At 65.4% G+C, this 47,346-nt stretch carries 41 protein-coding genes (1 of these 41 cut by a window edge); 26 read left to right on the plus strand and 15 right to left on the minus strand.

Annotated elements, in window-relative coordinates; genetic code table 11:
- A protein-coding gene (locus tag OIN59_RS05730; RefSeq protein WP_274107978.1) for a hypothetical protein crosses the window boundary here: on the plus strand, window positions 1–1,274 show its 3' portion. 394 nt of this gene lie to the left of the window's left edge; the window shows 1,274 of its 1,668 coding nt (coding positions 395–1,668); the start codon falls outside the window, past its left edge; the stop codon is at window positions 1,272–1,274.
- A 45-nt stretch (window positions 1,275–1,319) separates the two neighbouring features.
- On the opposite strand, the gene OIN59_RS05735 is transcribed toward OIN59_RS05730, so the two are convergent.
- The gene (locus OIN59_RS05735) at window positions 1,320–2,165 is read right to left on the minus strand and encodes a MurR/RpiR family transcriptional regulator (RefSeq protein WP_274107980.1); all 846 of its coding nucleotides are present in this window, start codon (window positions 2,163–2,165) and stop codon (window positions 1,320–1,322) included.
- Window positions 2,166–2,418: 253 nt separating this feature from the next.
- Here OIN59_RS05735 and OIN59_RS05740 point away from each other — a divergent pair, with 253 nt between their 5' ends.
- Genes OIN59_RS05740 through tal form a run of 4 tightly spaced genes read left to right on the plus strand, consistent with a single transcriptional unit; the run spans window position 2,419 to window position 7,765 of the window.
- Entirely contained in the window at window positions 2,419–3,447 is a 1,029-nt protein-coding gene (locus OIN59_RS05740) for an ABC transporter substrate-binding protein (protein ID WP_274107982.1), read from the plus strand.
- Between the two features lie 51 nt (window positions 3,448–3,498).
- Window positions 3,499–5,697, plus strand: a complete 2,199-nt coding sequence (locus OIN59_RS05745; protein ID WP_274107984.1) for an ABC transporter permease — start codon at window positions 3,499–3,501, stop codon at window positions 5,695–5,697.
- A 27-nt stretch (window positions 5,698–5,724) separates the two neighbouring features.
- Window positions 5,725–6,807, plus strand: coding sequence for an ABC transporter ATP-binding protein (locus OIN59_RS05750; protein ID WP_274107986.1), 1,083 nt, complete (start codon window positions 5,725–5,727; stop codon window positions 6,805–6,807).
- Window positions 6,808–6,814: 7 nt separating this feature from the next.
- Window positions 6,815–7,765, plus strand: coding sequence for a transaldolase (gene tal, locus OIN59_RS05755; RefSeq protein ID WP_274107987.1), 951 nt, complete (start codon window positions 6,815–6,817; stop codon window positions 7,763–7,765).
- A gap of 323 nt (window positions 7,766–8,088) precedes the next feature.
- On the opposite strand, the gene OIN59_RS05760 is transcribed toward tal, so the two are convergent.
- Together OIN59_RS05760 and OIN59_RS05765 are read right to left on the minus strand one after the other, a co-directional pair.
- Window positions 8,089–9,486 carry a sensor histidine kinase gene (locus tag OIN59_RS05760; protein ID WP_274107989.1) on the minus strand — a complete coding sequence of 466 codons (1,398 nt, stop codon included), beginning with the start codon at window positions 9,484–9,486 and terminating at the stop codon, window positions 8,089–8,091.
- A 137-nt stretch (window positions 9,487–9,623) separates the two neighbouring features.
- The gene (locus OIN59_RS05765; protein ID WP_274107991.1) at window positions 9,624–10,340 is read right to left on the minus strand and encodes a response regulator transcription factor; all 717 of its coding nucleotides are present in this window, start codon (window positions 10,338–10,340) and stop codon (window positions 9,624–9,626) included.
- Window positions 10,341–10,514: 174 nt separating this feature from the next.
- Here OIN59_RS05765 and OIN59_RS05770 point away from each other — a divergent pair, with 174 nt between their 5' ends.
- The 7 genes from OIN59_RS05770 (at window position 10,515) to gloA2 (ending at window position 17,530) form a co-directional block, all read left to right on the plus strand.
- Complete coding sequence (locus OIN59_RS05770; protein ID WP_274107993.1) at window positions 10,515–11,765, plus strand: ABC transporter substrate-binding protein; 1,251 nt, start codon at window positions 10,515–10,517, stop codon at window positions 11,763–11,765.
- Between the two features lie 123 nt (window positions 11,766–11,888).
- Window positions 11,889–13,007, plus strand: a complete 1,119-nt coding sequence (locus OIN59_RS05775) for a carbohydrate porin (protein WP_274108086.1) — start codon at window positions 11,889–11,891, stop codon at window positions 13,005–13,007.
- A 192-nt stretch (window positions 13,008–13,199) separates the two neighbouring features.
- Window positions 13,200–14,078: a carbohydrate ABC transporter permease gene (locus tag OIN59_RS05780; protein ID WP_274107995.1), complete on the plus strand. Its 879-nt coding sequence runs from the start codon at window positions 13,200–13,202 to the stop codon at window positions 14,076–14,078.
- Window positions 14,068–14,949: a carbohydrate ABC transporter permease gene (locus OIN59_RS05785; protein WP_274107997.1), complete on the plus strand. Its 882-nt coding sequence runs from the start codon at window positions 14,068–14,070 to the stop codon at window positions 14,947–14,949. Before OIN59_RS05780 ends, OIN59_RS05785 begins: the two co-directional genes overlap by 11 nt.
- A 3-nt stretch (window positions 14,950–14,952) precedes the next feature.
- On the plus strand, window positions 14,953–16,026 hold the full coding sequence (locus OIN59_RS05790; protein WP_274107999.1) for an ABC transporter ATP-binding protein: 1,074 nt from the start codon (window positions 14,953–14,955) through the stop codon (window positions 16,024–16,026).
- A gap of 110 nt (window positions 16,027–16,136) precedes the next feature.
- Window positions 16,137–17,114: a glucokinase gene (gene glk / locus OIN59_RS05795; protein ID WP_274108001.1), complete on the plus strand. Its 978-nt coding sequence runs from the start codon at window positions 16,137–16,139 to the stop codon at window positions 17,112–17,114.
- Entirely contained in the window at window positions 17,111–17,530 is a 420-nt protein-coding gene (gene gloA2, locus OIN59_RS05800) for an SMU1112c/YaeR family gloxylase I-like metalloprotein (protein WP_274108004.1), read from the plus strand. The genes glk and gloA2 overlap by 4 nt, the downstream gene beginning before the upstream one ends.
- A 31-nt stretch (window positions 17,531–17,561) precedes the next feature.
- On the opposite strand, the gene OIN59_RS05805 is transcribed toward gloA2, so the two are convergent.
- The 4 genes from OIN59_RS05805 to OIN59_RS05820 form a co-directional block, all read right to left on the minus strand.
- Entirely contained in the window at window positions 17,562–18,566 is a 1,005-nt protein-coding gene (locus OIN59_RS05805; RefSeq protein ID WP_274108006.1) for a tripartite tricarboxylate transporter substrate binding protein, read from the minus strand.
- A 65-nt stretch (window positions 18,567–18,631) separates the two neighbouring features.
- A complete protein-coding gene (locus OIN59_RS05810; protein ID WP_274108008.1) occupies window positions 18,632–18,982 on the minus strand; it encodes an NIPSNAP family protein in 351 nt (116 codons plus the stop codon).
- Complete coding sequence (locus OIN59_RS05815; protein ID WP_274108010.1) at window positions 18,972–20,735, minus strand: FAD-dependent oxidoreductase; 1,764 nt, start codon at window positions 20,733–20,735, stop codon at window positions 18,972–18,974. Before OIN59_RS05815 ends, OIN59_RS05810 begins: the two co-directional genes overlap by 11 nt.
- 129 nt (window positions 20,736–20,864) lie before the next feature.
- Complete coding sequence (locus OIN59_RS05820; RefSeq protein ID WP_274108012.1) at window positions 20,865–21,731, minus strand: SDR family NAD(P)-dependent oxidoreductase; 867 nt, start codon at window positions 21,729–21,731, stop codon at window positions 20,865–20,867.
- Window positions 21,732–21,856: 125 nt separating this feature from the next.
- On the opposite strand from OIN59_RS05820, the gene OIN59_RS05825 reads away from it, so the two are divergent.
- Complete coding sequence (locus tag OIN59_RS05825; protein ID WP_274108014.1) at window positions 21,857–22,768, plus strand: helix-turn-helix domain-containing protein; 912 nt, start codon at window positions 21,857–21,859, stop codon at window positions 22,766–22,768.
- Window positions 22,769–22,887: 119 nt separating this feature from the next.
- Here the strand turns inward: OIN59_RS05825 and zwf are convergent, their stop codons facing one another.
- The gene (gene zwf / locus OIN59_RS05830; RefSeq protein ID WP_274108016.1) at window positions 22,888–24,342 is read right to left on the minus strand and encodes a glucose-6-phosphate dehydrogenase; all 1,455 of its coding nucleotides are present in this window, start codon (window positions 24,340–24,342) and stop codon (window positions 22,888–22,890) included.
- 174 nt (window positions 24,343–24,516) lie between these two features.
- Here zwf and pgi point away from each other — a divergent pair, with 174 nt between their 5' ends.
- The 3 genes from pgi to OIN59_RS05845 all read left to right on the plus strand — a co-directional run bounded on the left by pgi (window position 24,517) and on the right by OIN59_RS05845 (window position 27,962).
- Complete coding sequence (gene pgi, locus OIN59_RS05835) at window positions 24,517–26,085, plus strand: glucose-6-phosphate isomerase (RefSeq protein ID WP_274108018.1); 1,569 nt, start codon at window positions 24,517–24,519, stop codon at window positions 26,083–26,085.
- A 174-nt stretch (window positions 26,086–26,259) separates the two neighbouring features.
- Window positions 26,260–27,489, plus strand: a complete 1,230-nt coding sequence (locus OIN59_RS05840; protein WP_274108020.1) for an AGE family epimerase/isomerase — start codon at window positions 26,260–26,262, stop codon at window positions 27,487–27,489.
- 41 nt (window positions 27,490–27,530) lie between these two features.
- The gene (locus tag OIN59_RS05845; RefSeq protein WP_274108022.1) at window positions 27,531–27,962 is read left to right on the plus strand and encodes a GNAT family N-acetyltransferase; all 432 of its coding nucleotides are present in this window, start codon (window positions 27,531–27,533) and stop codon (window positions 27,960–27,962) included.
- Window positions 27,963–28,052: 90 nt separating this feature from the next.
- On the opposite strand, the gene OIN59_RS05850 is transcribed toward OIN59_RS05845, so the two are convergent.
- The gene (locus OIN59_RS05850) at window positions 28,053–28,982 is read right to left on the minus strand and encodes an SMP-30/gluconolactonase/LRE family protein (RefSeq protein WP_274108024.1); all 930 of its coding nucleotides are present in this window, start codon (window positions 28,980–28,982) and stop codon (window positions 28,053–28,055) included.
- A 101-nt stretch (window positions 28,983–29,083) separates the two neighbouring features.
- Here OIN59_RS05850 and edd point away from each other — a divergent pair, with 101 nt between their 5' ends.
- From edd to OIN59_RS05865, 3 genes are all read left to right on the plus strand, one after another.
- Window positions 29,084–30,853, plus strand: a complete 1,770-nt coding sequence (gene edd / locus OIN59_RS05855) for a phosphogluconate dehydratase (protein ID WP_274108026.1) — start codon at window positions 29,084–29,086, stop codon at window positions 30,851–30,853.
- Between the two features lie 140 nt (window positions 30,854–30,993).
- Window positions 30,994–31,623 carry a bifunctional 4-hydroxy-2-oxoglutarate aldolase/2-dehydro-3-deoxy-phosphogluconate aldolase gene (eda, locus tag OIN59_RS05860; protein WP_274108028.1) on the plus strand — a complete coding sequence of 210 codons (630 nt, stop codon included), beginning with the start codon at window positions 30,994–30,996 and terminating at the stop codon, window positions 31,621–31,623.
- A gap of 229 nt (window positions 31,624–31,852) precedes the next feature.
- Window positions 31,853–32,152: a DUF805 domain-containing protein gene (locus tag OIN59_RS05865; RefSeq protein ID WP_274108030.1), complete on the plus strand. Its 300-nt coding sequence runs from the start codon at window positions 31,853–31,855 to the stop codon at window positions 32,150–32,152.
- A 113-nt stretch (window positions 32,153–32,265) separates the two neighbouring features.
- Here the strand turns inward: OIN59_RS05865 and OIN59_RS05870 are convergent, their stop codons facing one another.
- The 4 genes from OIN59_RS05870 to argC all read right to left on the minus strand — a co-directional run bounded on the left by OIN59_RS05870 (window position 32,266) and on the right by argC (window position 36,595).
- Window positions 32,266–32,628 (minus strand): hypothetical protein, encoded by a 363-nt coding sequence (locus OIN59_RS05870; RefSeq protein ID WP_407655065.1) that lies wholly within the window; start codon window positions 32,626–32,628, stop codon window positions 32,266–32,268.
- 798 nt (window positions 32,629–33,426) lie between these two features.
- A complete protein-coding gene (gene groL / locus OIN59_RS05875) occupies window positions 33,427–35,079 on the minus strand; it encodes a chaperonin GroEL (RefSeq protein ID WP_274108032.1) in 1,653 nt (550 codons plus the stop codon).
- A 98-nt stretch (window positions 35,080–35,177) separates the two neighbouring features.
- Window positions 35,178–35,468, minus strand: a complete 291-nt coding sequence (locus tag OIN59_RS05880) for a co-chaperone GroES (RefSeq protein ID WP_056173280.1) — start codon at window positions 35,466–35,468, stop codon at window positions 35,178–35,180.
- Between the two features lie 191 nt (window positions 35,469–35,659).
- Complete coding sequence (gene argC, locus OIN59_RS05885) at window positions 35,660–36,595, minus strand: N-acetyl-gamma-glutamyl-phosphate reductase (protein ID WP_274108039.1); 936 nt, start codon at window positions 36,593–36,595, stop codon at window positions 35,660–35,662.
- 131 nt (window positions 36,596–36,726) lie between these two features.
- Here argC and OIN59_RS05890 point away from each other — a divergent pair, with 131 nt between their 5' ends.
- Window positions 36,727–37,614 (plus strand): LysR family transcriptional regulator, encoded by an 888-nt coding sequence (locus OIN59_RS05890; RefSeq protein ID WP_274108041.1) that lies wholly within the window; start codon window positions 36,727–36,729, stop codon window positions 37,612–37,614.
- Window positions 37,615–37,679: 65 nt separating this feature from the next.
- Here OIN59_RS05890 and petA read toward each other — a convergent pair whose 3' ends face one another.
- Entirely contained in the window at window positions 37,680–38,306 is a 627-nt protein-coding gene (gene petA / locus OIN59_RS05895) for a ubiquinol-cytochrome c reductase iron-sulfur subunit (RefSeq protein WP_274108043.1), read from the minus strand.
- A 363-nt stretch (window positions 38,307–38,669) separates the two neighbouring features.
- Between petA and OIN59_RS05900 the strand changes: the two genes are divergently transcribed.
- Complete coding sequence (locus OIN59_RS05900; RefSeq protein ID WP_274108045.1) at window positions 38,670–40,022, plus strand: sigma-54 interaction domain-containing protein; 1,353 nt, start codon at window positions 38,670–38,672, stop codon at window positions 40,020–40,022.
- A gap of 125 nt (window positions 40,023–40,147) precedes the next feature.
- Here the strand turns inward: OIN59_RS05900 and OIN59_RS05905 are convergent, their stop codons facing one another.
- Window positions 40,148–40,855: a TetR/AcrR family transcriptional regulator gene (locus tag OIN59_RS05905; RefSeq protein WP_274108047.1), complete on the minus strand. Its 708-nt coding sequence runs from the start codon at window positions 40,853–40,855 to the stop codon at window positions 40,148–40,150.
- Between the two features lie 182 nt (window positions 40,856–41,037).
- Between OIN59_RS05905 and OIN59_RS05910 the strand changes: the two genes are divergently transcribed.
- The 5 genes from OIN59_RS05910 to hydA all read left to right on the plus strand — a co-directional run bounded on the left by OIN59_RS05910 (window position 41,038) and on the right by hydA (window position 47,094).
- Entirely contained in the window at window positions 41,038–41,187 is a 150-nt protein-coding gene (locus OIN59_RS05910) for a hypothetical protein (protein WP_274108049.1), read from the plus strand.
- Window positions 41,187–42,536 carry an NAD(P)-dependent oxidoreductase gene (locus OIN59_RS05915; protein WP_274108051.1) on the plus strand — a complete coding sequence of 450 codons (1,350 nt, stop codon included), beginning with the start codon at window positions 41,187–41,189 and terminating at the stop codon, window positions 42,534–42,536. Before OIN59_RS05910 ends, OIN59_RS05915 begins: the two co-directional genes overlap by 1 nt.
- Before the next feature lie 33 nt (window positions 42,537–42,569).
- Complete coding sequence (gene preA, locus OIN59_RS05920) at window positions 42,570–43,883, plus strand: NAD-dependent dihydropyrimidine dehydrogenase subunit PreA (protein ID WP_055399341.1); 1,314 nt, start codon at window positions 42,570–42,572, stop codon at window positions 43,881–43,883.
- Window positions 43,884–44,104: 221 nt separating this feature from the next.
- Window positions 44,105–45,562, plus strand: coding sequence for an NCS1 family nucleobase:cation symporter-1 (locus OIN59_RS05925; RefSeq protein WP_274108054.1), 1,458 nt, complete (start codon window positions 44,105–44,107; stop codon window positions 45,560–45,562).
- A gap of 80 nt (window positions 45,563–45,642) precedes the next feature.
- Entirely contained in the window at window positions 45,643–47,094 is a 1,452-nt protein-coding gene (hydA, locus tag OIN59_RS05930; protein WP_274108056.1) for a dihydropyrimidinase, read from the plus strand.
- Window positions 47,095–47,346: the final 252 nt, after the last annotated feature.

Below are 47,346 nucleotides of genomic sequence, written 5' to 3' on the forward strand. Positions count from 1 at the left end.
GCCTGCTGTCGCCGCCCGTCGGTGCGCGGCTGGGATTCACGGCCAGCACCACGGACGGGAGCCTGGCCCCCAGTGCCTTGTTGTCGGTGGACGGCTCCGCAGGGGGCGCCGCTGTGGTGCTGACCGCTGCACCATCGCCCGCGTTGTCGGTGCCCGTGCTGGGGTCCGGCGGCTTGCTGCTGTTGGCCTGCATGCTGTTGTTCACCACCTACCGCCACGCCCCGGTCCGCCGTTTTGCCGCGACGGGCTCGGTGTTGTGCCTGGTGTTTGCCGTGGGCCTGGCCTGGGCCGCCATCGTGCGCGATGGCGAGCCCTCGGACTGGGCCGGCGTGGCGCCGGTGGCCACGGCCTCGACCACCGGCCCGCTCCAGATCGCTGCGGTATATGCCCAGCTGCAGGGCAGCACTCTGCACCTGCGCTATGACCTGGACCTGGGTGTGCGCGACGGCACACCGCACGACGACGGCCCCTATGCGGCCACCGTGGGCACAGCCCTGCCGGTGCCTGCGCCCGGTGTGCTGGCCAACGACACGCTGGGTTCACCGGCCATGGAGGTGCGCGAGTTCCGCGTGCAGGGCGCGACCAGCACCACGCCGGTGGGCGGCTCCGTGGGGTTTGCGGGCAGCACGCTCACGGTGAATGCCGACGGCGCGTTTACCGTGGGGGCGCCCACCGTGCCCGGCCTGTTCCGCTTCGAGTACCGCGCGCGCAACCGCTTCAAGAACGGAGGCTGGGGTATGGCCACCGTGGCGGTGGCCGCCACCCCGGTCGTGTGTGGCGACGCGGTGCGCGCTGGCTCCGAGGTCTGCGACGACGGGAACACCGTCTCGGAAACCAGCTGCACCTATGGGACACCGACCTGCACGACTTGCAATGCCACCTGCAGTGGGGTGCTGAGTCTCGCGGGCGGCTTCTGCGGCGATGGCGCGGTCAACGGGCCCGAGGTCTGCGACGATGGCAACAACACCACCGAAACCAGCTGCCCTTACGACTCGCCGGCCTGCACGGTCTGCAATGCCACCTGCAGCGCCACCTTGAGCCTTTCGGGAGGCTTTTGTGGCGATGGCATTGTCAATGGGCCCGAGGTCTGCGACGACGGCAACAGCGTCACCGAAACCAGCTGCCCCTACGGAATAGGCAACTGCTCGGCTTGCAATGCCTCGTGCTCCGCAACGCTGAACCTGGTGGGCGCTTTCTGCGGCGATGGCATCGTCAATGGCGTCGAGGCCTGCGACGGCACGCCGGGCTGCACCAACATCTGTACGTTGCAGTGATGCGGTGCTGACGGCGCAGAAGGCGCCGGGCAGCCCCGCTGTCGGCTATGCGTAGCGCTTGGCCCGCAGGTTTTCTTTCATCTGCTGCAGGATGGGCTGCAGCGAGCTGCCGATGCGCAGCGCCACGCAGGTGGCCAGCACGTCGATGATGAGCAAGTGCATCAGGCGCGACACCATGGGGCTGTAGCGGTCGTAGCCCTCGGGGTGGTCGGCCGCCAGGTGGATCTGGCAGGTACTGGCCAGCGGGGAGCCACTGGCGGTGATGACGATGGTGGTGGCGCCGTTGCGGCGGGCGATATCGGCGGCATCCATCAGGTCACGCGTGCGGCCGGAGTTGGAGACGATCACCGCGCAGTCGCCCAGGCCGAGCAGGGTGGCGCTCATCACCTGCATGTGGCCGTCGCTGCTGGCGATGGAGGTGACGCCCAGGCGAAAGAACTTGTGCTGTGCGTCCTGCGCCACGATGCCCGAGTTGCCCACGCCGTAGAACTCGATGCGCTTGCCCTTCTTCCAGGTGTCGGCAATGGCGTCTGCCGCGCGTTCGATGGCCACGGTGCTGGCGGCGTTGCGGTATTGCAGGAAGGCCGCCACCGCGTTGTCCACCACCTTCACCAGCACGTCGCCGGTCTTGTCGTCGGCATCCACGCTGCGGTGGATGAAGGGCACCCCCTCGCTCACGCTGCCTGCCAGCTTGAGCTTGAAGTCCGCCAGCCCGTCGTAGCCCATGCTGCGGCAAAAACGCACTACGGTGGGCTTGCTCACATGTGCACGCTCGGCCAGCTCGCGCACGGGCAGGCGGGCGAAGGTGCGCGGGTCGGTCAGCACCAGCTTGCCCACGCGCTGTTCGGCGGGGGCCAGCGAGGGCAGGGAGGCGGTGATGCGGTCGAGCATGTCAGTCTGTGAAGGCAGGGCAGGCTGCGCAGGGGCCTTGGAAAGGGCTTGGGTGGACGCTTCATCCACCGGCTGTGCGCGCGGCGGTAGGTCATCTGCGTTTAATGTAACTCGGTTCCCAAAGGTATGGGGTCCGCGCAATCCCTGCCTTTCAACCTGCTTGCACCGGGCCTGGGCGTTTCCCCCCTGGCCCCTGTGGGCCCTGCACGCATAGCATCCTCCATCACGTTATCCAGATACTGAGGAGCCATCCATGCGCAAACCCTTGCTGACAAAACTTCTGGCCGGTGCGGCCCTGGCGGCCGCTGCATCGGGCAGCTGGGCCCAGGGGCAGGTCAACATCATCTGCTCGGTGCAGGCCGAGTGGTGCAACCTGATGTCCACCGTGTATGCCAAGACCACGGGCACCAAGGTCAACATGACGGCCAAGGGCTCGGGCGAGGCGCTGGCCCAGCTCAACGCCGAGCGCGCCAACCCCAAGACCGACATCTGGTTTGGCGGCACGGGCGACCCCCACCTTCAGGCGGCCGAGCAGGGCCTCACGCTCGAATACAAGTCGCCCCAGCTCGCGCAGCTCTACCCCTGGGCGCAAAAACAGGCCGCCGATTCCAAGTACCGCACCGTGGGCGTGTATCTGGGCCCGCTGGGCTTTGGCTATAACAAGGAGCTGCTGGCCAAGCGCAAGCTCAACCCGCCGCAGTCGTGGGCCGACCTGCTCAAGCCCGAGTTCAAGGGCGAGGTACAGATGGCCAACCCCGCATCAAGCGGCACGGCCTACACCATGATCGCCACGCTGGTGCAGATCATGGGCGAGGAAAAAGCGTTCGAATACCTCAAGGCCCTGCACCCCAACATCAGCACCTACACCCGCTCGGGCACCGCGCCGGTCAAGGCCGCAGCGCGTGGCGAAACCACGGTGTCGGTGAGCTTTGTGCACGACGTGACCACCGAGGCGGTCAACGGCTTCCCCGTGGGCTCGGTCACGCCTTCTGAAGGTACCGGCGCTGAGGTGGGCTCGATGAGCATCGTCAAGAACGGCCCCAACACCGAGGCTGCCAAGAAGTTCTACGAATGGGCGCTCACGCCCGGCGGCCAGCAGTTTGGCCTCGCGGCCAAACAGTTCCAGCTGCCCAGCAACACGCAGGTGCCCAAAGACCCGCGCATGACCGACCCGGCCAAGATGAAGCTCATCAACTACGACTACGCCAAGTACGGCGCCAGCGCCGAGCGCCGCCGCCTGATTGCGCGCTGGGAAAAAGACGTGCAGAACGCAGCGCGCTGAGGGGCGGTGGTGTCGGCAGCAGCCGCGGCGGCGCACGCAACCCTTCGAACCATGGCTCGCAGCGCTTCGGTCAACCGGCCCCTGTGGGTCTGGCTGGCCATCGGCGTGCTGGGGTACCTGGTGTTCCCCTGGTATGCGCAGCAGGACGCCAACGGCCTGCTGGCGGTGGGCCAGGTTTTCAGCAGCGAACAGGCCGCCAACGGTCTGATGCAGGCAGCCCTGTTCGGCCGTCCCTGGCTCTGGCTGGGGCTGGCCGGGCTGGTGGTGGCGGGCCTGGGGGCCTGCCTGCCGGCCGGGCGCAAGCAGGGCGCCGTGCTGGTGGCCGGGGGCACGCTGGGGCTGCTGGCGCTGTTGCTCAGTGGCTTTGCGATCGGCGCGCGTGGCTGGGCGTTTGAGTGGATGAACACCAGCCTGGGTGAGCTGGGCGCACGCCAGCCGGGCATGGGCTGGGGCGGGTTTGTGGTGCTGTCGGCACTGCTGGTGCTGCTGTCGTTCGGCGTGGCGCGGCGGGGCTTCTTCAAGGGCGATCTGTTCGTGGCTGCGGCGGTGGTGGGCTGCGGCAGCCTGCTCGCGCTGTTCATCGTGTTCCCGGTGCTCAAGGCGCTGTCGGCCGCTTTTTTCCTCGAAGACGGCCCGTTCTCGCTGGCCGTGGTGTGGGAGCGCATCGCGCACGAGCGCAACTTCAGCCTGTCGTGCCTGGCGGGTGGTCAGCGCTGCGGCGTGGCCTGGAACACACTGTTCCTGGGGCTGATGACGGCCACCAGCACCACGCTGCTGGGCAGCTTCATGGCGCTGATGGCCGAGCGCGCCTCGCGCCGCTATGCGCGGCCGTTGAACATCGTCGCGCTGCTGCCCATCATCACGCCGCCGTTTGTGGTGGGCCTGGGGCTCATCCTGTTGTTTGGCCGCGCCGGGGTGTTCAACCAGTTTCTGGAATACGCGTTCGGCGTCACGCCCACGCGCTGGTTCTACGGCTGGCTGGGCGTGTGGGTGGCGCAGACCTTTGCGTTCACGCCCATCGCCTTCATGATCATGCGCGGCGTGGTGCAGGGCGTGGCACCCAGCCTGGAAGAGGCTGCGCAAACACTGCGCGCCAGCCCGCACCGCACCTTCATGACCGTGACCCTGCCGCTGCTCAAGCCGGGCCTGGCCAATGCGTTTCTGGTGGGCTTCATCGAAAGCATGGCCGACTTCGGCAACCCCATCGTGGTGGGCGGGCAGTTCTCGGTGTTGTCCACCGAAATCTTCTTCGCCATCGTCGGCGCGCAGTACGACCAGGGGCGTGCGGCGTCGCTGGCCTGGATCCTCACGTTCTTCGCGCTCACCGTGTTTGCGATCCAGCGCGGGCTGCTGGGCAAGCAGAACTTCACCACCGTGTCGGGCAAGGGCGATGCAGGCATTGCCATGCCGCTGCCTACCGGTGTGCGGCGCGTGGTGCACTCGATCGCGCTGCCGTGGATGGCGTTCACCCTCATCGTCTACCTGTTTGCGCTGGCAGGCGGTTTTGTGCAGACCTGGGGGCGCGACTACACCATCACGCTGGCGCACTTTCGCACGGCTTTCAGTGTGGAGTGGGGCGAGTTTGGTGTGGTGTGGGCGGGCACGGCGTGGAACTCGTTCTTCACCACGATCAAGCTCGCCGCCGTCTCGGCGCCGCTCACGGCCACGCTGGGAATCGGCATTGCGTGGCTGCTGGCGCGCACCGAGTTCCGGGGGCAGGGGGTGTTTGAGTTCGCGGCGCTGCTGGCTTTTGCCATTCCCGGCACGGTGCTGGGCGTGAGCTACATCCTGGCGTTCAATGTGCCGCCGTTCGAGCTGACGGGCACGGCCCTCATCATTGTGCTGTGCTTCATGTTCCGCAATTTGCCGGTGGGCGTGCGGGCGGGCACGGCGGCGTTCAAGCAACTGGACCGGTCGCTCGATGAAGCGTCCGTCATGCTGCGCGCAGGCAGTGTGCAGACGCTGCGCCATGTGGTGCTGCCCTTGCTCAAGCCCGCCCTGGTGGCGGCCTTGGTCTACAGCTTTGTGCGCGCCATCACCACCGTGAGCGCGGTGATCTTCCTGGTTACGGCCGAAAACGAACTGGCCACCACCTACATCATTGGCCGCGTGGGCAATGGCGACTATGGCGTGGCGCTGGCCTACTGCACGGTGCTCATCGTCCTCATGTCGGCCTCTATCGGACTCATTCAGCTGCTGGTGGGTGACCGCAAACTGGGCCGCCGTGGAGCCGCTCCCGCTGCGCACTGACCCCTCTGACAAAAAAGAAAACACGCCATGAACAACAATGACGCGGGCATCGTGTTCCGCAACATCACCAAGCGCTACGGCAGCGACAGCAGCGCGGCCCTGGCCGTCAAGGGCATCAGCTTTGAGGTGCCGCGCGGCACGCTCACCACCATCCTCGGCCCCTCGGGCTGCGGCAAGACGACTACCTTGCGCATGATTGCGGGGCTCGAATCGCCCACCTCGGGCGAGATCTTCATTGCCGGCAAGGACGTGACCACACTCGGCCCCGCGCAGCGCAACGTGAGCATGATGTTCCAGAGCTACGCGCTGTTCCCTCACATGAACGTGGTGGAGAACGTGATGTACGGCCTGCGCATGTCGGGTCAGCCCAAGGAGCAGGCGCGCACCAAGGCGGTGGAGGCGCTGCGCGGCGTGGGCCTGGTGGGCTATGACGACCGCCTGCCCAGCGAACTGTCGGGCGGCCAGCAGCAGCGCGTGGCGCTGGCGCGCGCGCTGGTGCTGGAGCCCGAGGTGCTGCTGTTCGACGAGCCTTTGTCCAACCTGGACGCCCGCCTGCGCCGCGAGATGCGCGAAGAGATCCGCGCGCTGCAGCAGCGCCTGTTGCTCACGGTGGCCTACGTCACACATGACCAGGCCGAGGCCATGGCGGTGAGCGACCAGATCATCGTGATGAACCAGGGACTGATCGCGCAAAAGGGATCGCCCCGCGCGCTGTATGAAACGCCGCACAGCGAGTTCGTCGCGGGCTTCATGGGTGAGGCCATGTTGTTCCCGGCCGTGGCAGACCTTGATGGCACGGTAGCTCTTGGCCCGCTGGTGCTGCGCCCCCGCATGGCGGTGAAGAGCGGCCCGGTGAAGGTGGCGGTGCGGCCCGAAGCCTGGCGCATTCACCGCCAGGGCGCGGGCCTGCTGCCCGCACGGCTGGACAAGCGGGCCTACCTGGGCGCGGTGCACGAATACACCTTCGACACCGCGCTGGGCCACATTTTTGTGGTGTCGTCTGACCTGGACGATGTGCTGGCCGTGGGTGATGACGTGCAGCTGAGCCTGGGTGCGCACGGCGTATCGGTGGTTGGTAGTACCGAAGGCGCTCAGCGCGATGCGGAATAATGGCGCCATGACGAACCAACTCGACGCTCTCAAACAGTTCACCACCGTGGTTGCCGACACCGGCGACTTCAAGCAACTGGCGCAGTTCCAGCCCCAGGATGCCACCACCAACCCGTCGCTGATCCTCAAGGCCGTGCAAAAGCCCGAGTACGCGCCGCTGCTGCAAGACACCGTAGCGCAGTGGACGGGCCGCCCGATGGACGAGATCATCGACCGCCTGCTGGTCCGTTTTGGCCGCGAGATCCTCGCCACCATCCCCGGCCGTGTTTCCACCGAGGTCGATGCCCGCCTGAGCTTTGACACCAGCGCCACCGTCACGCGCGCCGAACGCATCATCGAGCTGTACCAGGCCGAAGGCATCCACATCGACCGCGTGCTCATCAAGATCGCAGCCACGTGGGAAGGCATCCAGGCCGCCGAGCAACTGGAGCGCAAGGGCATCCACACCAATCTCACGCTGCTGTTCTCGTTCGCCCAGGCCGTGGCCTGCGGCCAGGCCAAGGTGCAACTGATCTCGCCCTTCGTGGGCCGCATCTACGACTGGTACAAGAAGCAGGCGGGCGCGAGCTGGGACGAGGCTGCGCGTGCCGGTGCCAACGACCCGGGCGTTCAGTCGGTCACGCAGATCTACAACCACTACAAACGCTTTGGCATTGCCACCGAGGTGATGGGCGCGAGCTTCCGCAACGTGGGCCAGATCACGGCGCTGGCTGGGTGTGACCTGCTGACCATTGCGCCCGAGCTGTTGGCGCAACTGGCTGCGAGCGATGCGCCGTTGCAGCGGGCGCTGGATGCGGAGGCTGCCAAGGGAATGGACCTGCCTGCGGTGAACTATGACGAGGCGGGGTTTCGGTTTGCGCTGAATGAGGATGCGATGGCGACCGAGAAATTGGCTGAGGGGATTCGGGCGTTTGCGGTGGATGCTGTGAAGCTGGAGAAGTTGATCCTCGCGGCTTGAGGTCAGGCTTATTTTGGTGAGCGGCTGGTGCCTGGGTTGCAGGTGCTGGCCGCTTTTGTTTTTTGCCATTCACAAAGCAGTGCGCTGATTTAGCCGCATGCTTGTGGTGATGGCGGAGGCCGGGCGACTCCCGGCCTCTGCCCTCAACCCAGGCACGCAACCCGATGTCCGCACCAGCCTCCACAGGCTCAGCGCGCACAACAGCCCAGTCAGACCGTCAATTCGTGCCGGAAATCTCCAGCCCCGCAGTGAAGGTTGTCACTATAAAAATCATAGCTGCCAAGGCATGATTCACTAGCGCAACCGGCCAAAAAGACCAAAATTCACCCCGCAGGCAACCGCATCCCCACCCGCAACCCCTTCGGCACCAGCCCCTCCGCCACCGTCCGCCCCCCGTGCCGCAGCGCGATCTCTTCCACGATCGACAGCCCCAGCCCACAACCCCCCGCCTTGTCCGACCCGCGCCAGAACCGCGCAAACAGGTCGCCCAGGTGCTCGGCGGGCACACCCGGCCCGTCGTCTTCCACCACCAGCAGCGCCCAGTGCCCGGGCTCTTCGTGGCCCACGCGCACCGTGATGGTGGCGCCGGGGCCTGCGTAGTGCAGTGCGTTGTCGATGAGGTTGTTCAACGCCTCGCGCAGCAGCAGCGGGTGGCCTTGCGCGGGCAGGTGGTCCACGCCCTCGTAGCCCAGGTCCATGCCCTGGGCCAGGGCGCGGGCGGCCCATTCGCGGGCCACCTCGCGGGCCAGCGCGGCGAGGTCAATGGACTGCATCACCACGTTCGACTCCGATCGCGCCAGCTGCAGCAGTTGGTGCACCAGGTGAGCACTGCGTTGTGCGGCCGACAGCACCTTCTGCAGGCGGGCCTGTACCTCTGGTTCGTGGCTCTCGTGCAGCGCCAGCTCGGTCTGGCCGATCAGGCCTGCGAGCGGCGTGCGCAGCTGGTGTGCGGCGTCGTTCAGAAAACGCTTTTCCTTTTGCTGACCACGCGCCACGGTCTCCAGCAGACGGTTGATGGTGCTGGCCAGCGAATGCACCTCTTGGGGGGCTGAGGTCAGTTCGATGGGCGGCAGCGGCGTGGTGCCCGTGTGGGGCAGTGCGCCCGCGCGCTCGATTTGCGCCTCCAGACGCTTGAGCGGCTGCAGGCCGCGCAGCACGCCCGCGTACACCACGGCGCTCAGGGCCAGGCCCATCAAGCCCATGGGGAACACCATGCGCTCCAGCAACTCCTGCGCAATGCGTTCGCGCACCGTGAGGCTCTGGGCCACCTGCACGCGCAGGCGCTGGCGGGTGGAGGCGGTGCCGTAGTCCACGTCCAGCAAGGCCACGCGCACGGGTTTGTCGTCCACCCGCGCCTGGTACAAAAACGCCTCGCCCACCGCCACATCGACCTGGGCGGGCGGTGGCGGCAGCTGCGCGTTGCCCAGCAGAAAGCGGCCGGGCGGGGACGACACCATGTAGGTGATGCGGTCGGCCGGGTCCTGCTCCAGGATGTCCTGCGCGGCCTTCGGAAAGTCCACCAGCAGCCCATCGCCAATCGGTTTGATCTGCCGCGCCAGCGCCCGCACCGACTGGGTCAGCGTCTGGTCAATGCCCTTCTCGCCGTTCTGCAGCGCAATGCGCCACGCCAGAAAACCGCCCGACAGCCACAGCACCAGCTGCGGCAGCAGCAGCCACAGCAGCAGTTTGCGTTGAAGAGAAACACCCGGGACGTGACGCATGAATGGCCGTAAGAATTAAACGACGCGCGTCTCGCAACTGGCGCGACCAAGGCCAGTGCCGCCGCGCAAGGGCCGCCCCGCCGCGCTGGCGGCGTCCCCCCCATGGGGGGAAGATGCGCAGCATCTCAGGGGGGGCTTCATGGCTTATTCAGCATGTACCCCAGCCCCCGGATATTGCGGATCACCAGGTTGGACTGGTCGAGCTTCTTGCGCAGGCGGTGCACATACACCTCCAGCGCATTGGAGTTCAGCGGGGCGGCGGTTTGGCCGGGCTCGGGCGGGCTGGCGCGCCAGGCGGCCAGCACGTCGTCGCGCGTGACGACCTCGCCGCAGCGGTGTGCCAGCAGCTCCAGCAGCTCCCACTCGCGCTGGGTCAGCTCCAGCAGGTCGCCGTTCAGGGCGGCGGCATGGCTGGCGTGGTCCAGCACCAGCGGGCCGACGGTGGTGCTGGCGATGCCAGCCGCGCTGCTGGCCTGGGTGAAGGCGGGTTGCCGCGCGCGGCGCAGCATGGCCTGCAGGCGGGCCTGCAGTTCCTGCATGTTGAAGGGCTTGGTGATGTAGTCGTCGGCCCCGGCGTTGAGGCCCAGCACGCGGTCGTCGACGCCGTCGCGGGCGGTGAGGATCAGCACGGGCAGGCCGGCGATGTGCGCGCGGGCCCAGGTCAGTAGCTCCATGCCGTCGGCGCCGGGCAGGCCCAGGTCCAGGATGATGCCGTCCACCGCCTGCGTCTGCAAAAGCGCCATGGCCTGCGCCACGCTGCTGGCCGTGCAGACGCTGTAATCGAGTTGCTTGAGCTGGCCGGTGAGCGCGTCGAGCAGGAGGGCGTCGTCTTCGACAATCAGTATCGTGGCCATGGATTGAGCATAACAAAGCACCCCGCAACAGGCCCGCTGTGGCCCGGCTGCGACTCTCAGGGAAAGCCCTGAGAATTAAATTAATTATTGTAATTAAAGTACCAACTGCGCTGAACGGCACCGGTATCACGGCGCAGCAACGGATTCATAAAACAACGTCGAGGAGACAAGGGTATGTGGAAGATGACAAAGATCGCCGCACTGGCGGTGGGCCTGGCGGCCGCGATGTCTGCCAGCGCGGGGGAGGTCGAGGTCCTGCACTACTGGACATCGGGCGGCGAGGCCAAGTCGGCCGCCGAGCTCAAGAAGATCATGCAGTCCAAGGGCCACACCTGGCGCGACTTTGCCGTGGCGGGCGGCGGTGGCGACAGCGCCATGACGGTGCTCAAGAGCCGCGTGATCTCGGGCAACCCGCCCTCGGCAGCCCAGGTCAAGGGCCCCGCCATCCAGGAATGGGCGTCCGAAGGCGTGCTGGCCAATGTCGATGCGCTGGCCAAGACCGAAAAGTGGGATGACGTGCTGCCCAAGGTGGTCGCCGACGTGATGAAGTACAAGGGCAGCTACGTGGCGGCCCCGGTCAACGTGCACCGCGTGAACTGGCTGTGGGCCAGCTCCGATGCGCTCAAGAAGGCTGGCGTGGCCAGCATGCCCAAGACCTGGGACGAGTTCTTTGCCGCTGCCGACAAGCTCAAGGCCGCAGGCCTGATCCCCGTGGCCCATGGCGGCCAGAACTGGCAGGACTTCACGACCTTTGAATCCGTAGTGCTGGGCGTGGGTGGTGCCAAGTTCTACCAGGACGCGCTGGTCAAGCTGGACGACAAGGCCATCAACAGCGACACCATGAAAAAGTCGCTGGAGACCTTCCGCCGCATCAAGACCTACACCGACCCAGGCGCTCCCGGCCGCGACTGGAACCTGGCCACGGCCATGCTGATCCAGGGCAAGGCGGGCTTTCAGCTGATGGGCGACTGGGCCAAGGGCGAATTCATTGCCGCCAACAAGGCGCCGGGCAAGGACTTCCAGTGTGCGGCGGCACCGGGCACGGCCAACGCGTTCACCTTCAATGTGGACTCGTTCATCCTGTTCAAGCTCAAGGACGCAGCGGCGCAGAAGGCGCAGAGCGACCTGGCCAGCTCCATCATGAGCCCCGAGTTCCAGGAGGTGTTCAACCTCAACAAGGGCTCGATCCCTGTGCGCGCCGGACAGAAGATGGACAAGTTTGACGACTGCGCCAAGCTGTCCAGCAAAGACTTTGCCGACACTGCCAAGAGCGGTGGCCTGGTGCCCAGCGTGGCCCATGGCATGGCGATTGCACCCGCCATCGAAGGGGCGATCAAGGATGTCGTCAGCCAGTTCTGGAACGACGACAAGGTGAGCGTTGCCGACGCCATGAAGAAGATCGCGACCGCCGCGAAGACCAAGTAAGCCGTGTACGACACACGTACCTACACGCACTAAAACCAACCCCAGAGGGATCCCATCATGAAGACAAGAAACCGCCTCACGGCGGTGGCTTTGGCCGCCGCATGCGCGAATGGCGCCTTTGCTATGGACGTAGCAGGCTTTGAGTTCAACGGCTACTCCCGCGGTGGCCCGGTGTTCAACCACGAAGATGGCGTCAAGGGCAACCTGACGCTGGGCGGTGAACTGCAGAAGTACCGCCTGGGCAACGAGGGCGACAACGGCATCGAAGTCAACTTTGCCAAGGGCTTCGAGGCCGGTGGCATCAACTGGAAGGTGAACTACATGCCCGCCAAGTGGGGCAGTGGCGACATCAGCACCGAACAGGCGTTTGTGGAAATGAGCGGCTTCTCGTTCTCGCCCGAGGCCAAGTTCTGGGTCGGCCAGCGCCGCCTGCGTATCCAGGACGTGCACATCGTCGATTACTTTTTGCTGAACTACGGTGACAACATCGGCGCCGGTGTGACCGACGTGCCTGTGGGTGGCATGAAGCTGGGCCTGGGCGTGTTCTCTGGCGACAAGTTTGACGGTGGCCTGCCCAACAACGTGAAGGCGCACCGCATCAACGCCGACCTGTCTGACATCAACACCAACCCCGGCGGCAAGCTGCGGGTGCTGCTGACGGCTGTGGGTGGCAAGGGCCAGGTCAACGGCGGCTCGGGTTCGGGCATCTCCCTCATGCACACGCAAAAGGAGTTTGTGCTGCCCAGTATCAGCAACACGCTGTACCTGCAGACATCGCGCGGCCACGCCCGCATCGACGGGGAGTTTGAGGCCATCGAGGGCACCAGCGCTGGCAAGCGCGCCACCCGCATCGCCGACTCCATCAACTGGCAAAGCGGCCCGTTTGGCGGCCAGGCCCTCATTGGCTACCAGACCAATAAGGCCGACCTGACCGGTGTGGAAACCAAGGACTTCTCGCTGGGCGGCCGTGGCTCGTACGCGTTCACCAAGAACTTCAAGGGTCTGGTGGAGCTGTCCACCACCACCCGCAAGGGCGCTGGCGCCGACCAGCGCCTGTCCAAGGTCACGCTGGCAGGCGCCCTGGCCCTGTCGGAAGACTTCTGGTCGCGCCCCGAGTTGCGTCTGTATGTGACCAAGGCCAACTGGAACCAGGCGGCGGCTGTGGCCAACGCAGGCACCTTTGGCGCCAATGGCAAGACCTCGCGCACGCTGGTGGGCGTGCAGTACGAGGTGTGGTGGTAAGAGAGTGAGTAGCGAGTTAGTTTGAGGTAGACACTTTGTTCATTGGGGGGTGCTCTGTGCGCACCCCCCTTTTTTCATGTGAAGCACAGTGGATGTGCGAACGAGTGAAACAGTGATTGGTAGAGACACCGCGTATGGCGCATATAGCGCTTGAAGCGTATGCAGTGCGTACGCAAGAGAGATTCGCAAGCAATGAAGAATTCCTTTGAAACCTGGCTGCCCAGGCTGGTGGTGGCCCCGGCGTTTGTGCTGGGTTTTGCCTTCATCTATGGCCTCATGGTGTGGAACGGCGTGCTCAGCCTCACCGCATCGCGCATGCTGCCCAACTACGAATGGGCGGGCCTGGCGCAGTACGAGCGCCTGTGGGAGATGGACCGCTGGTGGGTCGCCTTGAAGAACCTGGGCATTTTTGGCGTGGGCTACGTGGGCGGCTCGCTGGTGATTGGCGTGGTGCTGGCCGTGCTGCTGGACCAGAAGATCCGCGCCGAGGGTGCGCTGCGCACCATCTACCTGTACCCCATGGCGCTGTCGTTCGTGGTGACGGGCACGGCCTGGAAGTGGCTGCTGAACCCCGGCCTGGGCATCGAAAAGATGGTGCGCGACTGGGGCTTCACGAACTTTGAATTTGGCTGGCTGGTGGACACCGAGATGGCGATCTACTGCGTGGTCATCGCAGGCATCTGGCAAAGCGCCGGGTTTGCCATGGCACTGTTCCTGGCCGGGCTGCGCGGCATCGACGACAGCATCATCAAGGCTGCGCAGGTTGATGGTGCCTCGCTGCCGCGCATCTATTGGCGCATCGTGCTGCCCGCGCTGCGGCCGGTGTTTTTCTCCACGCTCATGGTGCTGTCGCACCTGGCGATCAAGAGCTTTGACCTGGTGATGGCGCTCACGGCGGGCGGCCCTGGTTTTGCCACCGACGTGCCCGCCACCTTCATGTACACCATGTCGTTCTCGCGCGGGCAGATTGGTCTGGGCGCGGCCAGCGCCACCATGATGCTGGCCACCGTCGCGGCCCTGGTGATTCCTTACCTTTACAGCGAACTGCGGAGCAAACCCCATGACCGCTAAGCCCTCGGTGTCTTCATCCCTTTTCCCGTCGGTGGGTCGCCTGCTGGTCTATGGCGTGCTGGTCCTGGCCACCGCGTTCTTTCTGCTGCCGCTGTACGCCATGCTGGTCACCTCGTTCAAGGACGCCGAGGAGATCCGCAGCACCTCGCTGCTGGCACTGCCCGCTGCGCTGAACTGGTCGGCCTGGGGCACGGCCTGGCAGAGCGCCTGCACGGGCGTGGACTGCAACGGCCTGCGCCCGTTTTTCTGGAACTCGGTGGCCATGGCCGTGCCAGCGGTGCTGATCTCCACCGTGTGGGGCGCGCTCAATGGCTATGTGCTGAGCCTGTGGAAGTTTCGTGGCAGTGACACGCTGTTTGGCCTGCTGCTGTTTGGCGTGTTCATGCCCTTCCAGGTGGTGCTGTTGCCCATGAGCCAGGTGCTGGGCTGGCTGGGGCTGTCCAGCTCCATCACCGGGCTGGTGCTAGTGCACTGCCTGGCGGGCCTGGCAGGCACCACGCTGTTCTTTCGCAACTACTACGCGGCCATCCCCAAGGAACTGGTGAACGCGGCGCGCATGGATGGGGCCAGCTTTTTCCAGATCTTCTGGCGCATTGTGTTGCCGCTGTCCACGCCCATCGTCATGGTCACGCTGATCTGGCAGTTCACCAACATCTGGAACGATTTTCTGTTCGGCGTGGTGTTCTCGGGCACCGAGTCCAAGCCCATCACCGTGGGCCTGAACAACCTGGCCAACACCAGCAGCAGTGTGAAGGCCTACAACGTGGACATGGCGGCCGCGATCATTGCGGGTTTGCCCACGATGGTGATTTATGTGCTGGCGGGTAAATTTTTTGTGCGCGGGCTGACGGCCGGCGCGGTGAAGGGATAAATCATGGCGTCATCACTCGACATTGCAGGCATCAACAAGCGCTTTGGCAAGGGCGACAAGAGCGTGGAGGTGCTGCGCAAGGTGGACATCCACGTCGCGCCCGGCGAGTTCCTCATCCTGGTTGGTCCCTCGGGCTGCGGCAAGTCCACGCTGCTCAACATCATTGCGGGGCTCGATGAACCCACCGAGGGCGAGATCCGCATCGGTGGCAAGAACGTGGTGGGCATGCCCCCGCGCGATCGCGACATCGCCATGGTGTTCCAGAGCTATGCGCTGTACCCCACGCTGAGCGTGGCCGACAACATCGGCTTTGCGCTGGAGATGCGCAAGATGCCCAAGGCCGAGCGCCAAAAGCGCATCGACGAAGTCGCGGCCATGCTGCAGATCAGCCACCTGCTGGACCGCAGGCCCAGCCAGCTCTCGGGCGGGCAGCGCCAGCGTGTGGCCATGGGGCGGGCGCTGGCGCGCCAACCGCAGTTGTTTTTGTTTGACGAGCCGCTGTCCAACCTGGACGCCAAGCTGCGCGTGGAGATGCGCGCTGAGATCAAGCGCTTGCATCAGGCCAGCGGCATCACCAGCGTGTATGTGACGCACGACCAGGTCGAGGCCATGACCCTGGGCTCGCGCATCGCGGTGATGAAGGGCGGTGTGGTGCAGCAGCTGGGCACGCCGGACGACATCTACAACCGCCCGGCCAACACCTATGTGGCCACCTTCATTGGCTCGCCCACCATGAACCTGCTGCGCGGTGCCGCCACGGGCGGGCAGTTTGGCATTCAGGGCGCAGCGTTGAACCTGGCGCCTCCATCCCGCACACAAAGCAGTGCCAACGAAGTGTTGCTGGGCGTGCGCCCCGAGCATCTGGTGATGCAAGAGACTGCCCCCTGGCGCGGCAGGGTCAGCGTGGTGGAGCCCACGGGCCCCGATACCTATGTGGTGGTGGACACTGCTGCTGGCAGCGTCACGTTGCGCACCGACGCCCAAACCCGCGTGCAGCCCGGCGACACCGTGGGCCTGGCGGTAGAGCCCGCCAATGCCCACTGGTTTGACGCCAGCAGCGAGAATCGGCTGGCGTGACCTGCGCGGCGCAAGCGCCGCCGGATCGTTGCATCTGATTGCTATTGAAACAATAGCTGTTAGCGCATGTTCTACTAGCGCTAGCAGCTGTTTTTGCTTAAAAACACCGCATGACACCCCTGCGCCTGCTGGCCGACATTGGCGGCACCAACATTCGCCTGGCCTGGCAAGACCAGCCCGATGGCCCCTTGCACGACACCCGTGTGCTGCCCTGCGCACAGTTCCCCACGGTGGATGCTGCGCTGTCGGCCTACCTGGCCGAAGTGAACATCGCCACCCCGCGCGAGGCTGCGTTTGGCATCGCCAACCCGGTCACGGGCGACGCCATACGCATGACCAACCACAGCTGGAGCTTTTCGCAGCGCGCCGTGCGCGAGGCCTTTGGTTTTGAGCGGCTGGTGGTCATCAACGACTTCACCGCACTGGCGCTGGCGCTGCCCCTGCTCACGCCCGAGCAGCTGCGCCCCGTGGGTGGCGGCGAGGCCGTGCCGGGCGCCGCGATTGCGCTGCTGGGCCCAGGCACGGGCCTGGGCGTGTCGGGCCTGGTGTTTCCGCCCGGCTCCAGCCTGGGGGTGCCGCTATCGGGCGAGGGCGGCCATGTCACGCTGGCCGCGCAGACCCAGCGCGAGTTCGATGTGCTGGGCATCCTGCAAGAGCGCTACGGCCACGTATCGGCCGAACGCGCCGTGTGTGGCGCCGGGCTGGTGGACCTGTACCACGCGCTGCGCCGGCTGGCCCAGCGCGGTGGCAAGGAAATCAGCTCCGCCGCGCAGGTCACCGAGCTGGCGCTGCAGGCCAACGACCCGCTGGCGCTGGAGGCGCTGGAGCTGTTCTGCGGCTTTCTTGGCAGTGTGGCGGGCAACCTGGCGCTCACGCTGGGTGCGCGCGGTGGCGTGTACCTGGGCGGTGGCATGGTGCCGCGCCTGGGCACGTGGTTTGACCAGTCCCCGTTCCGTGCACGGTTTGAATCCAAGGGGCGGTTCCAGCCCTACCTGGCGACCGTTCCCTGCTGGGTGATTGACCCCAGCGCCACGCCTGCGCTGTTTGGCGCATCGCGCGCGCTGGACATTGCGGGCACAGACGCATGAGCAGCAACAGCGCACCACCGCCCATGCTCCGGCCCACCGGGGTGCACCACGTGGCCGTCATCGCCAGCGACTACGCCCGCTCCCGCCGCTTCTACACCGAGGTGCTGGGCCTGCAGGTGGTGCACGAGCATTACCGCGCCGAGCGGCAGTCGTACAAGCTCGACCTGCAACTGCCCGATGGCACGCAGGTGGAGCTGTTTTCCTTTCCTGAGCCGCCTGCGCGCCCGTCCTACCCCGAGGCCTGCGGCCTGCGCCACCTGGCCCTGCGTGTGGCAGACATGGCGGCCAGTGTCGCTGCCCTGGCCGCACATGGCGTGGCCGTGGAGCCGGTGCGCACGGACCCGTTCACGGGGGCGCTGTTCACCTTTTTTGCCGACCCCGATGGGTTGCCGATCGAGCTGGTCGAGCCGGCCTGACCGGCGCAGGTTCTCCTTCGTTGTCCTGCGCTCAGTCCACGGCGATGCGGCGTTCCTTGATGAGCGCTGACAGGAGCTGCGTTTCTGCCCCGATGGTCTGCTGGAAGGCGGTGGCGTCTTGCACGATGGGTTCGGCCCCCAGGTCGGCAAAGCGGCTTTTCACCTCCGGCTGGGCGACCGCCTTGGCGATCTCGCTGGCCAGTCGGTTCACGATGTCGCTGGGCGTGCCTGCGGGCGCAAACACGCCAAACCAGTTGCCCAGCTCCACGCCCTTGATGCCCAGCTCGGTCAGGGTGGGGGCCTCCGGGAAGAAGGCCGAGCGCTTGGTGCCCGTCACGGCCAGCAGCCGTGCGCGGCCTTCGCGGATGTGCTGGAAGCCGGTGGCCGGGTCGAAGTAGTAGTCCACCTGCCCGGCCAGGATGTCCTGCAGCGCCGGTGCCGCGCCCCGGTAGGGCACATGCACGGCGTCGAACCCCGCCTGCTGCTTGAAGAGTTCGCCCACCAGGTGCATCTGGGTGCCAGCGCCCCCGGAGGCATAGCTGAGCTTGCCAGGCGCCGCCTTGGCCATGGCCACCAGGTCGTTGGCGCTTTGCACAGGCAGCCCCTTCTTGGCCACGAGGTAGAGCTGAGCGTAGCCCAGGCTGGCTACGGGGCGCAGGTCGCGCTCGGGGTTCAATGCGGGCTTGAATAGGAAAGGGTTGGCTGTCTGCACCGAGATGGGGGCCACCATCAGCGTGTGGCCGTCGGGGGCGGCCTTGCTGGTTTCCATCACGCCCAGGTTGCCGCTGGCGCCCGGCTTGTTGTCTACCACGACGGGCTGGCCGAGCGACTTGCTCAGTGCCGCGCCTGCTACGCGTGCCATCACGTCGGTGGTACCGCCAGCCGGAAAGCCCACGACCAGCCGGACGGGCTTGCTCGGCCACGCTGGGGGCTGGGCCAGGCTGGCGCCCGTGGTGGCGGCCAGGCAGGCTGCGGCGCTGGCGCGCAGCAGCAGGTTGCGACGGGTGATGAAGGTGTGAAGGGATGGGATGTGCATGGTTTGTCTCCGTTGATGTTGTCTGTGGTGGCCGGTGGGCGCAATGGGGCAGGGCGGGTGTTGCTTCAGGGCTGGTGCGTCCTCCAGCCCGGCATGGGCGTTGCGCGGACAAGGCGCGTTTCCTGCGCCACGATCAGGTGCTCGGACGCTGCCAGGTAGGCGGGAAACGCTGGGTGGCTGTCGCGGGCCTGGCAGCGGCGCTCGTAGTCGGCCAGGTCTTCGTAGGCCCACAGGTGCACGAACTGGTTCAAGGGGCCGACCTGGCTGACGTAGAACCCCACCGGGTGTCCCAGCGTGTCCATCAGCACGGGCATGGCCATGCGGTTGAACACCTCCAGGAACTCGCCCATCTTGCGCAGGCGGATGGTGTAGATGCGGTGGTCCACCAGGGGCTTGGCCAAGGGCTCATGCGGCATGGCAGGCTTCCTTGCGGGTGGGCGCTGTGCGCTGGTCTGGCGGCCATGCGCCGGCCACATGGTGGCCGGTGATCCAGCCAAAGGTCATGGCAGGCCCCAGCGTGATGCCAGCGCCAGGGTAATTGCCACCCATGATGCTGGTGCGGTCGTTGCCCACCGCGTACAGCCCGGGTACAGCCTGCCCGTCGGCACGCAGCACCTGGCCCTCGGTGGTGGTGCGCAAGCCCTCGAACGTGCCCAGGTCGCCCATGACGACCTTGACCGCGTAGTAAGGGCCAGCACCGATAGGGGCCACACAGGGGTTGGGCTGCTGGTCGGGGTCGGCCAGGTAGCGGTTGAAGGCCGTGGTGCCGCGCCCGAACTGGCGGTCCTCGCCGTTGCGCGCGCCGGTGTTGTACTCGCGCACGGTGGCCTCCAGCCCCTCGGGGTCGATGCCTGCGGCATGGGCCAGGTCGGCCAGCGTTCGGCCCTTGAAGAGATAGCCCTTGCGGATCAGGCCGCCCACGGGCATGGGCGCGGGCTTGGCATAGCCCAGGCCGTATTTGGACAGCGTGGCCTGGTCGCACAGCAGCCACATGGCGGTCTCGCGCTGGTCGCGGCAGGCCTCGATCATGGCAGCGCCCACGTCGTGGTACGAGTGGGATTCGTTGGTGAAACGCCGCCCGTTGCGCAGCACCCCGATGATGCCGGGCTTGTAGCGGTCCAGCAGGTGCGGAAACACCCCCGTGCGGCCTTGACTCAGGGGCACGCGCGACACCGGCATCCAGGCGGCTGCGCCCACACCGTCAAAGCGCTCATCCACTTGCCCCCCGACTTGCGCACCCAGGCGCAGGCCATCGCCGGTGTTCTCTGCGGGCACGGGCGAGAGGTGCTCGCCACCGCTCGCCAGGTGCGGGTAGCGCTGGGTGATGCGGGCCACATCGTGGGGGTAGCCGCCGCAGGCCAGCACCACGCCCCGGCGGGTGCGGATGCGCCGTTCGCCCCGGGGCGTGTGCACGCGTGCACCGGTCACGCGGTCATCAGCTTGCAGCAGTTCGCGCGCTTCGGCCTCGGTGTGGATCGGAATGCCTAGGTCGAAACAGGTCTTGGCCAGGCGCGCAGCCAGGGCATTGCCACTGGTCACCTGCACGCCCCGGCGGTAGCGCAGCAGGTCCAGCAGGTGGCCCCCCAGGCGCCGTGCCACATAGGCAGCCGACACCACCGATTTGGTGGCGCGGAAGAAATGCTTGAGGTCGGCGTTCGACGAGTTGAACATCATGCCCACGAAGGTGATCGTGGACAGCGGCGGGCGCAGCCGCGCCAGCTCTGGCCCCAGCTGGCTCGCGTCATAGGGCGCGGCCAGGATGGAGCGGCCAATGGCAGCGCCCCCTGGTGCGTCGGGGTGGTAGTCGGGGTAAAGCGTGGGCACGAAGCGCACGGCGGTTTCGCGCTCGAACCAGGCCACCATCTCGGGCGCGTGGTCCAGGAAGGCGTCGACCGCGTCGGCTTGGTAGAACGGCCCCGTCTGGTCCTGCATGTAGGTGCGCATGGCCTCGCGGGTGTCTGGTGCAGCGCATTGGGTGTTGCCCGGGATCCAGAGCACCCCGCCCGAGAAGGCGGTGGTGCCACCGAAGCAAGTTGCCTTTTCGATCACGATGACATCCAGTCCGTGTTTCCTGGCCGCGATGGCGGTGGACAGGCCTCCGGCGCCGGAGCCCACGACCAGCAGGTCGCATGTCAGTTCCTGGCTGGATGAAGGGTTGGCAGGGTTCATGTTGCAGTCTCCTTATTGAAGGGGGCGTATGTGCAGGGGGCGCTGGGCATTGCCCATGCGGCGGCCTGCACCGGTGGTGCTTGGTGCGTGTGTTCTGGTCAGGGGTGGCGCCGTGCTGGGCGGTGCGCGTCAGGTGGCTGGGGCAGGTGTGCGGTTGAAGCCCGGGCGCGGCACCATGTCCATCAACATGCAGCCCAGGCCGCCATCGACCAGCAGCTCTGCGCCGTTCATGTAGGCTGATCGGTCGCTGGCCAGGAACAGCGCGGGTTCGGCAATATCCCGGGGCTCACCGACGCGGCGGCTGGCGGTGGCTGCTGCGCGTCGCGCCTCGAAGCCTGGCTCCTCATAGAAGCGGGCAGACAGCGCGGTGCGGATCATTCCAGGGCAGATGGCATTGCTGCGCACGCCCCGGGGGCCCCACTCGGCCGCCAGCTGGCGCGACAGCAGCAGCACCCCCGCCTTGCTGGCGCTGTAGGCGCCGCTGGCGGTCTGCGGGTGCAGGGCCGATACCGACGCCACATGCACCAGCGAACCCCGGCCCGCATGCAGCATGTCCTGCCCAAAGGCCCGCGAGCACAGCAGGTAACCCGTGAGGTTGACGGCCAGCACGGCATTCCAGTCGGCCAGCGATACGCTGTCGAGGCTGCCCGGACGAAGCAGGCCCGCGTTGTTGATCAGCACGGCGGCGGGCCCCAGGCTTTCGCGCACCTGTGTGGCTGCGGCGGACACGGCACTTTCGTCTGTGATGTCGCAGGCCACGGCGAGTGCATGGCCTCCCTGTGTGCCCAGTCGCGTGGCCATCTGCCGGGCCGTATCGCCGTCGCGGTCCACCAAGGCTACCCGTGCTCCCACCGCTGCCAATGACTCTGCAATAGCGGCGCCGATGCCGCTGCCTGCTCCGGTGACAACGCAGACGCGCCCCTTCAGGCCCAGCCAGTTAGCGCCTTGCGCAGGAGAAAAGTCATCGGGGGCGATGCGGTTGTCGCTGTGGTTCATGGGCTGTTGTCTCCTTGTTGTGATGGGGTGAAGCATCCTGCAACATGCCTCCTTTCTCAATCGACAAACCGGGCCATGAGCAGGACAATTCGTGCATTGATGGCAATAAAGGATGGGTAGAAACCATGAGAACCGAACCCGGCACCGTGCGGCAGTTCGCGCTCTACGGCACGCAGGACGCCGCGCCTGCCTGGGCTGATCTGGTGCATCTGGAGCGGGTGCCGGAGCGCTCCAGCCTGTTTGGCTGGGAGATCGATCTGCACTTTCACGAAGGGCTGATTCAGGTGCTGTACCTGACGGCAGGCGGTGAAGGCGGTAGCGCGCTGATGGATGGCAAACGCTGGCCGTTGCATCCTCCGTGCCTGGTGGTGGTGCCTGCGCGCACCGTGCATGGGTTCAGCTTTCACCCGGGCACGGACGGCCCGGTGATCACGGCTGCGCAAAAGCCCCTGGAGTCACTGGCCGCGCTGGCGGCACCGGAGTTGTTGGAGCACATCCGCCGCCCCCTGGTACTGCCAGTGGATCCGGCGGGGCGCCATGCCCAGGCGCTGCAGCCCCTGTTCGAGGTGATCGGGCAGGAGGCCCATGTGGACGGCGGTGTGCGCGCTGCAGGCATGCCCCTGCTGGTGGCGCTGTTCGTGCAGATTGCCCGCCTGGCGCAGACCTCGGCAGCGCTGCCCGAGGCGGTGCCCTCGCGCAAGGCGGTGCAGATCGAGCGGTTTCGCGCCCTGCTGGACACGAACGTGCGCCAGCACACGCCGGTGCACGCGTATGCGGATGTGCTCGGGATCTCTGTGGGGCAGCTCTCTCGCCTGTGCCGCGAGGTGCTGGGGGTCTCCGCCCAGGAGGTGGTCAACGCTCGCGTGGTGCATGAGGCCCAGCGGGAGCTGGTGTATTCATCTCTCTCGGTCAAGCAGATTGCGGCTGAACTGGGCTTTGAGGACGAGGCCTACTTCGGGCGTTTTTTCAAGAAGCACACCGGCCAGCGCCCCACTGATTTCAGGCGCGAAGCCCGGGCGCAACTGGCGGGTGCGTAGTGCTCACCAAGAGCCTGCTCACAACTCCCTGCGGGGTTGTTCAAAGGCTCTGATGGAGCAAGTCCGCTTGGCGGGTGGTGGAGGTGAAGGGAGGGAGAGAAACGAGGCTCCAGCCCGGTCTACATCTCCTCGCTCCAGCAATACCCGTCGCGCGCAATCATCGCGCTCGCGGCACGCGGGCCCCAGCTGCCTGCGGGGTAGGGGCGGGGGCCTGCAGGGTCGTTCTTCCAGTATTGCAGGATGGGTTCCACCCAGCGCCACGCTTCTTCCTGCTCGTCGCTGCGCACAAACAGGTTCAGGCGGCCAGCGATCACATCGAGCAGCAGGCGTTCGTAGGCGCCTACGCGCTCGGTGCCAAAACGCTGGTCAAAGTCCAGGTTCAGGTGCACTTGCGACAGAGCGGGTTCCGTCTGGTGCTGGGCGGCACCCTGCGCCATCAGGTGCAGCTCCAGCCCGTCCTTGGGCTGCAAGTTGATCACCAGCCGGTTGGCGGCGCCTGCGGGCGTCTTGAAGATGGGGTGGGGAACGGGGCGGAAGTTGATGACGATGTGCGCGTCGCGCCCCGCCAGCCGCTTGCCGGTGCGGATGTAAAACGGCACACCCGCCCAGCGCCAGTTGCTGATCTCGGTGCGCAGTGCCACAAAGGTTTCGGTGGTGCTGTTGGGGGCCACGCCTTTTTCCTGCGCGTAGCCGGGCACGGGCTGGCCCTGGTGGTTGCCCGCCGCGTACTGCCCGCGAATCACATGCTGGCCGATGGTCTCCAGCGTCCAGGGCTTGAGCGACTGCAGCACCTTGAGCTTTTCGTCGCGGATGGCGTTGGCGCTGGAGTTGATGGGCGGCTCCATGCCAATCGCGCACAGCAGCTGCAGCGCATGGTTCTGCACCATGTCGCGCATCGCGCCGGTCTGGTCGTAGAACGCGCCGCGCGACTCCACGCCCAGCTCTTCGGCAATGGTGATCTGGATGTTGGCAATCGTCTCGCGGCGCCACAGGGGTTCGAACAGCGCGTTGCCAAACCGCAGCGCAAACAGGTTCTGCACCGAGGGCTTGCCCAGGTAGTGGTCGATGCGAAAGACCTGTTCTTCTTTCAGCACGCGGCGCAGTGTGTCGTTGATGGCTTGGTTGGACTGCAGGTCGTGGCCCAGGGGTTTTTCGAGCACCACGCGGGTGTTGGGGCCGTTCAGTCCCACGGCGGCGATCTGCTCGCACACGTTGGTGAACAGGCTGGGTGCGGTGGCCACGTACATCACCACCGAGTCGGCGCCGCGCGCTTTCAGGGCCTCCGCCAGGCGCTCGTAGTCCTGGGTTTTGGACAGGTCCATGCGCAGGTAGTGCAGCAATGCCGCGAACCGCGCAAACTCGTCGGGTGTCGGGCGCTTGGCCAGCTCTACGCTATCGAACCGCGACTGGATCAGGCTGCGGTATTGTTCGTCGCTCAGATCGTCGCGTGCCACCGCGATGATGCGCCCCCCCTCGGGCAGGGTGCCATGCCGGAATGCCTGAAACAATGCGGGCATGAGCTTGCGCCAGGCGAGATCGCCGGTGCCGCCGAACAGGACGAGATCAAAACTCATGGTGTCTCCGTGATGGGGTGGTTCGTTTTGTTGCGTGGGATTGTAATCACGTTACATGATTTTCTAAAGAGGAGTGCCTTGTATCTACTGCTTGTAACCCAAAAGAACCTGCTAATAGGTCACTTGGGCTTGTAATCAAGTTACTATTTCGGCGCTTTTCACCTCACCCGTTTGATGACCATGCCTCTCCGTTGCGACCAGTCTGCGCTGTGGCCCCAGTTGGCCGACCACTACGCCTCCCACGGCCAGCACCTGGACATGCGCCAGGCGTTTGCGCAGGACGCCCAGCGGTTTGCGGCCTTCAGCCAGTCGGCTCCGCATGTGTTTGCCGACCTGTCCAAGAACCTGTGGGACCGCGACACCGAAGCCCTGCTGCTGGACCTGGCCCTCGATTGCGGCCTGGTGCAATACCGCGATGCGATGTTCGCAGGCGAGGCCATCAACACCACCGAAAACCGCGCCGTGCTGCACACGCTGCTGCGCCGCCCTGCGGGCGTGGCCTTGCCCGGTGATGTGCCTGAGACGGCACAACGACTGGCCGATGTGCACCACACGCTCGATGCCATGCTGCATTACGCCGAGCAAGTGCGCAGCGATGCCGCCATTACCGATGTGGTGAACATCGGCATCGGCGGGTCGGACCTGGGCCCGCACATGGCCGTGCGTGCGCTGGAAGAGTTCCGCACGCCGGGCAAGCGCTTTCACTTTGTCTCGAACGTGGACGGGCATGAGCTGCACCATGTGCTCAAGGGCCTGCGGCCCGAGAGCACGCTGTTCCTCGTCGCGTCCAAGACCTTCACCACGGCCGAGACCATGACCAATGCGCGCTCGGCCTTGGCGTGGTTTGGCGCCGAGGGCGGGCGCGATGTGGCGCGCCACTTTGCCGCGCTCACCACCAACATCGAGGCCGCAGCTGACCTAGGCATCACCACCACCTTCGGCTTCTGGGACTGGGTGGGCGGCCGCTATTCGTTGTGGTCGGCCATTGGCCTGCCGATTGCCATCGCGATCGGCGCCCAAGGCTTCCGTGACTTCCTTGCGGGCGCGCACGCCATGGACGAACACTTCCGCACCGCACCGCTGGCGCAGAACCTGCCTGTGCGCCTGGGGCTGCTCGATGTCTGGTACCGCAATTTCCATGGCTTTACCAGCCGCTGCATCGCGCCTTACCACGCAGGGCTGGGGCGCTACTCGGCCTACCTGCAGCAGCTGGAGATGGAGAGCAATGGCAAGCGCGTGGCGCAAGACGGCAGCACGCTGGCCTGCGTGACGTCGCCCGTGCTGTGGGGCGAGCCCGGCACCAACGGCCAGCATGCGTTCTTTCAGATGCTGCACCAGGGCGCCGACGTGCTGCCGCTGGAGATCGTGGCCGTGCGCAGGGCCTCGCACCCGCTGCCAGGCCACCAGCAAAAGCTGCTGGCCAACGCCCTGGCGCAAACGCAGGCGCTGATGGTGGGCAAGTCCAGCGACGACGGCCACCGGCACTTTCCGGGCAATCGGCCCAGCACGCTCATGCTGCTCGAATCGCTCACCCCCGCATCGCTGGGCGCGCTGATTGCGCTGCAGGAGCACCGCGTGTTTGTGAGCGGTAGCCTGTGGGGCATCAACAGCTTTGACCAGTGGGGCGTGGAGTTGGGCAAGGTACTGGCCAAAGACCTGGAGGCACGGCTGGAGAGCGGCGATGTGGCGGGGCTGGATGGCTCGACTGCCGGGTTGCTGGGCCTGCTGCGCAGCGGCGACTGACCTCGGCACGCTTTTCGCCAGCTCCAAGATCCTTTCGGGTGGAGCTGGCCGAAGCTTTGTGCAGAGCGGCTGCCGGCACGCCTCTAACAATAAATATCCGTCCACGCTGAGCCTGTCGAAGCGCCGCCCGAGGCTCCGACCCGCTCAGCCCGAACGGCTCAGGAGACTCCCACCATGACCGCGCCCCTGCCGGACTTTCGATCCCCCGCCTTCCTGCGCCAGCACCTGCGCCGCACCATGGCGTTCTACGACCCTGTGGCCACGGACCCGAGCGGCGGGCAGTACCACTTCTTTCTGGACGACGGCACGGTCTATAACGCGCACACCCGCCACCTCGTCAGCGCCACCCGCTTTGTGGTCACACACGCCATGCTCTACCGCACCACGGGCGAGGCGCGCTACCAATCGGGCATGCGTCACGCGCTGCAGTTTTTGCGCACCGCGTTCCTCGACCCGGCCACGGGCGGCTATGCCTGGTTGATCGACTGGCAGGATGGTCGCGCCACCGTGCAAGACGACACGCGCCACTGCTACGGCATGGCCTTTGTGATGCTGGCCTACGCCCGCGCTTATGAGGCTGGAGTGCCCGAAGCCCGAGCGTGGCTGGCCCAGGCGTTTGACACCGCCGAGCAGCATTTCTGGCAACCCGCCGCAGGCCTGTATGCCGACGAGGTCAACCCGGCCTGGCAGCTCACGGGCTACCGAGGCCAGAACGCCAACATGCACGCCTGCGAGGCCATGATCTCGGCCTTCCGCGCCACGGGCGAGCGCCGCTACATCGAGCGTGCTGAACAGCTCGCGCAAGGCATCTGCCAGCGGCAGGCTGCGTTGTCGGATCGCGCCCATGCCCCTGCCGCCGAGGGTTGGGTGTGGGAGCATTTCCACGCCGATTGGACCGTGGACTGGGACTACAACCGCCACGACCGTAGCAACATCTTCCGCCCCTGGGGCTACCAGATCGGCCACCAGACCGAATGGGCCAAGCTGCTGCTGCAACTGGATGTGCTGTTACCCGCTGAGTGGCATCTGCCCTGCGCGCAGCGTTTGTTCGACGCCGCCGTGCAGCGCGGCTGGGATGCCGAACACGGCGGCCTGTACTACGGCATGGCACCCGACGGCAGCATCTGCGACGACGGCAAATACCACTGGGTACAGGCTGAAAGCCTAGCCGCTGCTGGGGTGCTGGCCGTGCGCACTGGCGATGACCATTATTGGCAGTGGTACGACCGCATCTGGGCCTATTGCTGGGCCCACTTTGTGGACCACGACCGCGGCGCCTGGTTTCGCATCCTGCACCGTGACAACCGCAACACCACCCGCGAAAAGAGCAACGCGGGGAAGGTGGACTATCACAACATGGGGGCGTGTTATGACGTGTTGGGGGTGGCGGTGGGGGGTGAGTAAGAATGATGGCTATCGGCCAATTTCGGACAAGGGGGTCACAAGTGTCAATCGAATGGAAACACTCTACTGATGGGATCGACTGGGAAGAACTTTCTGCCCTTTATCGAGCCGCCCCTCTGGGCGAGAAGAGCCCGCTTCATCTGCAGAAGGTCTTCTCAAACAGCATGTTCAAGTGTTTTGTCTACGAGAATGCAAAGCTCGTAGCGGTGGGGCGTGCGCTCGCAGATGGTGCAGATTGCTCGTACATCTGCGACATTGCGGTATCGCCTAGTCATCAAGGTACTGGCCTCGGCAAACAGGTTGTCAGCAACTTGATGGAAATGTCATGCGGACACAAGAAAATCATCTTGTATGCAGTTCCTGGCAAAGAGCCTTTCTATAGGAAGTTTGGCTTCTTGCGAATGAAGACTGCCATGGCTGTTTTTGACAATCAGAAGCAGCAAGTTGAGAAGGGCTACCTCAGTGAAGCCTAGCTCTTCTGTCGTGAGGGTAAGCGTAGGGGATAGGTGCCGACCTTCAGGGAAGCCAAACGTCTGAAATGGTCCTTGAACCGCCCAGTGTCCTCAGTACGTGAAGAGGTTCACTGGTAGTCCAGCAGTCTCCGCCTGCACGCTGAACAGTGCCCCTGCCGGAACCTCCGCCTCCTGCTCCTCTACTGGCCTCCCCTCCCTTGCCGACGTAATGAACAGCGTCCGCAAATCCTCCCCCCCAAAACACACCATGGTCGGGCACTGCACCGGCACCGCAATGCGCTGCAGCACCTCACCCGCTGGGGAAAGCTGCAAAACACACGCCCCTTCGTACATCGCCACCCAGTAGTTGCCTTCCACATCCACCGCTGCGCCATCGGGCCGCCCACCATAGGGCTGGCCGTCCACCTTGCGGTCGAACTGCACCCAGGGACGGCGGTGGGTGATTTCGCCCGTGGCCACATCAAAGTCAAACCGGTCAATGCGATGCTCGGGCGTGTTGGACCAGTACATCGTGCGGTTGTCGGGGCTGAAGGCCAGGCCGTTGGCGGTGAAGCTGTCGCCCGCCATGTGGCGCACGCTGTAGCCGGTAGCACTGGCCGGGTCGGCCTGCAGGCACCACAGCGCGGCATTGGGGGTGGTACGGGGCGTGATGACCGAGCCCGCCCAGAAACGGCCTGCGGTGTCGCAGCGGCCGTCGTTCAGGCGCAGCACGGCGGTGTCGTGCAACTCGGGCGGCAGCAGGGCCAGGCAGGTGAGGGCGGTGGGGTCTGCGCTGTCCTTCGCGGTGTCCAGAAGATAGAAACCGTTCCGTAACCCGATTACCAATTGACCGTCGGCTGCTGGCGCGCAGCAGCCAGGCTCGCTGGGCATGCGCCATTGCCTATGCTGGCCGGTGCTGGGGCTCCACGCATGCACTGCAAAGCCCTGAATGTCGCACCAGTAGAGCTGCTGTTCCTCGGGGTGCCAGAAGGGAGACTCGCCCAGTTCGGACGGCGGCAGGGGCAGGGTTTGCAGGGACATGGGTTGAAACGGGGTGGTTATCGAGTTACATTTTAGGGCCTCAGATAACAGGCGCCAGACACACCGCTCTGGGGCCGAGCCACCCACCGATGGAGACTTCCATGCATCCAGTAGTAGCGCGCGTGACCGAGCGCATTGTCCAGCGCAGCGCAGACACCCGCGGCGCCTACCTCGCAGGCATCGACGCCATGATCGCCCGCAAGCCCGCACAAGACCGCATGGGCTGCGCCAACCTGGCCCACGCCTACGCGGCGCTGCCGGGTTCGGACAAGTTCAAGGTCACCGTCGAAAAGGCCCCCAACATCGGCATCGTCACGGCCTACAACGACATGTTGTCGGCCCATCAGCCGTACCAGAGTTACCCTGCCGTCTTGCGCGATGAGGCGGCCCAGCGCGGCGCCACGGTGCAGGTTGCGGGCGGTGTGCCAGCGATGTGCGACGGCGTCACACAGGGCACGCCCGGCATGGAGCTGTCGCTGTTCTCCCGCGATGCTATTGCCATGGCCACTGCGGTAGCGCTGTCCCACGATGTGTTCGATGGTGCGCTGCTGCTGGGCGTGTGCGACAAGATCGTGCCCGGCCTGCTGATCGGCGCATTGCACTACGGCCACCTGCCCTGCGTGTTTGTGCCCGCAGGCCCCATGGGCACGGGCCTGTCGAACAAGGACAAATCCAAGGTGCGCGAGCAGTACGCACAAGGCCTGGTGGGCCGCGACGAGCTGCTCAAGGCCGAGTCCGCTGCGTACCACAGTCCCGGCACCTGCACCTTCTACGGCACGGCCAACAGCAACCAGATGCTGCTCGAAGCCATGGGCTTGCATGTGCCCGGCGCGGCGTTCGAGTCGCCCGGCACCGAGGCGCGCGAGGCCTTCACCCGCCAGGCGCTGCGCGCGGTGCTCGACATCGGCAAGCGCGGCAACCGCTTCACACCCATCGGCAAGCTGGTGGACGAGCGCTGCATCGTCAACGCCATGGTGGCCTTGTTGGCCACGGGCGGCTCTACCAATCACCTGATCCACTGGGTGGCGATTGCGCGCAGCGCGGGCATCCTGATCGACTGGACGGACTTTGACGAACTCTCGTCGGTGGTGCCGCTGCTGGCCCGCGTGTACCCCAACGGCGATGCCGATGTGAACCAGTTCCAGGCAGCGGGTGGCCCGCCCTGGATCCTGCGCGAGCTGCTGGCGGGTGGCTTTATGCACCCCGACGTGATGAGCGTGAACGCAGGCGGCATTGCCGACGGCGGCAAGAGCGCCCCCGCCGTGTCGGGCGACACCTCGGTGCTGCGGCCCGTGAGTGAGCCCTTCTCGCCCACGGGCGGCCTGCGCTTGCTGCAGGGCCGCCTGGGCCGCGCGGTGATCAAGGTGTCTGCCGTGCCTGAAGACCGCCACATCGTCGAGGCACCCGCCCGCGTGTTCGATTCGCAAGAAGCCCTGCTCGCCGCCTTCAGCGCGGGCGAGGTGAACCAGGATATGGTCGCCGTGGTGCGCTTTCAGGGCCCGCAGGCCAATGGCATGCCTGAGCTGCACAAGCTCACACCCCCGCTGGCGGTGCTGCAGAACCAGGGCTTCCAGGTGGCACTGGTCACCGATGGCCGCATGAGCGGTGCGTCTGGCCGCGTGCCCGCCGCCATCCACGTCACGCCCGAGGCACTGGCCGGTGGCCCGTTGGCCAAGGTGCGCGACGGCGACATCGTGCGGGTCGATGCCGTGGCGGGCACGCTCGATGTGCTGGTCGATGAAGCCACCTGGGCTGCTCGGACACCGGCACCGTACAACGCACCTTCGCAAACCGGCTTCGGCCGCGAACTCTTCACCAACTTTCGCCGCCACGCAGGCGGTGCCGAACAAGGAGCCTGCACATGGTTGTAGGCCCCCCTGAGCCGCTTCGCGTCTTCCCCCCAGGGGGACGCCACCCGTGGCCTGGCAAAGCCAGTTCCACGGTGGCCCTCGCATCGCCTCGCGCCAGTTTCATACGCCGCTTGCGGTAATCACAATCAAGGAGCAAACCCATGAATCCTCTCGACATCGCCAGCCACGGCCCCGTCATCCCCGTCATCGTGATCGACCGCGTGGAAGACGCGCTGCCCCTGGCCGAAGCTCTGCTGGCCGGTGGCGTGAAGGTGTTGGAAGTGACCCTGCGCACCGCTGCGGGCCTGCCTGCCATTGAAACCATCGCCCGCCATCTGCCCGAAGCCGTAGTGGGCGTGGGCACGGTGCTCAACGCCGATGACGCCCGCCGCGCGAGCGAAGCCGGTGCGCGGTTTGCCGTGAGCCCCGGCTACACCTCGGCCGTGGGCAGCGCCTGCAAGGACCTGAACCTGCCCCTGCTGCCCGGCGTGGCCACGTCGAGCGAGATCATGGCGGCGCTGGCCGATGGGTTCTCGTTCCTCAAGCTGTTCCCGGCCGAGGCCGTGGGTGGCATCCCGTTGCTCAAGTCCTGGGCCAGCCCGTTTGGCCAGGTGAGCTTTTGCCCCACGGGCGGCATCACCAACGCCACCGCCCCCAACTACCTGGCGCTGCCCAACGTGCGCTGCGTGGGCGGCTCGTGGCTCACACCCTCCGATGCGGTGCGCGCGGGCGACTGGGCGCGCATCACGCAACTGGCCCGTGACACCCAGGTGCTGCGCAAGGCGGCCTGAGAGGCCTGTGACACGCGACTTTGTAGTGAAAACGGCCTGAAGCGCCCGTTCAGTATGCGCGAGCAGCTATCGAAATAAGAGCGATTTATTTTTTGCCTTATGGCACCGGCGGCACAGCGTGGCCGCCGCGTGTACCAAGCCGGTTGGACTTGTCGCGGCGCCCCTCTATCATGGCCACGCGGGGTAGGCCCGTGACCGAGCAATGACTGTTCAAGAGAGGGAATTCGCTATGGATTTTGTTTCCGCTGTCAAAAGCTGCTTCGCGCAGTACGCAGGGTTTTCGGGGCGTGCTCCACGTTCCGAGTTCTGGTGGTTTGCGTTGTTCCAGTTCGGGGTGCTGGTGATTGCCACCATGATCAGCCAGATGCTGTATGGCATTGCTGCCCTGGCCCTGCTGCTGCCAGCGCTGGCCGTGGGGGCTCGCCGCTTGCATGACATTGGCCGCTCGGGCTGGTGGCAGCTGCTGTCGCTCACCGGCATCGGTACCCTGGTGCTGATCTACTGGTGGGTGCAGCCCAGCGGGGAGTAAAGCCGCTGCAGGCCAGTGCCTGAATTGGTCCCATAGAAAAAGCCCGCAGACCGTAAGGCCTGCGGGCTTTTTTGTGGCCGATCTTGGAGGGAGCGACGGGGGGCTCGTGAGCTTCAGACCTTCAGGGCGCGCTCAATGTCTGTGAGCTTGTAACGTGCCAGGGCGAGGTTGCCCTTGGCCTTGTCGAGCACCAGGTACAGGAACAGACCTGGGTTGTTGGGCACCAGGCGGATCAGGTGATACTGCTCGCCCAGCGTGATGAGGATGTCTTCGATGCCACGGCGCAGGCCTAGCATCTCCATGGTCTTGAGCTTGGCTCTTACCACCTCGGTATTGCCGGCCGCAGCGAGTTCCAGGTTCATTCCGCCTCCCGCCTGGGCCAGGCACATGCCGCTGCGGTGGTCCACCAGCGCCACCGCTTGCGCGCCGTCAATGGTCATTGCGGTATCCATACATTGCTTCAGATTGGTACTCATATCTTCGGTTTGCGAAAGGTTGTGGGTTTGTTGCAGGGCAAGCTCATCCATGGCGCTGAGCTTGCTCAGCTGCTCCATCAAGATGAACCACAGTGTCTGGGGGCTGCTGTCGGGCAACTGGTAGATGTGGGTGCGCGCAGTTTGTGCGGGGGGCGCACTCTTGAAGATGGCTTCTTCCATGAGCGCATTGGGCGCCAGGAAGGCCCACACCACCGCAGGGCTTTGCGGGGCCAGCCATTCCAGCGTAGCGCGCACCAGATTCGCTGAGCCCGGCCCCACCAGCAGAATCACGGCGGCGCTGGAGGGCGAGGGCAGTTGCAGGTCCTTGGCGCTGCCAGGACGTAGCCAGTCGATCATTGGCGCCACGCTGGCGTCGACCAGCGGCACTTGCAGCCAGGGCCCGGGGCCCGATACGTTGGCCACCCCCAGCTGGGCCAGGGCATGCAGACCAAGCCGGGCGGTCAGGTCAAGAACGGTGACAGTGGGGGGGAGTGCCATGGTCGTCGGTGGAAAAAAGGCTCCGAGACGAGGCGTTTAGAGGGAGATCGCCAGCGAATCCACGCAGATGTGGAGGGAACGCCAAAAAATTATATCGAGCAAGAACCAATTCACCGCCTCACGTGAAATGGTGTATCAGATAAGAGGACTTATCAATTGTTGATATGTGTTAACTGCTGATATCGCATATACGCGGGTAAACGGAGTGCCGCCAGCAGTGCCTCCGCCATGAAAAAAGCCCGCAGGCCTCACGGCCTGCGGGCTTTGGGGTGCGGAGCCAGGGGCTCAGCCGCCGGGCAATTACATGCCCATGCCGCCCATACCACCCATGCCGCCCATGTCGGGCATGCCGCCGCCAGCACCGGCCTCGTCCTTGGGTGCATCTGCAACCATGGCTTCGGTCGTCAGCAGCAACGATGCCACGGAGGCAGCGTTTTGCAGGGCCGTGCGGGTGACCTTTGTGGGGTCCAGAATGCCCAGTTCGAGCATGTCGCCGTACGTGTCGTTGGACGCGTTGAAGCCGTAGTTGCCCTTGCCAGCCAGCACAGCGTTCACCACGACGGAGGCTTCGCCGCCAGCGTTGTTCACGATTTCGCGCAGGGGGGCTTCGATGGCCTTGAGCACCAGCTTGATACCGGCTTCTTGGTCAGCGTTGTCGCCCTTGACCGAGTCACCGACGGCTTGCTTGGCACGCAGCAGAGCCACGCCACCACCAGCCACAACGCCTTCTTCCACAGCTGCACGGGTAGCGTGCAGTGCGTCTTCCACGCGGGCCTTCTTTTCCTTCATTTCGACTTCGGTGGCAGCGCCGACCTTGATCACGGCCACACCGCCAGCCAGCTTGGCCACGCGCTCTTGCAGCTTTTCGCGGTCGTAGTCGGACGTGGCTTCTTCGATCTGCACACGCACTTGCTTGACGCGGGCTTCGATGTCAGCAGCAGCGCCAGCACCGTCGATGATGATGGTGTTTTCCTTGCCCACTTCGATGCGCTTGGCTTGGCCCAGGTCGGCCAGCGTGACCTTTTCCAGGGTCAGGCCCACTTCTTCAGCGATGACCTTGCCGCCCGTCAGGATGGCGATGTCTTCCAGCATGGCCTTGCGGCGATCGCCGAAGCCAGGAGCCTTCACAGCCACCACCTTCAGGATGCCGCGGATCGTGTTGACCACCAGCGTAGCCAGGGCTTCGCCGTCAACTTCTTCGGCAATGATCAGCAGGGGACGGCCAGCCTTGGCAACTTGCTCCAGCGTAGGCAGCAGGTCGCGGATGTTGCTGATCTTCTTGTCGAACAGCAGCACGAAGGGGTTGTCCAGAATGGCGGATTGCTTTTCTGGGTTGTTGATGAAGTAGGGCGACAGGTAGCCGCGGTCAAACTGCATGCCTTCCACGACGTCCAGTTCGCTGTCCAGCGACTTGCCGTCTTCCACGGTGATCACGCCTTCCTTGCCAACCTTGTCCATGGCGTCAGCGATCAGCTTGCCAATGGTTTCGTCGGAGTTGGCGGAGATCGAACCCACTTGGGCGATTTCCTTGGAGGTGGTGGTGGGCTTGGAAGCCTTCTTCAGCTCGATCACCAGGGCTGCAACAGCCTTGTCGATACCGCGCTTCAGGTCCATTGGGTTGATGCCAGCGGCCACGTACTTGAAGCCTTCGCGCACGATGGCTTGTGCCAGCACGGTGGCGGTGGTGGTGCCGTCACCAGCGTTGTCACTGGTCTTGGAGGCCACTTCCTTCACGAGCTGGGCGCCCATGTTCTGCAGCTTGTCCTTGAGTTCGATTTCCTTGGCCACGGACACACCGTCCTTGGTCACGGTAGGGGCGCCGAACGAGCGCTCCAGCACCACGTTGCGGCCCTTGGGGCCCAGCGTGACCTTGACCGCGTTGGCCAAGATGTTCACGCCTTCAACCATGCGAGCGCGGGCTTCGCCGCCGAAAACTACGTCTTTTGCTGCCATTTTGGAGCTCCTGAAAATTTGATTCAAATTGGCTGCTAGCGCTTATTTAATAAGCGCTAGCAGCTATGAAAAGATGAGTGATTTAGAGGGGAGAGAAATTACTTCTCAACCACTGCAAACAGGTCGTCTTCCTTCATGACCAGCAGCTCGTCGCCGTTGACCTTGACGGTCTGGCCCGAGTACTTGCCGAACAGAACGCGGTCACCGACCTTCACGTTCAGAGCGAGCACTTCGCCCTTGTCGTTCTTCTTGCCGGGGCCAACGGCCAGCACTTCACCTTGATCGGGCTTTTCAGCGGCGTTGTCAGGGATCACGATGCCCGAGGCCGTCGTGGTTTCGCTTTCGATACGTTTGACGATCACGCGATCGTGCAGAGGGCGAAGGTTCATTGCAATGCTCCTGTTTTCAGTAAAAAAGCTGAGGGACTCAATCAGCCCCGGCCATCCGGGGCAACCAAACTGCCAGCAGGGAGCGCGGTGTTAGCACTCGTCTGCAGTGAGTGCTAATGATACGGGCATTTGTGGCCATTTCAAGACACCCCCTCAGAACCTGTGGGGGAAGTTTTCTGTCTCCACGCACATCAGGTGGCGCCACCCAGCATCAGATCCAGGTTCTGCACCGCCGCCCCCGAGGCCCCCTTGCCCAGGTTGTCAAACACGGCGGTCAGCAGCACCTGGCCGTGCTGGGTGTTGCTGAACACCCCCAGCCGCAGTTGGTTGGTGCCGTTCAGGGCTTGCGGGTCCAGGTGCTCGGCGGCTTCGGCTGTGGCGGGGGTCATCACCTCTACAAAGGTGGCGTCGGCATAGTGTTGCTGCAGGCAGGCGTGCAGGTGTTCGGCTTGCGTGCCTGGGGGCAACTGCCGCAGATGTAGCCCGATGGTCAGCGCGATGCCTTGGCGGAATGCGCCGTATGAGGGCAGGAAAAACGGGCGCTGCGACAGCCCTGCGTGTCGTGCGATCTCGGGTGGGTGTTTGTGCTCCAGCTGCAGCCCGTAGATCTGGAAGGCTGGCGCACTCGCTGCTTCGGGGCCTTCGTGTGCTTGTACCCGGGCACGCCCACCGCCCGAATATCCCGACACGGCATGGATTGTGAGCGGGTGGTCGGCGGGCAGCAGGCCTGCCTGCACCAGGGGCCGCAGCAGGGCTACGGCGCCCGTGGGGTAGCAGCCTGGGTTGCTGACCCGCCGCGCGTTGGCGATGCGTGCGACCTGCGCCGCGTCCATCTCCGGGAAACCATAAACCCACTGCGGGTCTGTGCGATGGGCCGAGCTGGCGTCGATCACGCGCACCGCGGAGCTGTGGATGGCCGCGACGGCTTCACGCGCAGCGGCATCGGGCAGGCACAGGATGGCGATGTCGCAGCTGTTGATGGCTTCGGCGCGGCGGGTGGGGTTCTTGCGGTCGGCTTCGGGCAGTGTCAGCAACTGCAGGTCTGTGCGGCCGTGCAGGCGTTGGTGGATTTGCAGGCCGGTGGTGCCTTGGTCGCCATCAATAAAGACAAGAGGTTGGGTGGTCATGGTGCGGATTTCTGGCAGGGATAGGAGGTGGGAGGTGGGAGGTGGGAGGTGGGATGGTGGAATCTTCAGCTCCGGTCTAAACTTTGAAAAGTTGAATTTCACAAACATCAAGATCAGTTCTACTGAACGTCATGCGCGAACTCAATCTCGACCGGCTGCGCACCCTGGTCACCATCGCTGACCTCGGGTCTTTTGCTGAAGCTGCCCGCACGCTGCACCTGGCGCCGCCCACGGTCAGCCTGCACATTGCGGACCTGGAGGCGTTGATTGGAGCGCCGTTGTTGGTGCGCAAGCGGGGCGAGGTGCGGCCGTCCGGCGCGGGGGAGGTGCTGGTGGAGCGGGCGCGGCGCCTGCTGGCCGATGCTGATGAGGCCATGGACCTGGTGCTGCGCCAGGTGCAGGGGCTGGAGGGGCGTGTGCGGTTGGGCGCGTCCACGGGCGCCATTGCGCACCTGCTGCCCCAGGCGCTGGAGGTGCTGGGCCGGCACCACCCCGGCATTGATGTGCAGGTGGTGGTGCTCACGTCGCAAGAGACAATGTCGCGGCTGGCCCTGGGGGGGCTGGATGTTGGGCTGGTCGCCTTGCCGCTGCCCTCGGTGCGCGGGGTGACGGTGTTACCGTGGCGGCGCGACCCGGTGATGGCGTTTGTGCCGTCCGCCTGGACCGCGCCCCGGCGGGTCACGCCGCAATGGCTGGCGGGTCAGCCGCTGATCCTGAACGACGACGGCACCAGTCTGTCGCGCCTGACGAGCGATTGGCTGGCCCTGGCGGGTGAACATCCGAAGGCCCGCATTCAGCTCAACTACAACGATGCCATCAAGAGCCTGGTGGCGGCTGGGTATGGCGCAACGCTGCTGCCCCACGAGGCATCCACCGCCACGCCGCTGGACCCGCGCATCCGCATGCTGCCCGTGCAGCCTCGGCTGTGGCGCCCCCTGGGCATTGCCCACCGCGCGGGCCCGGTGGAGCGCGCTACCCAGCATGTACTGGATGTGCTGTGGCAACAGAAGCAGGTCTGACCCAAAACCATGTCCCCACAGCGGGCTGCAGCACCGGGCCGTAGCCTGTGGCACCCGACCGTCGCTCAGGCCACGTCGTCCCCGATGAGCAACCGGGTGTCCGACACATAGCGGTGTGGCGGTACCTCCAGATTGGTGGGCGCGGGCTTGTTCTTGAAGACGCGGCCGGCCAGGTCGAAGGTAGAGCCGTGGCAAGGGCAGAAGAAGCCGCCTTGCCATTGGTCGCCGACGCTGGGGTTGGCGGTGCCTGCGGGCACCGCCGTGGGTGAGCAGCCCAGGTGGGTGCAGATGCCCACCGTGACAAACACCTCTGGGCGGATGGAGCGTTGCGGGTTGCGCGCGTACTCGGGTTGCTGGTCCTTGCGCGAGGCGGGGTCGGCCAGCGCCGCGTCTTGCTCCGGCAGGGCGGTCAGCATCTCGAGCGTGCGTCGCATGATCCACACAGGCTTGCCGCGCCATTCCACCGTTTTTACGCCGCCGGGCTGCAGGTCGCTGATGTCCACCTCCACACTGGCGCCCATGGCCCGCGCGCGTTCGCTGGGGGCAAAGCTGGACACCAGGGGCACGGCAACCCCCGCAGCTGCTACGCAGCCTGCGGCGGCCGTCAACAGCACCAGCTGCCTGCGCTCTGCATCGTGGTCGCCGTCAGAGCCTTGCGGGCGACCATTGGGGGTGGCTGGAGTGAGGGGCATGGGGCGCTTTCAGAGAGGTGGAATAGGGCCCGCCATCGCGCGAAAAATGCTTTTCCGACTTGGTGAAGGCCGCCGTCCGCAACGTTGCGGGCGGCAATCGCTCATCGCAAACGGCGTGCCATCACTGACCAGTTGCACGACACGCTGGGCGCTGTGCGGAAAAGCCTTTGAATTCAATGGGTTGCATGGGTAGGGCGGTTGTGGCCGTTGTGCTGTCAGCCCGATGGGGGCCAGATTCACTGCCATCCGGGCTGCCAAACTGACTGCCAACTGCCATCCATTGCAGTCCATATGGCATAGATCAAATGCCCGGTGGCGAAACGGGAGCACCGTCAGTGCACTTGCATGTACCGAGGTTCTGCCATGTCCCGTCTCCCCGCTCCGCCTTCCGAACTGGTGTCTTTTTTGGAAGGGCTGCCCGAGCCGCACATCTTGCTGGACGATCGCCATCACATCCTGGCAGCCAATGGTGCCTATCGCCGCCAGTTCGGCGTGGCAGGCAGCGTGGTGGGCCTCACTTGCCACGCCGTGTCTCACCATGCCAGCGTGCCTTGCGATCAGGCGGGCGAGTCCTGCCCCATGGCGCAGGCGTGTGCCTCGGGGCAACGCGAACGCGTGCTGCATGTGCACCACACGCCCCTGGGTGAGGAATATGTACAGATCGAGTTGACCCCGGTGGCGGGGGCGGAGGGCGGCCCCGGCTTCTTTGTAGAAAAAATGGTGCTATTGCCAGTCGCGGCGCAGCCGGTGCCGTCAGCGCAGGGGCTCATCGGACGTTCGCCCGCGTTCCAGAGGATGCTGGGCCTGGTGGCACGGGTGGCGCCGTCGCGTGCTGCGGTTTTGCTGCTGGGTGAGTCGGGCACGGGCAAGGAGCTAGTGGCCCATGCCGTGCACCAGGGGAGTGTGCGGGCGCGGCGCGCGTTGGTGCCGGTGGACTGCTCCAGCATGCCCGAGGCGCTGTTCGAGTCCGAGCTGTTCGGGCACGAAAAAGGGGCGTTCACTGGTGCGACCCAGGCTCGGCCAGGGTTGGTAGAGGCCGCAGACGGCGGTACGCTGTTTCTGGACGAGGTGGGGGATATCCCTCTGCCGCTGCAGGTCAAGCTGCTGCGCCTGCTGGAGACCGGTACCTACCGCCGCGTGGGCAGCACCGAGCAGCGGCACGCCGACCTGCGCGTGGTGTCTGCCACACACCGCAATCTGCAGCATATGGTGGTCGAAGGGCGATTTCGTGAAGACCTGTACTACCGGCTGAGCACCTTCCCCATCCACTTGCCACCGTTGCGCGAGCGCGAGGGGGACACCGCCCTGCTGGCACGCGCGCTGCTGGAGCGAGTGGCACCGCCACCCCGCATGCTGCATTTGTCTGGTGCTGCGCTCGCCTTGCTGGAGGCGCAGCCCTACCCGGGCAATGTGCGGGAGCTGCGCAACCTGCTGGAGCGCACCGCCTTGCTGTGCGACGGCGACGCCATTGGCGCGGAGCAGGTACAACAAGCCTTGGCCTGTGGCCTGCCACCGCTCGCGGGCGGGGTGGAGCAAGGCGCAGGGGCGCCACCTGCTTTGTCGGTTACGCCACGTCGCAGCCCAGCTCTGGGCGACGATGCCCTGCGCCATGCGCTGGCTGCCCACCAGGGTAGCCGTGCGGCCCTGGCGCGGCAGCTGGGTATCAGCGAGCGATCACTGTACCGGCGCCTTAAAACATTGAGCGCTTTGCGCTGATGAGTGATTAAATAAGCCCCAGGCGCATATTCTGATTGCGCTGACAGCTATCAATTAAATAGCGTTTGGTGCGTCATGACCCCCCGCACCGCACCGCACCGCACCGCACCGGGTGAGGCGTTGCTTCACGCCACAGCGTCGGGCGCCAGCGCGCTCAGCACCATGCGCACGATCAGCTCTTCGGCCTTTTCGTAGTCGCGCTCGGTCAGGGCTGGCTTGCCCAGCAGCAGGGCGAACTGGGCTTCCTGCTCCGCATACGCCTGGGTGACCGACCAGATGATGAACATCAGGTGCGTGAAGTTGACCTTGGCAATGCGGCCCTCGCGCGCCCAGCGCTCGAAGGTGCGCACCTCGGTCTTGAGCAGCGGTGCCACGCGCTCCGTGATGGCCTGGCTGTAACGTGGTGCACCGGCGATCACCTCTTTGGTGAACACCTTGGCGCCCTGCGGACGCGTGCGCGAATAGTGCAGCTTGGCGCGGATGTAGCGCCGCAGCGCTTGCTGCGGGTCGTCGCTGTGCGACAGGTCTTCCATGCCCGCCAGCCACTGGGTCAGCACATCGTCCAGCACCCGCTGGTACAGCGCCTCCTTGCTCGGGAAGTAATACAGCAGGTTGTGGCGACTGATACCGATGGCTGCGGCAATGCTTTCCAGCGATGCGCCCTCAAAGCCGAATTGCGCAAACTGGTTCTCTGCCTCGGTGAGGATGCCCTGTTCCTTGAGCAGCCGCGAGGCCGTGGGTGCGCGGGGCGTGGACTCGTCGCTGGTCGAGGCGCGGGGCACCTTGCGGGGGCGGAGGGCTTGGTGGGCAGGGGACGAGCGGGCTGCAGTCATTGCACCATTGTGGAACAAGCCAGGGCCCGAAAACTGGCAATTCGCTGGCTTTGGGCTGGCACGCGGTTTGCTCTAGGGATTTTACCAATTGGTAAATTTTTACGGGTTGGTAAATTGACCCACAACGCAGGGCACCGCCGCAGCAAAGCAGCGGGCACCTGCACCCCACAGCGAGGACCACGATGAAACCTCCGAAGTTTGCGGGCACCAGCACCCACGCTGGTGCCGCATTGGTTGGCGCCACTGGCTGGCGCTCCAACGCTGCGCGGCGTGCACTTGCACGCCCCATGGGCGCCCAGGCCCCCACCCTCACCCTCTCGGAGGAAACCTGATGGACACACCCGCAAGCCGTGCCTGTGGCATTCATGCCGCACGCCTGAACCTGGCCGACTACGCAGTCAACTTCGGCGACGCTCACCCGCCGCTCACCCGGGCGCAGGCGCTGATCGAGGCCGAGCGCTGCTACTACTGCCACGACGCCCCCTGCGCCACGGCCTGCCCCACGGGCATCGACATCCCATCGTTTATCCACCGCATCGCACAGGACAACAACCGGGGTGCCGCCCGCGCCATCCTGGAGGCCAACCCGCTGGGCGGCATGTGCGCCCGCGTGTGCCCCACCGAGGTGCTGTGTGAACAGGCTTGCGTGCGCAACACCAACGAAGACAAGCCGGTAGAGATCGGCTCGCTGCAGCGCTATGCCACCGACGCCTTCTTTGCCCAGCCCGGTGCACCGCTGTTCCAGCGCGCCGCCGCCACCGGCAAGCGCGTGGCCGTGGTGGGCGCGGGGCCTGCGGGCCTGGCCTGCGCGCATGGCCTGGCCGTGCGCGGCCATGACGTGGTGCTGTTCGAGGCGCGCCCCAAGCTGGGCGGCCTGAATGAATACGGCCTCGCCAGCTACAAGACCACCAACAACTTCGCGCAGAAGGAAGTGGAGTGGTTGTTGTCCATCGGCGGCATCGAGGTGCGCACCGGCCAGCAACTGGGCCGTGACATCACGCTCGACAGCCTGCTGGGCGCCTACGATGCGGTGTTCCTGGGCCTGGGCCTGCAGGGCGTTAACGCGCTGGGCGTGGCCGAGCCCACGGCCAGTGGTTTGCGCAACGCGGTGGACTTCATCGCCGAGCTGCGCCAGAGCACCGACCTCTCGACCCTGCCCGTGGGCCGCCGCGTGGTGGTGATTGGCGGCGGCATGACGGCGGTGGACGCCGCCGTGCAGTCGCGCAAGCTGGGCGCGGAAGAAGTGACCATCGTCTACCGCCGGGGCGCAGAGGCCATGTCGGCATCGGCCGTGGAACAGCAATGGGCGCAGACGAACGGCGTGACCATCCGCCACTGGGCCGCACCGAAAGAGGTGCTGAGCGAAAACGGTGCAGTGAAGGGTGTGCGTTTTGCCGCCACGGCGCTGAGCGGCGGCAAGCTGGTGGAAACCGGCGAGACCTTCACGCTCGATGCCGACATGGTGCTCAAGGCCATCGGCCAGACCTTTGTGGCCGAGCCTGTGGGCAAAAGCATTGCGCTGGAGGGCGGGCGCATCGCCACCGATGCCGAAGGCCAGACCAGCCTGGCGCGTGTGTGGGCCGGTGGCGACTGCCGCGTGGGCGGCCGCGACCTCACAGTGGAAGCGGTGGAGCACGGCAAGGTCGCCGCTGTCTCCATCCACGCCGCACTGATGGCCTGAACCCCTTCCACCAAGTTTTCACGGGAGCAACCCATGGCAGACATTCGCAGCAATTTCCTGGGCATCCAGAGCCCCAACCCCTTCTGGCTCGCCTCCGCACCACCCACCGACAAAGAGATCAACGTCACCCGCGCCTTCGAGGCAGGCTGGGGCGGCGTGGTGTGGAAGACGCTTGGCGAAGACCCACCGGTGGTCAATGTCAACGGCCCGCGTTACTCCACACTCATGTCGCAAGACCGCCGTGTGATCGGCCTGAACAACATCGAGCTGATCACTGACCGGCCGCTGCACACCAACCTCGAAGAGATCAAGCGCGTCAAACGCAACTGGCCGGATCGCGCCATGATCGTCTCGCTGATGGTGCCGTGCGAGGAGCAGAGCTGGAAGGCCATCCTGCCGCTCGTGGAAGACACCGGCGCCGACGGCATCGAACTCAACTTCGGCTGCCCGCACGGCATGAGCGAGCGCGGCATGGGCGCGGCCGTGGGCCAGGTGCCTGAATACATCCAGATGGTCACGGCCTGGTGCAAGCACTACAGCAAGCTGCCCGTGATCGTGAAGCTCACGCCCAACATTACCGACGTGCGCCAGCCCGCACGCGCGGCCAAGGCGGGCGGGGCCGATGCCGTGTCGCTCATCAACACCATCAACTCCATCATGGGCGTAGACCTGGACCGCATGGTCATGAGCCCGAGCACCGACGGCTGGGGCTCGCACGGCGGCTACTGCGGCCCGGCCGTCAAGCCCATCGCGCTGAACATGGTGGCGGAGATTGCACGCGATGCGCAGACCGCGGGCCTGCCCATCAGCGGCATTGGCGGCATCACCACCTGGCGCGATGCGGCCGAATACATTGCGCTGGGCTGCGGCACGGTGCAGGTGTGCACCGCGGCCATGGTCTACGGCTTCAAGATCGTGCAGGACATGTGCGACGGCCTGTCCAACTTCATGGACGAGCACGGCTACGCCACGCTCGACGACTTCAAAGGCCAGGCCGTGCCCACCGTGAAGGACTGGAAGAACCTCAACCTCAATCACATTGAAAAAGCCGTCATCAACCAGGACGCTTGCATCCAGTGCGGCCGCTGCCATGTGGTGTGCGAAGACACCTCGCACCAGGCCATCACCTTCACCAAAGAGGGTGGCGTGCGCAAGTTCGAGATCAACGAGGCCGAATGCGTGGGCTGCAACCTCTGTGTGTCGATCTGCCCCGTGCCTGAGTGCATCACGATGCGCGCGCTGGAGCCGGGTGAGGTGGATGTGCGCACGGGCAAGAAGGTGACCGGCGAATACGCCAACTGGACCACGCACCCCAACAACCCACAGCGCGTGTCTGCCGCAGCTTGATGGCCCACCATGAGCGCGTGCGCCACAGGGTCGACAAGGCGTTCTGACCGTACCCGTTGTGGTGCCGATTTGCAACGCATGCTGCACTGCATCTGGTGCAGTTCTTGCGTCCTCTCTAGCATCGCTCGCTTCCCTTTGCCCGCCATCTGCCAGCGTGAGGGCGCCGGACCAGACAGCGGGTTGTGTTCAACCCCAACGAAGTCTTTGACAGGAGTACAGGCATGACCAACAGTACCGGCAGCGCTGCCCACGTGGCGGGGCTAATGCCCGGCGATGCATCCAACACGCTCGCCAATGAAGATCTGCTCCCCACCACCGCCGCGCAGCGACACTGGACCTGGAAAGACTTTGCCGCACTCTGGGTGGGCATGGTGGTGTGCGTGCCCACCTACACCATGGCCAGCTCCATGCTGGACCAGGGCTTCACCTGGCAGATGGCCGTGTGGCTAGTGTTCCTGGCCAACTGCATCGTGCTGGTGCCCATGGTGCTCATCGGCCGCGTGGGGCCCAAATATGGTGTGCCGTTCCCCGTGTTGGCGCGTGCATCGTTTGGTGTGAAAGGCGCCAACCTGCCCGCCGTGCTGCGCGGCCTGGTGGCGTGTGGGTGGTTCTCCATCAACTGCTACTTCGGCGCGCTGGCGCTGCACGGCTTCTTGAACATCCTGGGCATGGGGCTTGCGGGCCCGGCCGATGGGCAGACCATCAGCACCTCGCAGTTCATGTGTTTCCTCGCGTTCTGGGCGGCGCACATCTACTTCATCTGGAAGGGGCCGGAGTCCATTCGCAAGCTCGAAGTGATCGCCGCGCCGCTGATGATCATTGCGTCCATCGTGCTGGTCGTGGTGCTGATGATGAAGGTGCCCTCGGGCCAGCTCTTCAACCTGCCTGCCAAGGTGGTCGAGGGTGGCCCCAAGACCTGGGCGGCGCTGACCGGCCTGGTTGGCTTCTGGGCCACGCTGGCGCTCAACATCCCGGACTTCACGCGCTTTGCCAAAACCCAGAAGGACCAGGTGATGGGTCAGGCCATTGGCCTGCCGATCCCCATGGCGCTGTTCTCCATGGTGGGCGTGATCGGCTTCTCGGCTTCGGCCATCCTGTATGGCAAGGCACAGCTGTTCCCCGATGGCCTGCTGACGCAGATGGGCAGCGTGGCTGCTGGCGTTGGTCTGCTGGTGATCTTGCTGGCCAATCTGACGACCAACGTGGCCGCCAACCTGGTGTCGCCTTCGTACGACTTCAGCCAGTGCGCACCGTCCAAGATCAGCTTCCGCATGGGCGGCCTGATCGCTGCAGGGCTGGGTTTGCTGTTCATGCCCTGGAAGCTGCTGGCCACCTCGGGTGGCTACCTGTTCACCTGGCTGGGTGGCTACGGCACGCTGCTGGGCGCCATCGCGGGCATCCTGCTGGTGGACTACTACCTGGTGCGCAAGAGCGAGCTGAAGGTGGACGATCTGTACCGCCGTGGTGGCGAGTATGAGTACAGCAATGGCTGGAACCTGCAGGCACTCATCGCCTTTGCGCTGGGCGTGTTGCCTTGCCTGCCTGGCTATCTGGCGGTATCGGGCGTGGTGGACAAGGCGGGCATGCCCGCCATCTGGCTCACGCTGTTCGACTCGGGCTGGTTCTTCAGCCTGGCGGTGGCGGGCACCTACTACTACCTGACTGCCAAGAAGAAGTGACCCCTTGGACCCTGGCTGGGCCTGGTGCCAGTGCAGGGTTCTTTTTTTCGATTTGATCCGTATCCCTGAAGGAGACCCCCATGAGCCAAGCCCTTGTGATCCGCGGAGGCACCGTGGTCAACGCCGACCGTGAACAGCGCGCCGACGTGTTGTGCGTCGATGGCCGCATCGTGGCCGTGGGGGAAGATGCTGCGGCCCAGGCGCCTGCGGGGGCGCAGGTGCTCGACGCCAGCGGCCAGTACGTGCTGCCCGGCGGCATCGACCCGCACACCCACATGCAGCTGCCGTTCATGGGCACCGTGACCATGGACGACTTCTTCACCGGCACGGCGGCTGCATTGGCGGGCGGCACCACGAGCATCATCGACTTCGTGATCCCCGACCCGCAGGAGCCGCTGATGGACGCCTACCGCAAGTGGCGCGGATGGGCCGAGAAGTCGGCGGCCGACTATTCCTTCCACGTCGCTATCACCTGGTGGAGCGAACAGGTGCGCGCCGATATGGGCACGCTGGTGCAGGAAGAGGGCGTGAACAGCTTCAAGCACTTCATGGCCTACAAGAACGCCATCATGTGCGACGACGAAACCCTGGTGAACAGCTTCAAGCGCGCGCTGGAGTTGGGCGCCATGCCCACGGTGCATGCCGAAAACGGCGAGCTGGTGTACCTGCTGCAGCAGGAGGTCGCCAAGATGGGCATCACCGGCCCCGAGGGCCACCCGCTGTCGCGCCCCCCCATGGTCGAGGCCGAGGCCGCCAACCGCGCCATCGCCATTGCCGACGTGCTGGGTGTGCCCATCTACGTGGTGCACGTGAGCTGCATGGAATCGGCCGATGCGATTGCCCGCGCCCGTGCGCGCGGCCAGCGCGTGTACGGTGAGGTGCTGGCCGGACACCTGCTGGTGGACGACAGCGTGTACCGCGACCCCGACTTTGCCAAGGCCGCTGCCTACGTGATGAGCCCACCCTTCCGCCCCAAGGGCCACCAAGAGGCGCTGTGGCGCGGCCTGCAGTCGGGCCAGTTGCACACCACAGCCACAGACCACTGCACGTTCTGCGCCGCGCAAAAGGCCATGGGCAAAGAGAACTTTGCCAAGATCCCCAACGGCACGGGCGGCGTGGAAGAGCGCATGGCCGCGCTGTGGGACGGCGGCGTGAACACCGGGCGCCTCACGCCCTCTGAGTTCGTTGCCATCACCTCGGCCAACTGCGCCAAGCTGTTCAACATCTACCCCCGCAAGGGTTTCATTGGCGAAGGCGCCGATGCTGACCTGGTGCTGTGGGACCCGCAAGGCACCAAGACCTTCTCGGCCAAGACGCAGTTCAGCAAGGGCGACTTCAACATCTTTGAAGGCCGTACCGTGCGCGGCATCCCCAGCCACACCATCAGCCAGGGCCGCGTGGTGTTTGCCAACGGCGACCTGCGGGCAGAGCAGGGCAAGGGCCGCTACATCAAGCGCCCGGCATTTGGCGCCAACTTCCAGGCCGTGCAAAAACGTGCGCAGGACCTGGCACCCACGGCCGTTGCGCGCTGATTCGCCACGATGGCCTGCGCACGCACCCCGTTCGCCCTGAGCCTGTCGACGGGCTTGGCGCCACGCCCCGGCTTCGACAAGCTCAGCCCGAACGGTGGTGAGTGAACCGGTATTTCAGACATTCCCCGGAGAACACCATGGACACCCAAGTGAAGACCAACACCGAAAACCTGCGCATCAACGGCGAACGCCTGTGGGCCTCCCTCATGGAGCTGGCCCAGATCGGTGCCACCCCCAAAGGCGGCGTGTGCC

It is taken from the genome of Acidovorax benzenivorans (assembly GCF_028680575.1).
Classification (GTDB): domain Bacteria; phylum Pseudomonadota; class Gammaproteobacteria; order Burkholderiales; family Burkholderiaceae_C; genus Acidovorax; species Acidovorax benzenivorans.

What these genes read in the sequence shown, in the direction of transcription:
- OIN59_RS05735 (WP_274107980.1), bottom strand. Translation starts at nt 2,165, where the DNA reads ATGCTCGACCGCATCACCGCCTCCCTGCCCTCGCTGGCCCCCGCCGAA.
- OIN59_RS05740 (WP_274107982.1), top strand. Translation starts at nt 2,419, where the DNA reads ATGCGCAAACCCTTGCTGACAAAACTTCTGGCCGGTGCGGCCCTGGCG.
- OIN59_RS05745 (WP_274107984.1), top strand. Translation starts at nt 3,499, where the DNA reads ATGGCTCGCAGCGCTTCGGTCAACCGGCCCCTGTGGGTCTGGCTGGCC.
- OIN59_RS05750 (WP_274107986.1), top strand. Translation starts at nt 5,725, where the DNA reads ATGAACAACAATGACGCGGGCATCGTGTTCCGCAACATCACCAAGCGC.
- tal (WP_274107987.1), top strand. Translation starts at nt 6,815, where the DNA reads ATGACGAACCAACTCGACGCTCTCAAACAGTTCACCACCGTGGTTGCC.
- OIN59_RS05760 (WP_274107989.1), bottom strand. Translation starts at nt 9,486, where the DNA reads ATGCGTCACGTCCCGGGTGTTTCTCTTCAACGCAAACTGCTGCTGTGG.
- OIN59_RS05765 (WP_274107991.1), bottom strand. Translation starts at nt 10,340, where the DNA reads ATGGCCACGATACTGATTGTCGAAGACGACGCCCTCCTGCTCGACGCG.
- OIN59_RS05770 (WP_274107993.1), top strand. Translation starts at nt 10,515, where the DNA reads ATGTGGAAGATGACAAAGATCGCCGCACTGGCGGTGGGCCTGGCGGCC.
- OIN59_RS05775 (WP_274108086.1), top strand. Translation starts at nt 11,889, where the DNA reads ATGGACGTAGCAGGCTTTGAGTTCAACGGCTACTCCCGCGGTGGCCCG.
- OIN59_RS05780 (WP_274107995.1), top strand. Translation starts at nt 13,200, where the DNA reads ATGAAGAATTCCTTTGAAACCTGGCTGCCCAGGCTGGTGGTGGCCCCG.
- OIN59_RS05785 (WP_274107997.1), top strand. Translation starts at nt 14,068, where the DNA reads ATGACCGCTAAGCCCTCGGTGTCTTCATCCCTTTTCCCGTCGGTGGGT.
- OIN59_RS05790 (WP_274107999.1), top strand. Translation starts at nt 14,953, where the DNA reads ATGGCGTCATCACTCGACATTGCAGGCATCAACAAGCGCTTTGGCAAG.
- glk (WP_274108001.1), top strand. Translation starts at nt 16,137, where the DNA reads ATGACACCCCTGCGCCTGCTGGCCGACATTGGCGGCACCAACATTCGC.
- gloA2 (WP_274108004.1), top strand. Translation starts at nt 17,111, where the DNA reads ATGAGCAGCAACAGCGCACCACCGCCCATGCTCCGGCCCACCGGGGTG.
- OIN59_RS05805 (WP_274108006.1), bottom strand. Translation starts at nt 18,566, where the DNA reads ATGCACATCCCATCCCTTCACACCTTCATCACCCGTCGCAACCTGCTG.
- OIN59_RS05810 (WP_274108008.1), bottom strand. Translation starts at nt 18,982, where the DNA reads ATGCCGCATGAGCCCTTGGCCAAGCCCCTGGTGGACCACCGCATCTAC.
- OIN59_RS05815 (WP_274108010.1), bottom strand. Translation starts at nt 20,735, where the DNA reads ATGAACCCTGCCAACCCTTCATCCAGCCAGGAACTGACATGCGACCTG.
- OIN59_RS05820 (WP_274108012.1), bottom strand. Translation starts at nt 21,731, where the DNA reads ATGAACCACAGCGACAACCGCATCGCCCCCGATGACTTTTCTCCTGCG.
- OIN59_RS05825 (WP_274108014.1), top strand. Translation starts at nt 21,857, where the DNA reads ATGAGAACCGAACCCGGCACCGTGCGGCAGTTCGCGCTCTACGGCACG.
- zwf (WP_274108016.1), bottom strand. Translation starts at nt 24,342, where the DNA reads ATGAGTTTTGATCTCGTCCTGTTCGGCGGCACCGGCGATCTCGCCTGG.
- pgi (WP_274108018.1), top strand. Translation starts at nt 24,517, where the DNA reads ATGACCATGCCTCTCCGTTGCGACCAGTCTGCGCTGTGGCCCCAGTTG.
- OIN59_RS05840 (WP_274108020.1), top strand. Translation starts at nt 26,260, where the DNA reads ATGACCGCGCCCCTGCCGGACTTTCGATCCCCCGCCTTCCTGCGCCAG.
- OIN59_RS05850 (WP_274108024.1), bottom strand. Translation starts at nt 28,982, where the DNA reads ATGTCCCTGCAAACCCTGCCCCTGCCGCCGTCCGAACTGGGCGAGTCT.
- edd (WP_274108026.1), top strand. Translation starts at nt 29,084, where the DNA reads ATGCATCCAGTAGTAGCGCGCGTGACCGAGCGCATTGTCCAGCGCAGC.
- eda (WP_274108028.1), top strand. Translation starts at nt 30,994, where the DNA reads ATGAATCCTCTCGACATCGCCAGCCACGGCCCCGTCATCCCCGTCATC.
- OIN59_RS05865 (WP_274108030.1), top strand. Translation starts at nt 31,853, where the DNA reads ATGGATTTTGTTTCCGCTGTCAAAAGCTGCTTCGCGCAGTACGCAGGG.
- OIN59_RS05870 (WP_407655065.1), bottom strand. Translation starts at nt 32,628, where the DNA reads ATGAGTACCAATCTGAAGCAATGTATGGATACCGCAATGACCATTGAC.
- groL (WP_274108032.1), bottom strand. Translation starts at nt 35,079, where the DNA reads ATGGCAGCAAAAGACGTAGTTTTCGGCGGCGAAGCCCGCGCTCGCATG.
- OIN59_RS05880 (WP_056173280.1), bottom strand. Translation starts at nt 35,468, where the DNA reads ATGAACCTTCGCCCTCTGCACGATCGCGTGATCGTCAAACGTATCGAA.
- argC (WP_274108039.1), bottom strand. Translation starts at nt 36,595, where the DNA reads ATGACCACCCAACCTCTTGTCTTTATTGATGGCGACCAAGGCACCACC.
- OIN59_RS05890 (WP_274108041.1), top strand. Translation starts at nt 36,727, where the DNA reads ATGCGCGAACTCAATCTCGACCGGCTGCGCACCCTGGTCACCATCGCT.
- petA (WP_274108043.1), bottom strand. Translation starts at nt 38,306, where the DNA reads ATGCCCCTCACTCCAGCCACCCCCAATGGTCGCCCGCAAGGCTCTGAC.
- OIN59_RS05900 (WP_274108045.1), top strand. Translation starts at nt 38,670, where the DNA reads ATGTCCCGTCTCCCCGCTCCGCCTTCCGAACTGGTGTCTTTTTTGGAA.
- OIN59_RS05905 (WP_274108047.1), bottom strand. Translation starts at nt 40,855, where the DNA reads ATGACTGCAGCCCGCTCGTCCCCTGCCCACCAAGCCCTCCGCCCCCGC.
- OIN59_RS05910 (WP_274108049.1), top strand. Translation starts at nt 41,038, where the DNA reads ATGAAACCTCCGAAGTTTGCGGGCACCAGCACCCACGCTGGTGCCGCA.
- OIN59_RS05915 (WP_274108051.1), top strand. Translation starts at nt 41,187, where the DNA reads ATGGACACACCCGCAAGCCGTGCCTGTGGCATTCATGCCGCACGCCTG.
- preA (WP_055399341.1), top strand. Translation starts at nt 42,570, where the DNA reads ATGGCAGACATTCGCAGCAATTTCCTGGGCATCCAGAGCCCCAACCCC.
- OIN59_RS05925 (WP_274108054.1), top strand. Translation starts at nt 44,105, where the DNA reads ATGACCAACAGTACCGGCAGCGCTGCCCACGTGGCGGGGCTAATGCCC.
- hydA (WP_274108056.1), top strand. Translation starts at nt 45,643, where the DNA reads ATGAGCCAAGCCCTTGTGATCCGCGGAGGCACCGTGGTCAACGCCGAC.